This is a genomic window from Hydrogenophaga sp., from assembly GCF_030158645.1.
Lineage (GTDB): Bacteria > Pseudomonadota > Gammaproteobacteria > Burkholderiales > Burkholderiaceae_C > Hydrogenophaga.
The window spans coordinates 1-42,029 of the sequence record NZ_JAOASO010000100.1 but is presented as its reverse complement, the minus strand read 5'-3'; the positions used below and the strand labels follow the sequence as shown (position 1 = coordinate 42,029).

Sequence of the window (42,029 nt, the reverse complement as noted above, 5' to 3'; positions counted from 1 at the left end):
CCAGCGGAGGCCGCCGACTTGCAGGAGGTGTTTGGCCTGCCCGGAGGGACTCGAACCCCCGACCTGCTGCTTAGAAGGCAGCTGCTCTATCCGGTTGAGCTACGGGCAGACAGATAACCGGCAGCACACAGAAAAAAGGCCCACAGAGTGGGCCTTTTTCTTTTCTTGATGAATGGTCGGAGCGGCGGGATTCGAACTCGCGACCCTCTGCTCCCAAAGCAGATGCGCTACCAGGCTGCGCTACGCTCCGACTAAGCTGCGAATTGTACCTGCTGAAATGGTGGGTTCTGGAGCGCACGCCATTTTTCAGCGTTTTTCGTACTGCGTTTTGCCAAACAGGATGTCGCGTGACTTGTCGTCGGTGAGCGGTTTGCGGGCATCGGCAAGCACCGCCACACCGCGTTGCACGGCAGGGCGTGCCGCAATTTTGTCGAACCAGGCTTTGAGGTGCGGGTAATCTGCCCAGTCGATACCCTGGTTCTGCCAGCTGCGCAGCCAGGGGAAGATGGCGATGTCGGCGATCGTGTATTGGTTGCCGGCGATGAACTTCTGGTTCTCCAGCTGCTTGTCCATCACGCCGTACAGGCGTTTGGCTTCGTTGGTGTAGCGGTTGATGGCGTACTCGATCTTCTCGGGCGCGTAGATGCGGAAGTGGTGTGCCTGGCCCAGCATCGGCCCCACGCCGCCCATCTGGAACATCAGCCATTCCAGCACCTTGAACTTGGCCCGGTCGGATTTGGGCAGGAACTTGCCCGTCTTGGCGGCGAGGTACAGCAGGATCGCACCCGACTCAAAAATGCTGATCGGTTTGCCGTCCGGGCCGTCGGAGTCCACCAGCGCCGGGATCCTGTTGTTGGGGCTGATCTTCAAAAAATCGGGCTTGAACTGGTCGCCTTGACCGATGTTGACGGCGTGAACCTGCCAGTCTCGGCCCAGACGCAATCCGCACTCCTCGAGCATGACGTGAACCTTGTGGCCGTTCGGAGTGGGCCAAGAGTGGACATTGATCATCAAATCGGCCTTTCTGTGAGGGCTTGCCGTGCGCAAGTTGCCGCACTCTAAGGTAAAACTCGAGACCATGTTCGCAGATTTCACGAATGCCTTGATCCCTTCGCCCTGGAGGCGCGCCCGCTCGGCGCCGTTGGCGAAATGGGCACAAGATCACGCGCTCAGTTTCAAGCCGATGGTGGGCGGTGCGTATGCGCTCGCTGGACGGTGGCGTGATCGCCCGGTGCGCATTCAGTGCACCGAGGCATCGCGACCGTTCATCCAGGGCATGGAGTTGATGGCGCGTGCCGACCTGGGGCTCAGGCAAGAGGGCAACGTGGTGGTGATGAACCGCCGTCTGAAGAACGTTCTGGAGGCGCAGTCGCGCCAGCTGTATTCAAAGTACACAGACGATCTGCAGACGATGGCGGGTGTCGTGCCCGACGAAGTCCGGTGGCTGGCGATGTACCGCGATGCCGGCTGGGCCGGGCCCGACCGGGGTTTCTGGGCCCGTTACGCGGTGCTCACCGACGCGCCCGACACCGCGCGGCGCTGGATCGACAGCGAAACCGAACAGCGCTTGATGGATTGGCCCGAACCGGTGTCCGAAGAGACGCCGGTGATGCTCATGTTGCAACGCGGCAAGACGTACATGCGCATGCAGATCGACCGCAAGGGCGACACGGACATCGCATTGCACGCTTTGGGCCTGTTCGACCGGGCCAGCCAGCGCGCGTTGGAGATGGCTGCCCGCTGATCACGCAGCGGGCAGGGCGGACTCAGGAGCCGCGCGTGATCGGCATCTCCACCTCGGTTTTCACCAGCATGTGTTTGGCCAGTTCGAGCTTGGCGATCGACATGCGGTGCACTTCGTCCGGACCGTCGGCCAGGCGCAGGGTGCGCTGGTTGGCGTAGCTGTAGGCGAGCGGGAAATCGTCGCTCACACCGCCCCCGCCGTGGGCCTGAATGGCCATGTCGATGATGTCGCAGGCCATGTTGGGTGCCACCACCTTGATCATCGCGATCTCGGCCTTGGCCACCTTGTTGCCCACGGTGTCCATCATGTAGGCGGCTTTGAGCGTGAGCAGGCGCGCCATCTCGATGCGGCAGCGTGCATCGGCCAGTCGCTCGTGCCACACCGATTGGGCGGAGACGGGTTTGCCGAACGCGATGCGGGTGTTGAGTCGCTTGCACATGAGTTCCATGGCGCGCTCGGCCGCGCCGATGGAGCGCATGCAATGGTGAATGCGCCCGGGGCCCAGGCGCCCTTGCGCAATTTCGAAACCACGGCCCTCGCCCAGCAGCAGGTTGCCCACGGGCACGCGCACGTTCTTGAGCAGCACCTCCATGTGGCCATGGGGCGCGTCGTCGTAGCCGAACACCGAGAGTGGCCGCACGATGGTCACGCCCTGGCTGTTGGCCGGGACAATGATCATCGACTGCTGCGAATGGCGCGGCGCTTCCGGGTTGCTCTTGCCCATGACGATGTAGACCGCGCAGCGTGGGTCGCCGGCGCCCGACGACCACCACTTGCGCCCGTTGATCACGTATTCGTCGCCATCTCGCACGATGCTGCACTCGATGTTGGTGGCGTCCGATGAGGCCACGTCGGGCTCGGTCATCAGGAAAGCCGAGCGGATCTCACCGCGCAGCAGGGGTTCCAGCCAGCGGTCCTTGAGCTCTTCGCTGGCGTAGCGCTCGAAGGTTTCCATGTTGCCGGTGTCGGGCGCCGAGCAGTTGAACACCTCGGCGGCGAACGGCACGCGGCCCATGATTTCGCACATGGGTGCGTACTCGAGGTTGGACAGACCCTGCGGCGCGCGCGGGCTGCGCGGCAAGAACAAGTTCCACAATCCGGCGGCCTTGGCCTTGGGTTTGAGCTCTTCAATGATCTCGGTCGGGATCCATGCGTTGCCCTTGGCGCGGTTGGCCGCGATCTCGCCGAAGAAGCGCGCTTCGTTCGGGTAGATGTGCTCGTCCATGAACGCCAGAAGGCGCTCGCGCATGTCCTTGACCTTGTCGGTGTAGTCGAAATTCATGGTGTCTCCTGGTGGGTGATGTGATGTGGTGCGTAGGGGTTCAGCGGGCGCTGGCGAATCGCCAGGCCATTTCGGCCATGGGTCGGGCACCGGCAGCAGATTTCACCGCCTGATCGCTCGACGCCGTGCCGGCCTCGACCCGCTTGGCAATGCCTTGCAGGATGGCCGCCAGGCGGAACATGTTGTAGGCGAGGTAGAAATTCCAGTCGGCCTTGAGCTGCGCGGGCTGGGCGATGCCGGTGCGCTCGCAGTAGAGCGCGATGTACTCGTCTTCGGTCGGAATGCCCAGCGCCTTCACGTCCAGCCCGCCGATGCCGCGGAACAGGCCGGGCGGAATGTGCCAGGACATGCAGTGGTAACTGAAGTCCGCCAGCGGATGGCCCAAGGTGGAGAGCTCCCAGTCGAGCACCGCGAGCACGCGCGCTTCCTCCGGGTGGAACATCATGTTGTCGAGCCGGAAGTCGCCGTGCACCACCGAGAGCATGGACTCATCGCGCGCCATGGCCGGGATGTTGTTCGGCAACCATGCCATGAGCTGGTCCATCTCGGGAATGGGCTGGGTGATGGACGCCACGTACTGCTTGCTCCAGCGGCCAATCTGGCGCTCGAAGTAATTGCCCGGCTTGCCATAGCCGTCCAGGCCGATGGCCAGTGGCTTGACCGTGTGCAGCGCGGCGATGACGCGGTTCATCTCGTTGTAGATCGCGCCGCGTTGCTGGTTCGTCATGCCCGGCAACGACTGGTCCCACAGCACGCGGCCGTTGACGCACTCCATGACGTAGAACGCGCGGCCGATCACCGATTCGTCTTCGCACAACACGTGCATCTGCGCCACCGGCACGCCGGTGCCGTGCAGTGCGCTCATCACGCGGAACTCGCGTTCGATGGCGTGGGCCGAGGGCAGCAGCTTGGCCACCGGGCCGGGTTTGGCGCGCATCACATAGGCGCGCTGCGGCGTGATGAGTTTGTAGGTCGGGTTGGACTGCCCCCCCTTGAACATCTCCACCGTGAGCGGCCCTTCAAAGCCGGGCAGGCGGCTGTGCAGCCAGGCGGCCAGGGCGGCTTCGTCGAACAGATGTTGCCCCGCCACGGGGCGGGTGCCGGTGAAATTCTGGGTGTCGCTCATGCGTGAAGGCCTGGGTGAAAGTTGAGAGGGGAGGCCATCACGCGCGGCCTCAGGATTCGGCTTCCGCGATGCGCATCAGCATGTCCCGGTTGCGCACCACCAGTCCGCCCTGTTCGATGCGGATGGCATCGTCGCGCTCCATCGACTTGAGTTCCTGGTTGACCCGCTGGCGCGAGGCACCGAGCAACTGGGCCAGCTCTTCCTGCGCCAGTTGCAGACCGATGCGCATTTCGTTGCCGTCGGAGAGGCAAGGCACGCCGTAGCTGCGCACCAGGTGCAGCAGTTGTTTGGCCAGGCGCGCGCGCAAGGGCAGGGTGTTGAGGTCTTCCACCAGGCCGAACAGCGTGCGGATGCGCCGAGCCTGCAGGCGCATCAGGGCTTCGTACAGCTCCACGTGTGTGCTGAGGATCTTCTGAAAATCGGTGCGCGCCACACACAGCAACGTGGTGGCCCCATGGGCATAGGCGTCGTGCGTTCGCTGGTCGCCGTCGAACATCGCCACGTCGCCGAACCACACGCCCGGCTCCACGTAAGTCAGCGTGATCTGCTTGCCCGACAACGACGTCGAGCTCACGCGCACGGCTCCCTTGGCCACCGCCGTCCATTCGGAGGGCGGATCGCCTCGGGCGACGATCAGGTCGCCGTCCTTGAATCGCTTGACGTAGGCGCATCGGAGTATGTCGTGCCGCAGGGAAGGAGAAAGGCTGGAGAACCAGCGACCACTGTTGATCGCCTCGCGTTCTTCCATTGTCAGAATCGGTTCGTCCATGGGCTGTCTTTTGAGTGACTGAAAGGTCGATGATTGTCGCCACTGGGACGTGGCAACAGGCTCAGGGTATGCGCGCAGAGGGTCTGCGCTGCCACGCTTGCGCGGAACCTCAGCGGTATTGCGCGGGACGCTTGTTGATGAAGGCGTCGATGCCTTCGCCCGCGTTGGCGTGGTGCAGGTTGCGCACGAAGTGGTCGCGCTCGGCGCCCAACTGTGCATGCAGCGGCACGGTGGGCGCGTCGTTGGCCAGCTCCTTGATGCTGGCCAGCGCGTTCGGCGCCCGCGCGTTGAGGCGTTCGCACAGCGCGAGCGCCTCGGTCAGCGCTTCGCCCGTGGCGCTCACGGTGTTGATCACACCGAGCTGCTGCAACCGCTCGGCGCCGATGCGGTCTCCGCACATCAGCAACTGCAGGGCGGTGGCGCGGGGCAGGGCGCGCATCAGGCTCCAGGTGGCGCCACCGTCGGGGGACAGGCCCACGTTGCTGTAGGCCATCACAAACACGCTGCTGTGTGCAGCCACCACCATGTCACAGGCCAGCGCGAGCGAAAAGCCGGCACCGGCGCACGAGCCTTCCACCGCAGCCACCACCGGCTTGGGAAACGCTCGGATGGTCTCGATCCAGTTGTGCAGTCCTTCGATGCTCTGCGCCTGAACCTCGGGTGGTTGCTGGCGGTTGGCCAGCAGGCGCTGCAGATTGCCACCGGCACAGAAGTGGTTGCCCTCGCCGGTGATGACCACGCTGCGCACCTCGGGGCTGCTCTCGGCCACATTGAGCGCTTCCACGCCCGCGGCGTACATGTCGGGCCCAAGGGCGTTGCGGTGCTCGGGGTTGCTGATGGTCAGCACCATGGTCTGGCCATGGCTGTGGCTCTTGAGACTCGCGGTCATGTCAGGCTTCCTCGTGCGTGAGGCTCAGGCCGAGCGCGCCACGGCGACGCAACCAGGGAGACGGGCGGTAACGTGGGTCGCCATAGACCGTTTGCAGGTTGAACAGGATCTCCAGCATGTTGGTCGGGCCGATGCGGTCGCCCATGGCCAGCGGACCCATGGGGTAACCGAGGCCGAGTGTCACGGCCACGTCCAGGTCGGCGGGGGAGCAGATGCCTTGCTGGCACATGTCGGCCGCGATGTTGACGATGGTGGCCACCACGCGTTGCGTGACGAATCCGCCGCTGTCGCGGATCACGCTCACCGCCTTGCCATCGCGCGCAAAGAGTGCGCGGGCCGCCTGCGCCATGTCGGGGCGGGTGGCGGGGTTGGTGGCGAGCACCCGGCGTTTCACCGACGCGTCGTCCAGCATCATGTCGATGCCCACGGTGCGCGTGGCGTCCAGCCGTTCCACGGCGGCCAGGGTGGTCACGTCCAGGCCCAGCGGCGCCACCACGATCAGCGCAGCGGAAGAGGGGGCGGCCGCGGTTTCGATCTGCGCGCCCAGGTCTTTGAGCAACTGGTACAGCTCGGCGCGCCGTGCCGCCTTGGGCGACACCCACACCGGCGGCAGCTCGGCCACCGCCGGCACGGCCGGCTCGGGCTGCACCTGGGCCACCCCTTTGTCATAGGCATAAAAACCTTCGCCCACCTTTTTGCCCACCACGCCACCGGCGAGCCGCTGTGCGGTGATCACGCTGGGTCGGTAGCGGGGCTCCTCAAAGTACTGGTGGTAAATGGATTCCATGACCGGGTGCGACACGTCCAGCGCGGTCAGGTCCATCAGCTCGAACGGGCCGAGGCGAAAGCCCATCTGGTCTTTCAGGATGCGGTCGATGGTGGCGAAGTCGGCCACACGTTCGCCCACCACACGCAAGGCCTCGGTGCCGTAGCCACGTCCGGCGTGGTTCACGATGAAGCCGGGCGTGTCCTGCGCGGTCACGGGGGTGTGGCCGAACTGGCGGGTGAAAGCGGTCAACCGTTGGCACACCGATGCGCTGGTCTTCAGTCCGGCGATCACTTCCACCACGCGCATCAGCGGCACCGGGTTGAAGAAGTGAAAGCCCGCCAGTTGGGCGGGCCGCTTGAGCGGCGCGGCAATCGCCGTGACCGACAGCGACGAGGTGTTGGTCGCCAGCACCGCGTCGGGCCCGACGATGCCTTCGAGTTCGGCGAACAGGCGCTGCTTGACGTCGAGCCGCTCGACGATCGCCTCGATCACCAGATCGCAAGGTGCGAGGTCGCTCAAGGCATCGGCCAGCCGGAGCCGGTCCATGCAGGCTTGCATCTGCTCGACCGTCATCTTGTTTTTGGTGACCAGCGTCTGCCAGGTGGTTTGCAATGCATCACGCGCGGCGAGCGCTGCACCGGGCTGGACATCGAACAGCCGGACCTCGCTGCCTGCCTGGGCCGCCATCTGGGCGATTCCGCGGCCCATGGCGCCGGTTCCCACGATGCCTGTGTTTTGAAAGATGGGTTGCATAAGCGTGTTGTATTTGGAATGAAGCCTGTTGGAGCTATGACAGAATCGCCCAACGAACGAAAGAAGGAAGTCTGGCGTGCGCAAGTACTGGACAGGTTGTATTTTGCTATCAACTGCCTTGAGCAGTTACGCCGTGACCCTTGGTCGGCACAGCGGTGCGGCCGTGATCGGGAGAGCCCTGGACGTTCGCGTGCAGGTTCTGCTGGCGCCTGGTGAGGACCTCGCCAATCTCTGCATCGAAACCGATGTGTTTTACGGCGACACCCAGGTGGCCGCGAACCTGGTGCGCACATCACCACAAAAGACGGCACCCGACGCGGAGGCCTCCGTCCGGGTCCAATCCAGCCTGCCGGTCAACGAACCCTTCGTCACGCTGTACGTTCGGGCAGGCTGCGGTACGCAGTTCACACGCCGCTTTGTGCTGCTCGCCGACCTGATCAACGAACCGGTCGCAGCGGCGACCCCATCGGCGGCGGCTTCGAGCACAGCGTTGGCCGCAGCACCGGCCCGAGCGGCCGCCGTGGTGGGTGCTCCTGGCCCGGTGTCGGCCGCATCAGCCCCCAACGCTTCGGCGCAGACTTCTGCGCAGGCATCGGGCACGGCGCCGTCCAGGCAACCTGCCCCAGCCCGTGCAGAAGCACCCGTGCAGCGCCCGGCCTCCGTGGTGCGGCGTGCGCCAGCCAAGGCACCCGTGGTCACCGCGCCCAGGCTGCAACTGGATCCGATCGACCTCACCACCGGTATTGAACGCGACCCAACGCTCAAGCTCTCGCCTCTGCTGCTCAGCGAGCCCAGCGCGTCTGAAGAAACACGCGCTGCAGCGGCGCTGCTGTGGAAGAGCATCAATGCTTCCCCTGAAGACGTCTTGCGCGATGCGCAAAAACTGTCGGCACTGGAGTCCGAGGTGGCGCGGCTGCGTCAAGAGCAGGCCCGGTCGCAGTCCGCATTGGGCGATCTGAACACGCAGCTCGAACAATCGCTCGCACAGCGCTATCAGAACTGGCTGGTGTATCTGTTGGGAGGCCTGTTGCTGCTGGCGTTGCTGGCCGTGCTTTTCGTCGCGCGCCGTCGCCCTGTGGCCGTGGTTCAGGGTTCCGAAGCCTCGCGCGCCTGGTGGGCGCCCGAGGAGGAAGACAAAACCGTGCTGGTGCCGCTGCAGCCCGACGATGGCGCGTCCAAGGCAAGCTCCGGGTTCACGCCGCTGGCGGGCAGCGTTGATCTCGACCTCGATCTTGACCAGGATTCCTCGTTCGATGCGTTGACCGCTGCCAGCGAGGAGACGGTGAAATCCAAAGGGTTGCGGTCGCCGGATGAGGTCCAGGCCCCGTTGTCCGCCCGCGATCGGCGCGAGTTCTCCACCAGCGCGATGAATGTGTCCCGCTCGGTGGCGACTGAAGAGCTGTTCGATGTGCAGCAGCAGGCCGATTTTTTCGTGTCTCTGGGCGAGGACGAGCAGGCCATCCAGGTGCTCAAGGACCACCTGGCTGAAAGCCATGAGCCCAGTGCACTGACGTACCTGGACTTGTTCCACATTTACCACCGACTGGGACGCCGCGGTGATTACGAAAACCTGCGCGAAGAGTTCAACCACGTTTTCAACGCGGGAGCGCCGCCGTTCGATGCGTACTCTCAACGCGGCAGGGGCCTTGAGGCGTACGAGACGGCATTCAGCCGCATCCAGGCGCTGTGGCCCGAGCCCCGGGTGCTGGATTTGATCGAGCAGTCGATTTTCCGGGACGCCACAGACAGCGCGTCCGAGGTGTTCGATCTGGAGGCGTACCGAGAACTGCTGATGTTGCACGCCATTGCCAAGGACCTGATCCGGCGCGACGTGGCAGCACCGCGCGCAGCGGGCGATTTTCAGCACACGGCCATGCAGCCACTCAAGGCCGCCGACAAGCTGACGGCACCGGAGCTGGCATCGTTGCGCGATGCCTCGGAGCGTCACACCCAGCCCATGGGCCTGGACCACCTGCACCCATCGTCTTCCCGCCTCGGGCTGGACATCGATCTGGATGAGTTCGCGGAGATGGACCGTTTCGAGGCCTCTCTGCCCGAGGTGGATCGGTTGGTGGAGCCTTCGGCCAGACCACCGCAACCGGCCGACTTTCACATCCGGGAACCGAACAGCAACCTGATCGACTTCGAAGTGCTCGATTTTGACTTGCCGAACGAGCCTGGTCGGACGGACTCGCCTGGCAAGAAGGACTGATCACGTCGACACCATCAAAAAACGCCGCACATGCGGCGTTTTTTGATGGCGAATCCGTCCGCTACCGGCGAACCTGCAGTGCGCCAGGATTCACGATGTTGGTCGGCGTTCCCTTGATGAAGTTGACCACGTTGTCAAAGGCGGAGGAGAAGTACTGCTCGTAGCTGTCTTGTTCCACATAGCCTATGTGCGGCGTGCAAATGCAGTTCTCCAGCCGCAGCAACGCGTGCCCTTGCAGAATGGGTTCCGATTCGAACACGTCCACCGCTGCAAGACCAGGGCGACCCCGGTTGAGCGCAGCCAGCAAGGCCTCGGGTTCGATCAGTTCCGCACGCGATGTGTTCACCAGCAGCGATGTGGGCTTCATCCGACCCAGATCTTCCAGCGTGACGCAGCCCGTGCTGGCTTCGCTCAGCCGCAGGTGGAGTGACAGCACGTCGGCCTCGGAGAAAAAAGCTTCCCGGCTGGCTGCGGCCTCAAACCCATCGGCAACAGCGCGGGCACGCGATGCTTCGCTGCCCCAGACGATCACCTGCATGCCGAATGCGCGCCCGTAGCCGGCCACCAATTGCCCGATCCGGCCATAGCCCCACACACCGAGTGTTTTGTCGCGCAAGACCATGCCCACGCCAAAATTGGTCGGCATGGCCGCCGATTTGAGCCCCGCCTGCTGCCAGGCGCCGTGCTTCAGATTCGACACGTACTGAGGGATGCGGCGCATGGAAGCCATGACCAAGGCCCAGGTGAGTTCGGCCGTGGACACTGGGGATCCGACGCCCTCGGCCACGGCAATCCCCCGCTCGGTGCAGGCAGCCACGTCCAGGTGTGCACCCACCCGGCCCGTCTGGGCGATGAGCTTGAGTCGAGGCAACTTTTCGATGAGCTGGCGAGTGACCTGGGTGCGTTCGCGGATCAGCACCAGCACATCGGCGTCTCGCAGTCGGATCGACAGTTGCCCGACACCTTTGACGGTGTTGGTGAATACCTTGGCGGGGTACTGCTCGAGCTTGTCGGCGCACTTCAGCTTTCTGACCGCGTCCTGGTAGTCATCAAGAATCACTATGTTCATGGGCGTATTGTGCCCGCGCGCCTCAGGCGGGCACCTCGCCGCCCTCAGGCTGCGCGGGCCAGGGAATCCTGCTCCAGCGCTGCAAGGCGGTCCAGCTCGGCGCAAACATCGTTGATGCGACCCGATATGACGAGGCGCACGGCAGGGCGTCTGACCGCCCGGACGTCGGCCTGCCGCAAGACGCGAACCCTGCACGGCGTCGATGCAAGGGGTTCTGCTGTCGGGCTTCCGGGCGGCTGCAACGCCGGGCTGTTCGCGGCTTCCCGGTTGAGCCAGCCAGCGCGTGCAAAGCGCTGCATCGCCTTGATGGCCATGGCAGAGGCGGGCGGGCGCGACTGGGGCCGGGTTGGCAGTGGCAGCCAGCAATCGATCAACTGCAGGGGCGCGCGCCAGGTGTTGGTGTTGAAAATTTTTCCCATGCGAAACTCCAGACGAGGGGTTGAACACAGGCAGGATTGAGAGGAAGTTGCCAACGCAGGGATGTGTCCACGAGGCGAACCCAGGGTTCGCCGGACCAAACGCCCGCCACCTGCTGAGGCAATGTGACCCGGGGGTCAGACTTGGAAACTGTTGCGTATGAGTCCCACCGCCAGGCCTTCGATCTCGAAGGGTTCACCGGGCTCGACCACGATGGTTTTGTAGTCCGGGTTTTCGGCGTGCAGTTCGATGATGTTTTGCCGGCGCATGAACCGTTTGACCGTCACATCGTCGCCCAAGCGGGCCACCACGATCTGGCCATTCTTGGCTTCCTTGGCGGATTTCACCGCGAGCAGATCGCCGTCGATGATGCCGACGTCGCGCATGGACATGCCGCGCACCTTGAGCAGGTAGTCGGGCTCGCGCTGAAAGAGGCTGCGCTCGACGTGGTAAGTCTGGTCCACATGCTCTTGCGCAAGGATGGGCGAACCAGCGGCCACACGCCCGATCAGGGGCAGCATGAGCTGGGCCAGGCTGGGGAGCGGGAGTGTAAGCTGGCGCCCGCGCGAATCGTTGATGGAGCGGAGGTCTTCGCTGCGCAGACGGATGCCACGGGACGTGCCACTGACCAGTTCGATGACGCCCTTGCGCGCCAGTGCCTGCAAATGCTCTTCGGCCGCATTGGCGGACTTGAAGCCAAGTTCGCTGGCAATCTCTGCCCGGGTGGGTGGGGAACCCGTGCGGGCGATGGCTGTCTGGATGAGTTCCAGGATCTGTTGTTGCCGGGCGGTGAGCTTGGGCGCGGTGGCGGGCATGTCTGGCATGGGAACCTCATCGGGGTGGATGCTTCACCGGGCGGGGTATCCGGCCAGTGTGTCACTGTTTTCTTATCCAGTGGCTGTATTTTTAACCAGTTCAAAGGACTTGGCAAGTGGTGAATGCAAACCAGGCGCGCCGCCTCGTGGTTTTGGGCACCGGCGGCACGATCGCCGGACGCGCCACCCGGGCAAATGACAACGTGGGGTATGTGGCCGGGCAGGTGGCCGTGGGCGATCTCGTGGCCATGGTCCCGGCGCTGGCGGCTTGTCCGCTGGACGTGGAGCAGGTGGCCCAGATCAACAGCAAGGACATGGTGCTGGGCGTGTGGCAGGCCCTCGCTGCAAAGGTGGCCGAGCACCTGGACCGTCCCGAAGTGGCTGGCGTCGTGATCACCCACGGCACCGACACCATCGAGGAAACCGCCTTCTTGCTCCAGACGCGCTTGCGGCCTTCCAAGCCGGTGGTGCTGACGTGTGCGATGCGACCGGCCACCGCGCTGGTGCCCGACGGACCGCAAAACCTGAGCGATGCGGTCGCCGTGGCCATGCATCCCGGCGCCCGAGGCGTGATGGTGGTGTGTGCCGGGCGCATCCATGACGCGATCGATGTGGCCAAGGTGCATCCCTACCGGACAGACCCGTTCGATTCAGGTGACGCAGGCGATCTGGGATGCGTGGAAGAGGCTCAGCTGCGCTTGTTCAGGCCGTGGCCGGACGCGGTGCGACAGGGTTCGCATGACCACGCAGGGCTGCAGCGACTGCTGGCGGCTGCCTCGCTGCCGCGCGTGGAGTTGATCTTCAGTCATGCAAACGCCGATGGCGAGGTGGTGCGCGCACTGCTGGGCCACACCGCCGGTGCGGCCAGGTTGCGCGGCCTTGTGGTCGCGGGTACCGGCAACGGCACCGTGCACGACGACCTGCTGGCCGCGTTGAAACAGGCCGAGGCCAGCGGCGTGGAGGTGGTGGTGGCCAGCCGATGCGCGCGAGGTCGCGTGGTACCTCATGCGGGTCAGCCGCTGGCGGATTCGGGTGGCCTCTCGCCTGTGAAGGCGCGCCTGGCGCTGGCCTTGCAGCTGTTGGAGGTCTGAGCATGTTGACGGCCCTGGGCGCCCATCCATGGGCTTACCCCATGCTGGAGGTGGTGCACCTGATCGGCGTCGCTTTGATCGTGGGCAACCTGGTGCTTCTGGAGTTGCGTGTCTTCGGTTGGGGCTCGTCCCTGCCGATCGAGCCGCTGGCGCGGCTGAGTCTCGGGTTGGTGGGCCTCGGTTTCAGCTTGGCGGTGGTGACGGGCTTGTTGATGTTCGGCACGCAGCCCGGGGAACTGTTGGCCAACCGCGTGTTCACAGCCAAGATGGCGCTGATCATGCTGGCTGGCTGCAATGCCGGCTGGTTTCACGCACGCCGTTCGCTGCAGCTCCAGGACGCCACCGCCCGTGTGAGCCTGCTTTTGTCCACGGGGATATGGATGCTGGTGATCACCTGTGGACGCTGGATTGCCTATGTCTGAAGGAGAACCCATGCAACGACGTGAATTTGTTCAAGTGGCCGCCGTGCTCGGCTGGGGTGGTGTCGCCACAGGCGCCATGGCTCACCACGGCTGGAGCAGCTTCGACCAAGGGCGGCCGATCTACCTGGAAGGCAAGACCGCCAATGTGAGGTGGCGCAATCCCCACGTTGAACTGTCGCTGGAGCTGCCCGAGACACTGCGTGTGCCGTCCGATCTGGCCCAGCGCGCGCTGCCGGCCCAGACCGCCGGTGTGGATGGCCCGGCACTGCTGGCCAGGGCGGTGGTGCCGACACGGCGTGACCGGCGATGGGACGTTGAATTGGCGCCCCTGTTTCGCCTGGGTCAGTGGCAGATGCCCGAGATCAGGAATGGCGACGACCTGTCGCTGATCGGTTTCACGTTCAAGGACGAGGTGGGGGAGCCCATCGTGCGCGCCGAATATGTGTTCTTTGGCGGCAAGGCGTACGGCCTGCGGTCCAGCCCGGCTTGATGCCCAGACCCAACAAAAAACCGGCTCGAGGCCGGTTTTTTGTTGAGCGAAGGTCGCTTACTTCGACAGCGCTTCGAAGGCGCGCGACGTGATGTCTTCCACCGAGCCCATGCCGCTGATGGCACGGTACTGGGGCGCTGCGGCCGCGTCGTTGCGGGCCCAGCTGCTGTAGTAGTCCACCAGCGGGCGGGTCTGTGCGCTGTAGACCTCGAGGCGCTTCTTCACGGTCTCTTCCTTGTCGTCTTCGCGCTGGATGAGCGGCTCGCCGGTCACGTCGTCCTGGCCCTCGACCTTGGGTGGGTTGAACTTCACGTGGTAGGTGCGGCCCGACGCCGGGTGCGAACGGCGGCCACTCATGCGCTCGATGATCGCGTCAAAAGGCACATCGATCTCCAGCACGTAGTCAAGTTTGACGCCGGCTGTCTTCATGGCGTCAGCCTGGGGAATCGTGCGCGGAAAGCCGTCGAAGAGGAAGCCGCCGTTGCAATCGGGTTGTGCGATGCGTTCCTTCACCAGATTGATGATCAGGTCGTCGCTGACCAGGCCGCCGGACTCCATCACCGCCTTGGCCTGCAGTCCCAGCGGTGTGCCCGCCTTGACCGCGGCTCGCAGCATGTCACCGGTGGAAATCTGGGGGATGCCGTACTTCTGGCAAATGAACGTGGCCTGCGTTCCTTTGCCGGCTCCCGGCGCGCCCAACAAAATCAGTCTCATCGCTTTCCTTCTTTGGTGTTTCAGTGGCTTGGCCGCTTGTCTCGAACGGCTGCCCGTGGCGCAGGGCCGGGGCGTCCGGGCGAGGATAGCATGCACATCCTCGTGCCCGGCTTACAGAACCACGCCCTGAAAGTCCGGCCGCGCACAGGGTGCTTTCACCCTTGCGACAACGCTCGGCGGACCCGCTCGAGGTCGTGCGGCGTGTCGACACCCGCACCGGGCGGGACCGTGCTCAGGTGCACCGCAATGCGTTCGCCGTGCCACAACACCCGCAACTGCTCCAGCGACTCTGTGGACTCCAGCGGCGCAGGTTCGAGCGCCGGAAAGCGCCGCAAGAAGCCGGCCCGGTAGCCGTACACACCCACATGACGCAGAGGGCGTGGCGAAGGCAGGGCGGACAGCGCGCCCTCGGTCATGCCGTCTCGCCACCAGGGAATGGGCGCGCGGCTGAAGTACAGCGCGGTGCGCTGTCGATCGAGCACCACCTTGACCACATTGGGATTGAGAAAATCGGCCAGATCGTCGATGGCATGGGCTGCCGTGCTCACGACGCAGTCGGGCCTGTCGTGGAGTTCTTGCGCCACCGCGTCGATGAGCCCGGGGTCGATGAGTGGCTCGTCACCCTGGACGTTGACCACCACCTCGTCATCAGCCAGCCCGAGCAGGGTGCAAGCTTCCGCCAGGCGGTCGCTGCCACTGGCGTGGTCGCTGCGGGTCATGATGGCGGTCACGCCGTGGGCTTCGCAGGCTTGCACGATGCGCAGATCGTCGGCTGCCACCACGCAACGTTGGGCAGCGCTGTTTTGCGCCTGCCGCGCCACCCGCACCACCATGGGCAAACCGGCGATGTCGGCCAGCGGTTTGTCGGGAAGCCGTGTGGACGCCAGGCGCGCTGGAATCAGGACCGTGAAGTCTCTGGGGACTCCGCGTGCACTCATGGCAGCGGGGTGGGCGCGTTGGGCCGGGCGGCTTCCTCTTCGGTCAACGGGCGGGCTTCGTGCTCCAGCAGGATGGGGATGCCGTCTCGCACCGGGTAGGCCAGACGCGCACTGCGCGACAGCAGTTCCTGGTGCTCGCGGTTGTAGATCAAAGGCCCTTTGGTGACGGGGCAGACCAGCAGTTCGAGCAATTTGGTGTCCATGGCGCGATGATAGTCGGGCGGTTGCGGAACACCATCCCGTCAGGGTCGTCGTTCCAGGTTCTTGAGGTGAGCGATCAGCCTGTCGAGAAAGGCGGGGTCCGGCGTCATGTCCAGGGGCACGGCCCACACCTGCAATCGCTTGTGCGCCGGCATGCCGTTCAACAGGGGACGCAGCTTGACGGCATCTTTTTCCGTGCAGATCAAGGTGTTGGTCGGATCCTGCAGCAGCGCGCTGTAGTCCGCGAGACCGGCGTGGTCGGGCAGCGCCACTTCGCGGTCGGGTCGCAAACCCGCTTCGCGCAGCATGTCGAAAAACACGGCAGGCCGGGCAATACCGGCCACGGCGGTAAGGCGGTGCTTGTGCAGCGACTGCAGCGCCACGCGTTCGCCGTTCGTTCCAATGGCCTGTGCCGCGAGCCGGCGGGTCGCCTGGAACAACTGCGTGCCCGGCGCCACGGGCAGTGGGGGCGGGGGTACACCGTCGCGGCACTGAATCAGCACAAGTTCCGTCACGTGGCTGCGACGCGGCCAGGTTTCGCGCAGCAACCCCGCAGGCAGCAGCCAGCCGTTGCCGACACCGCGGTCGTCGAAGACGACGATCTGCAGATCGCGCTGCAAAGCCCAATGCTGCAGACCGTCGTCGCAAACAACCACATTGACCTCCGGGTGTGCGGCCAGCAGGGCATTTGCCGCAGCCACGCGGCTGGCGGCCACGTGGACGGGCACTCCCGTGCGCTCATGGATGAGGGCGGGTTCGTCACCGCTGTCGTCGGATGGCGTGTGGATCGTCACGCCGACAACGCCATGGCTGCGACGGCCATGGCCCCTGGAGACCACGCCAGGGTGCCAACCCCGATCGCGCAGGTGGTTCACCACGGCGATCACCGTGGGGGTTTTGCCCGCACCGCCCACCACCACGTTGCCCACCACCACCACCGGGACCCGCAGGCGGTGGGTTTTGAAGATGCCGACGAGATACAAGATCCGGCGCAGCGCCATCAGGGCGCTGTACGCCAGCGAAACAGGCCACAGCAGACACGCCAGCCAGCCGCGCTGGAGTGACTGCGCCAGCCACAGCGCCTCCCAGTTGGACCGACTCATCGGTGCTCGGGCGGGCCTGCCTCCGTCAGGGCTTGCCACGGGCTGCCGCTGTGCCCGTCTGCTGGGTGGCAAACGTGATCTGCACCAGCCCCGCGCGACGCGCTGCATCCATCACGTTGATGACGGACTGGTGTGTGGCCTGGGCATCGGCGCTGATGATGATCACCGTCTCCGCGTTGCCCTGCGAGGCCTGACTCAACGCGCTGGTGAGCATCTCGACACTGGCGCCTTCAAGCACCTGCTTGTTGATCGAGTAGCGCCCGTCGCTGCCGACCGCCACGACCACCTCCTGGGTGTTGGTCTTGGGCGCCTGGGCATCCGCCACCGGGAGGTTCACCTTGAGCTCGGTGAACTTGCTGTAAGTGGTGGTCAACATCAGGAAGATGAGCACCACCAGCAGGATGTCGATGAACGGGATCAGGTTGATCTCGGGCTCATCGCGGGATCCGGGACGGAAGTTCATGGCGTCAGTTCTTGCGCAGGCTCAGCAGGTGGCGCGCGAAGCGCTCCGCAGCCAACTCCAGGGCCAGCAGGTAGTCGTCCACCCGGGCGCGGAAATAGCGCCAGAAAATCAGGGCCGGGATGGCCACGATCAGGCCGAACGCGGTGTTGTAGAGGGCGATCGAAATGCCCTGGGCCAGCTGGGCCGGGTCGCCAACACCCGGCACCACACCGGCGCCCTGGGCGCCTTGCGAGCCGAAGATCTCGATCATGCCGATGACCGTGCCCAGCAGGCCGAGCAGGGGCGCGGCCGACGCGATGGTGGCGAGTGCGCCGAGGTAGCGCTGCAGTTGCGCCGCTGCCTGGCGGCCGGCGCCTTCGAGGCTGGCGCGCAAGTCGTCTTCGCTGGCGCGGGGGTTGCTGTTGAAGGTGCGAAAGCCGCTGGCCAACACGGCGCCGAGCACGGAATTCTGTTCAAGCTGGGTCACCACGTCGGGGCCCGGCACGCCGTTGCGCGACACCATGATGGCTTCATCCAGCAGCTTCGGCGGGATGATTTTCGCGGTTTTGAGACTGACGAACCGCTCAATGACGAGCGCCAATCCGATGACGGAACAGAGGATCAATGGCCAGATGGGCCATCCGGCGGCTTGTATGATGGAAAGCAAGTCTGGGCTCCAGTCGGGGGCCGCCGGGTCGCGCGGCGCATCGTTGTGCCGGGATTATGGCTCAGGGGTGATGCCGACCCCGCAAAACAGGCGCCCAATCCCGCTCGCCATGGAACCGTCCACCCGGCTGGTTCCGTGCACAGATTCTGTGGATAACTTTGTGAAGAACCCGGCGGGCATGTGCCGCGAACCCGCGCAGCGCTTCACTTCCAACAAATCGATCAGCAAACAGGCAGTGCAAAACGCTTCTGAATCAATGTCCTATCCGTTCCGGCCCGGCCACACGAGCCCACAGCACCGACACGCCAGCATTCATGCGGTCTGTGGACACTTTTGCCCGGGAAGCGCCCGTGGCTGAGCCGTTTTCCGGATTGGATGCCGCATCGGCGGGCCGTGTGTGGGCGGTTGGGCCGCTCATGCGAGCGGTGGCGGACACGCTGGCCGCGCGCTTCAACCCGGTGGCGGTGCGTGGGGAGATTTCGGGCTTTTCGCGCGCGGCCAGCGGCCATTGTTATTTTTCCCTCAAGGACGAGACCGGGCAGGTGCGCTGTGCGCTGTTTCGCCGTTCGGCCGAGCAGCTCACCTTCGCTCCCCGTGACGGACAACTCGTGCAGGCGCGCGGCAAGCTGGACGTCTACGGCGCGCGCGGCGAACTGCAGCTGATCGTGGACACCCTGCAGCCGGCCGGGCAGGGCGCTTTGTTCGAGCAGTTCCTGCGTCTCAAGGCCGAGCTGGAGGCCGAGGGGTTGTTTGAGGCGGCGCGCAAACGGACGCTGCCGATCCAGCCGCGCAGCATCGGTGTGGTCACTTCGCTCGGCGCTGCCGCCCTGCGCGATGTGGTGACGACGCTGCAACGGCGGGTGCCGCACCTGCCGGTGGTGATTTATCCGGCGTCGGTACAGGGCACGCAGGCGCCAGCCGAGCTGTGTGCAGCCCTGCAGACTGCTTACCGCCGTCATGCCGAGACGGGGGAGAGCGAGGTCTTGCTGCTGGTGCGCGGCGGCGGATCGCTGGAGGATTTGTGGTCATTCAACGACCCTGGGCTGGTCCGCCTCATCGCGCGCTCACCGATGCCGTTGATCTGCGGCGTGGGTCATGAAACCGATTTCACCCTGGCCGACTTTGTCGCCGACCTGCGGGCGCCGACGCCCACCGCTGCGGCTGAGCTGTGCGCACCGGCGCGTGAACAGCGCCTGGGCGAGCTGGATTACCTTCAGGAGCGGCTGGGTGAAGCGGTCTTCAGCATCGTTGACCAGCAGGGCCAACGGCTGGACAGGCTGGCGCAGCGACTGGGTCGTCCGTCTGCTCGTCTGCACGACAACCAGCAGCAGCTCAGCCGCCTGCAGCATCGGCTGCAAACCGGCTGGCTGCTGGGCTCGCAGCAGCGACGCAACCGGTTGCGGGTTCTGGAAGACCAACTGCCGAGCGCCTTGCAGCGATCTTTGAAGCGCCAGCAGGAGCGCCTGCACCGTTGTGAGCTGTCGCTGGGTCTGCTGGATCCACAGCTCGTGCTGGAGCGCGGTTACGCGTTTCTCACGGACACCCAAGGCCTGGCGGTGACGCGGGCGGCGCAGGTGGAGGCCGGGCAGGCGCTCACCGCCACGCTGGCCGATGGCACCCTGGACGTCCGGGTGGAGCCCCCGGCGCAGAGACCCTGACACCGTCGCTGCACAGACCCGTGCCTACAATGGCCGCCTGTCCGCGGGTGAGACCACCCGGCCGGCGAGATTTCCACAACAGCACTCACGAGGAACCCCATGGAACACACCCTGCCCGCATTGCCCTACGCCCTGGACGCCCTGGCTCCCCACTACAGCCGCGAAACGCTGGAGTTCCACCACGGCAAGCACCACAACGCGTATGTGGTCAACCTCAACAACCTGCAAAAAGGCACCGAGTTCGAAGCCATGGACCTGGAGTCCATCGTCAAGAAGTCCAGTGGCGGCATCTACAACAATTCCGCCCAGATCTGGAATCACACCTTTTTCTGGAGCTGCATGAAGCCCAACGGCGGTGGTGAGCCCTCCGGCGCGCTGGCCGAGGCCATCACCGCCAAGTGGGGCAGCTACGCTGCCTTCAAGGAAGCCTTCGTGAAGTCCGCTGTCGGCAACTTCGGCTCCGGCTGGACCTGGCTGGTGAAGAAAGCCGACGGCTCGGTCGACATCGTGAACATGGGCGCCGCCGGCACCCCGCTGACCACCGGTGACAAGGCGCTGCTGACGGTGGACGTGTGGGAGCACGCCTATTACATCGACTACCGCAACGCCCGCCCCAAGTTCGTGGAAACCTTCCTCGACAAGCTGGTGAACTGGTCGTTTGCCGAAGCCAACTTCGCCTGAGCCGCCGCGATCCGGTGACAGGGCTCGAAGCGCAAGCTTCGAGCCCTTTTTGTTGCCGGTGAGCTGGAAAAGAAATCAGATTTTTCGCCGTGCTTTTTGCATGGTGAGATACGGGTTCAAAAAATGGGGTTCGATTCAGGCTCTGGAAAGCAAAATCACCTACGGTTCGATCCAGCCGGCGCGAAGACAGCGTGCCGCACGCTTCGAAGACCTCAGCCCAACAATTTTGGAGATACGCGATGAGCAGCCAGCAACCCACCATCATTTACACCCTGACGGACGAAGCCCCCCTGCTGGCCACCAGTGCGTTTCTGCCCATCGTCCGCACCTTCGCAGCACCGGCCGGCATCCACATCGCCACCAGCGACATTTCCGTTGCCGCGCGCGTGCTGGCTGCGTTCCCCGAGTGCCTGACCGAGGCGCAACGCGTGCCCGACCACCTCGCTGAACTCGGCAAGCTGACATTCAAGCCCCAGGCCAACATCATCAAGCTGCCCAACATCAGCGCGTCGGTGTCCCAGTTGGTGTCCTGCATCAAGGAGCTGCAGGCCAAGGGCTACGCCATTCCGGACTACCCGGAGAACCCGAAGTCGGACGAAGAAAAGGCGCTTCGCGCGCGCTACGCGAAGTGCACCGGGAGTGCTGTGAACCCGGTCCTGCGGGAAGGCAATTCAGACCGCCGTGCTCCTCGGGCGGTGAAGGAATACGCCCGCAAGAACCCCCACAGCATGGGCGAGTGGAGCCAGGCTTCGCGTTCGCACGTGTCCCACATGCACGCGGGCGACTTCTACCACGGTGAAAAGTCCATGACGCTGGACAAGGCGCGCGACGTCAAGATGGAGCTGGTCACCAAGAGTGGCAAGACCATCGTGCTCAAGTCCAAGGTGTCCTTGCTGGACCGGGAAATCATCGACTCCATGTTCATGAGCAAGAAGGCACTGCTCGAGTTCTATGAAAAAGAGATCGAAGACGCCCACAAGACCGGCGTGATGTTCTCGCTGCACGTGAAGGCCACCATGATGAAGGTGTCGCACCCCATCGTGTTCGGGCACTGCGTGAAGATCTTTTACCGGCAAGCCTTCGAGAAACACGGCAAGCTGTTCGACGAATTGGGCGTGAACGTCAACAACGGCATGGTCGATCTGTACAACAAGATCGCCACGCTGCCCCAGAGCAAGCAAGACGAGATCAAGCGCGACCTGCACGCCTGCCACGAAGGCCGGCCCGAGCTGGCCATGGTCGATTCCGCCAAGGGCATCACCAATTTCCACTCACCCAACGACGTGATCGTGGACGCGTCGATGCCCGCCATGATCCGCAACAGCGGCAAGATGTGGGGCGCCGATGGACGCCTGAAAGATGTGAAGGCGGTGATGCCCGAGTCGACCTTTGCGCGCATCTACCAGGAGATCATCAACTTCTGCAAATGGCACGGCGCTTTTGATCCCAAGACCATGGGCACCGTGCCCAACGTCGGCCTGATGGCCCAGCAGGCGGAGGAATACGGTTCGCACGACAAGACCTTCGAGATCACCGAGGACGGTGTGGCGAACATCACCGACCTCGCCACCGGCGAGGTCTTGCTCAGCCAGGACGTGGAGCAGGGCGACATCTGGCGCATGTGCCAGGTCAAGGACGCGGCCATCCGCGACTGGGTGAAACTGGCTGTGACCCGCGCACGCCATTCGGGCATGCCCGTGGTGTTCTGGCTCGACCAGTACCGCCCGCACGAGGCTCAGCTGATCACCAAGGTCAAGATGTACCTGCACGAGCACAACACGGCGGGCCTCGACATCCAGATCATGAGTCAGGTGCGCGCCATGCGTTACACGCTGGAGCGCGTGACCCGCGGTCTGGACACCATCAGTGCCACCGGCAACATCCTGCGCGACTACCTGACCGATCTGTTCCCGATCATGGAGCTGGGCACCAGCGCCAAGATGCTGTCCATCGTGCCGCTCATGGCCGGTGGCGGCATGTACGAAACCGGCGCTGGCGGCTCTGCACCCAAACACGTGCAGCAGCTGGTGGAAGAGAACCACCTGCGCTGGGATTCACTGGGTGAGTTCCTGGCGTTGGCCGTGTCCATGGAAGACCTGGGTTTGAAGACCGGCAACCTGCAAGCCAAGGTGCTCGCCAAAACGCTGGATGCAGCCACCGGCAAGCTGCTGGACAACAACAAGAACCCGTCGCCCAAGACCGGTCAGCTCGACAACCGCGGCAGCCAGTTCTACCTGGCGATGTACTGGGCCCAGGAACTGGCCGCGCAAACCGACGACCCCGCCCTCGCCGCGAAGTTCGCCCCGCTGGCGAAGCAACTCGAAGACAACGAGCAGACCATCGTGGCCGAACTGGCGGCTGTGCAGGGCCAGGCGGTGGACATCGGTGGCTACTACAAGCCCGACTTCGACAAGCTCGAAGCGATCATGCGTCCCAGCAAGACCTTCAACGCCGCGCTGGCTTCGGTCCAGGCCTGATGCGGGTCCGTTGAGACGCCACAGCGGCCTACCGTGTGAACGGTGGGCCGCTCAGCCTGGAGCCGGCTTTCAGTCCGCGTTTGCTGAACCAGCCCTGGTTCATCTCGAGGACGAAGCGCACGGGCTTGCTGGAGCAGTGCGACTCCAGGCTCTGCGGTTGCATGTCGGCGAGGTTGACGATGGTGCCGTCATCGGCCACGAAGGCCGCCGTCAGTGGCAGCAGGGTGTTCTTCATCCAGAAACATTGCTCCGCGGCCTGTTCAAAGGCGAACAGCATGCCTTCGTTGACGGGCATTTCCTTGCGGAACATCAGACCCACCGCACGCTGCTGCGGCGTGGCGGCCACCTGAGCGTTGATCAGGTGCATGCCGGCCGACAGCGTGACCCTGGGCAGCTGCAGCTGCGGTGACTCCTGTGACCAGGCGGCCGTGGACAGGAGGATCAACAGCGACAGCAGGTGAGTGGACAGTTTTTTCATGCTCGGGATGGGGTGTTTCGCGAAACACTTCATTCTCCGCGAAGCCGGGGCCCGGCATGTGTCCACTGTGTATCTGACGTGCAGGCTACTTGGTAGCCATCGTATGGATGCGAGTCCACGGGAGCGGGGGCTAGAATTTCCGCAGCGTCCACACGTGCCTCCCAGCTTGTGCGTGCTGCCTGTGAACCCGTCGCCAAAATCACAAATCCGGAGACCCTCCATGTACCAACACATCCAAGTGCCGACCCAAGGCGAAAAGATCACCGTCAACGCCGACATGTCGCTCAACGTGCCGGAGCAACCCATCGTGCCGTACATCGAGGGCGACGGCACCGGACTGGACATCACGCCGGTGATGCTCAAGGTGGTCGATGCGGCCGTGGCCAAGGCCTACGGCGGCCAGCGCAAGATCCACTGGATGGAGGTCTACGCCGGTGAAAAGTCCACCCGGATCTACGGCCCCGACGTCTGGTTGCCCGAAGAAACCCTGGCTGCCTTGCGCGAATACGTCGTCTCAATCAAGGGCCCGCTGACCACGCCGGTGGGCGGTGGCATCCGCTCGCTCAACGTGGCGCTGCGGCAGGAGCTCGATCTCTACGTGTGCCTGCGCCCGGTGCAGTACTTCAAGGGCGTTCCTTCGCCGCTGAAGGAGCCTGAAAAAACCAACATGGTGATCTTCCGTGAGAACTCGGAAGACATTTACGCCGGCATCGAGTACGAGGCCGAGTCCGACAAGGCGAAGAAGCTCATCAAGTTCCTGATGGAAGAGATGGGCGTGACGAAGATCCGTTTCCCGAACACCTCGGGCATCGGCATCAAGCCGGTGTCGATCGAAGGCACCGAGCGCCTGGTGCGCAAGGCCATCCAGTACGCGATCGACAACGACAAGCCCAGCGTGACCATCGTGCACAAGGGCAACATCATGAAGTACACCGAGGGTGGCTTCCGCGACTGGGCGTACGCCCTGGCACGCAAGGAGTTTGGCGCCGAACTCATCGACGACGGCCCATGGTGCAAGTTCAAGAACCCCAAGACGGGCAAGGACATCATCGTCAAGGACAGCATCGCCGACGCCTTCCTGCAGCAAATCCTGTTGCGGCCGGCCGAGTACTCGGTGGTCGCCACGCTCAACCTCAACGGCGACTACATCTCCGACGCGCTGGCGGCGCAGGTGGGCGGCATCGGCATTGCGCCCGGCGCCAACCTGTCGGACACCGTGGCGTGCTTCGAGGCCACGCACGGCACCGCGCCCAAGTACGCCGGCAAAGACTATGTGAACCCGGGATCTGAAATCCTTTCCGCTGAAATGATGCTGCGTCACATGGGATGGAAAGAAGCGGCTGACCTGATCATCACCTCGCTCGAAAAATCCATCCTGAGCAAAAAGGTCACCTACGACTTCGCGCGCCTCATGGAGGGCGCGACGCAGGTGAGTTGCTCCGGTTTTGGTCAGGTGATGATCGAGAACATGTGACGCACCGGTGCCGGTGGCGTTCCCGCTGACTCCACCCGTCGCCCGATATCGCGAACTACACCCCCAAAAACCGCTTGCTCTGCGGTTTTGTTTTCGCCTTTCCCCTCACAATGAGGCATGGAAAAAACCATGTCACAGCCATCGGCCCCGCCAGCAGGCAGGGGCTTGGTTGTGGCCCCCGTCCCGCTGCTAATCCCGCATGGTGATGTGGGCGGGGACGCGCCGCTAGAATGGTTTTCATGGCCACCCAGAACCCCAAAAAACCCGAAAACCCGACGGCGCCTCCCGGCGTCGGCAACGACGAGTCGGTGGTGCTTGAACGGCGTGCCCAGCGCACCCAGCCCCCCCAGATGTTTCAGGTGGTTTTGCTCAACGACGATTTCACGCCCATGGAGTTCGTGGTGCATGTCATCCAGGAGTTCTTCAGCAAGGACCGCGAAACCGCCACCCAGATCATGCTCAAGATCCATCTGGAGGGAAAAGGCATCTGCGGGGTCTATTCGCGTGACGTGGCCAGCACCAAGGTCGATCAGGTGCTCCAGGCGGCCCGCGCTGCTGGCCATCCCTTGCAATGCATGAGCGAGCCGGTTGAATAAAGACCAAACCGCCTCATCTGAACCAACGAATCCGCTCTGTTCTTATTTCAGACATTTGCTTTCCCGATCATCCCAGCCCAAAGGACGTGCCCCATGATTGCCCAGGAACTTGAAGTCAGCTTGCATATGGCCTTTGTCGAGGCCCGGCAGCAGCGGCACGAATTCATCACGGTCGAGCACCTGTTGCTCGCGCTGCTGGACAACCCCAGCGCCGCCGAAGTGTTGCGCGCCTGCTCGGCCAACATCGACGACCTTCGAAAATCCCTGACGAACTTCATCAAGGACAATACCCCGCAAGTGGCCGGCACCGACGAGGTGGACACCCAGCCCACGCTGGGTTTCCAGCGCGTGATCCAGCGCGCCATCATGCACGTGCAGTCCACCGGCAACGGCAAGAAGGAAGTCACCGGCGCCAACGTGCTGGTGGCCATCTTCGGCGAGAAAGACTCGCACGCCGTGTACTACCTCCACCAGCAGGGCGTGACCCGCCTGGACGTGGTGAACTTCATCGCCCACGGCATCCGCAAGAGCGATCCGCCCGAGGCTGCCAAGCCCGGTGAGAGTGCCGCCGAGAACGAAGAAGCCGGCGAAGCCAAGGGCAACGAAAAGGCCTCGCCTCTGGAGCAGTTCACCCAGAACCTCAACCAGATGGCCAAGGACGGCAAGATCGATCCGCTCATCGGGCGCGAGTACGAAGTCGAGCGCGTGATCCAGATCCTGTGCCGGCGTCGCAAGAACAACCCGCTGCTGGTGGGCGAAGCCGGCGTGGGCAAGACGGCCATTGCCGAGGGTCTCGCCTGGCGCATCACCCAGGGCGAAGTGCCCGAGATCCTGGCCGATTCGAGCGTGTTCTCGCTCGACATGGGCGCCTTGCTGGCCGGCACCAAGTACCGCGGTGACTTCGAGCAACGTCTGAAAGGTGTTCTCAAGTCACTGAAGGATCGCCCCAACGCCATCCTGTTCATCGACGAGATCCACACCCTGATCGGTGCGGGTGCTGCCTCGGGTGGCACGCTGGACGCGTCCAACCTGCTCAAGCCGGCGCTCTCCAGTGGCCAGCTCAAGTGCATCGGCGCGACCACCTTCACCGAATACCGCGGCATCTTCGAGAAAGACGCCGCGCTCAGCCGCCGCTTCCAGAAGGTGGACGTGGTCGAGCCGACCGTGCAGGAAACGGTGGACATCCTCAAGGGCCTGAAGTCGCGCTTTGAAGAGCACCATGGCGTGAAGTACGCCGTGGCCGCCCTGCAGGCCGCGGCCGAACTCAGCGCCAAGTACATCAACGACCGTCACCTGCCCGACAAGGCCATTGACGTGATCGACGAGGCCGGTGCCGCCCAGCGCATCCTGCCGGTGTCCAAGCGCAAGAAGACCATCAGCAAGACCGAGGTCGAGGAAATCGTGGCGAAGATCGCGCGCATTCCCCCGGCCAACGTGTCCAACGACGACCGCAGCAAGCTGCAGACGCTGGAACGCGACCTCAAGAGCGTGGTGTTCGGCCAGGACAAGGCGCTGGAGATCCTTGCCTCGTCCGTCAAGATGGCGCGCTCTGGCCTGGGCAAGAGCGACAAGCCGATCGGCGCCTTCCTGTTCAGCGGCCCCACCGGTGTCGGCAAGACCGAAGCCGCCAAGCAGCTGGCCTACATCATGGGGATCGACCTGATCCGCTTCGACATGTCGGAGTACATGGAGCGGCACGCCGTGAGCCGCCTGATCGGCGCGCCCCCGGGCTACGTGGGTTTTGACCAGGGTGGCCTGCTGACCGAAGCCGTGACCAAGAAGCCGCATTGCGTGCTGCTGCTCGACGAGATCGAGAAGGCGCATCCGGACATTTTCAACGTCTTGCTGCAGGTGATGGACCACGGCACGCTGACCGACAACAACGGGCGCAAGGCCGACTTCCGCAACGTCATCATCATCATGACGACGAACGCGGGTGCCGAGACCATGAACAAGGCGACCATTGGCTTCACCAACCCGCGCGAAGCGGGCGACGAGATGGCCGACATCAAGCGCCTGTTCACGCCCGAGTTCCGCAACCGCCTGGACGCCACCGTGAGCTTCAAGGCGCTGGACGAAAACGTCATCATGCGGGTGGTGGACAAGTTCCTGCTGCAGCTGGAGACGCAGCTCGGCGAGAAGAAGGTTGAGGTCACGTTCACCGACGCGCTGCGCAAGCACCTGGCCAAGAAGGGTTTCGACCCGCTGATGGGCGCGCGCCCGATGCAGCGCCTGATCCAGGACACGATCCGCCGCGCGCTGGCCGACGAACTGTTGTTCGGTCGCCTGACCGAAGGCGGTCGCCTCACGGTCGACATCGTCACCAAGACCGACGAAGCCGGCAAGGAGGTGCAGGAAGTCGATCTGGACATCCAGCCGCTGCCGAAGAAAGAAGGCAAGGCCAAGCCCGAGGAAGCCACGGCGGGCTGAGCTTCAGCCTCACCATGCAAAAGGCCCGGTCTTCCGGGCCTTTTGTTTTGGGCGTTGCGGTTCGCTTCAGGGGGCTGCGAGGTAAGCCGCGCGAATGGCCTCGATGCGTTGGCGGTTCACGCCAAAGTCTTCGCGTCCCAGGCGGCTGGCGCTGCGCAGCTCGATCACGCCACTGGCCGGGTTGGCCCAGAACTCCACGTCGTCCACAAACTTGAGCCAGCGTGTCTGCGCCTGGGCATACATGTAGTCGGGGCGTTGTTCGACGATGGTCACGCCGGGCATGGCGAGCAGCACGGCCTCCAGCGCCTTCAGCGAGGCCGCTGCACCGGCCGCCTTGAAGGGCAGCGGGTCAACCGCGGCATAGGCGCGTTGCGGGTGGTCGGGCAGCAGCGCGGCCTGGCTGCTCACGCTGTTGCGGGTGAGCGAGGGTGGCTTCAGGCGGCCGTCTTTCACGCCGAGGTCGCCCGGCCGCTGACCGCTGAGCAAGCCGACCTGGGCGGCCACCAGGGCCAGCACGATGGTGGCCAGGACGATGTAGAAGACGAATTTCATGTTGCGCCCGTTCAGCGTTTGCCGCCGAGCAGACTGCCCAGCACGCCTCGCACGATCTGACGGCCCAGACCGCTGGCCACGCTGCGCGCCGCCGTTTTGGCCATGGTCTGCACCAGTCCGTCGTATTGGCCACCGCGTGGGCCGGTGCGGCCAAACAAGGCCTCGTTGACCATGCCGCCGATGCCACCACCACCGGCTTCGGCTTCTTGTTTGGCGGCGCCGGGAATGCGGGGCGTTTTCGCTGCGGCCTTCTGCTCGGCGGGCTCGGCCTCGGCCCCACCGCGCTGGCCCGCGTGGTTGGCAAACATCTCGTAGGCGCTCTCACGGTCGAGCAGCTTCTCGTACACGCCCGCTACCAGCGAGCCTTGGCGCAGCTGCTGGCGCTGGGCGTCGGTGATGGGACCGAGCTGGCTGCCCGGTGGCACCACAAACACGCGCTCGGTTTCACAGGGCCGGCCTTTGGCGTCCAGCAGGCTCACCAGCGCCTCGCCCACGGCGAGTTCGGTGATGGCGGCTTCGATGTCCAGCCCGGCTTTGGGGCGCATGGTCTGGGCGGTGGACTTCACCGCCTTCTGGTCGCGCGGGGTGAAGGCGCGCAGCGCATGCTGCACGCGGTTGCCGAGCTGGCCGAGCACGCTGTCCGGAATGTCCAGCGGGTTCTGCGTCACGAAATACACGCCCACGCCCTTGGAGCGCACCAGGCGCACCACGAGTTCGATGCGCTCGATCAGCACCTTGGGCGCTTCGTTGAACAGCAGGTGGGCCTCGTCGAAGAAGAACACCAGCTTGGGCTTCTCGGGGTCGCCGATCTCGGGGAGGGTCTCGAACAGCTCGGAGAGCATCCACAGCAGGAAGGTGGCGTACAGGCGCGGCGCGTTCATGAGCTTGTCGGCCGCCAGGATGTTGATGACGCCCTTGCCGTCCACCGTCTGCATGAAGTCGCTGATGTCGAGCATGGGCTCGCCAAAGAACTGGTCACCACCTTGTTGCTCGACCTGCATCAAGCCGCGCTGGATCGCGCCGATGCTGGCCGCGCTGATGTTGCCGTACTCGGTGGTGAACTGCTTGGCGTTGTCGCCGATGTGCTGCAGCATGGCCCGCAGGTCCTTCATGTCCAGCAGCAGCAGGCCGTTGTCGTCGGCGATCTTGAACACCAGGTTGAACACGCCGGCCTGGGTGTCGTTGAGGTTGAGCATGCGCGCGAGCAGCAGCGGGCCCATGTCGCTCACCGTGGCGCGCACCGGGTGGCCCAGCTCGCCGAACACGTCCCACAGCGTGGTGGGGCAGGCCTGTGAGGCGGGCAGGGTGATGCCGCGGTCTTGCAGCACCTTGCTGATCTTGTCGCCGAAATGGCCCTTCTGGCTGATGCCGGAGAGGTCGCCCTTCACGTCGGCCATGAACACCGGCACGCCGATGTTGGAGAACTGCTCTGCCAGGGTTTGCAGCGTCACCGTCTTGCCGGTGCCGGTGGCGCCCGTGATCAATCCATGGCGGTTGGCCAGGCCCGGCAGCAGCTGGCAGGTGGTGGTGGCGTTCTGGGCGATCAGCATCGGTTCGGCCATGGCGGAGCTTCCTTGTGTGCGGGTTCGGGGCAGGGCGGTTGAAAACGTAAAATCGCAGGCTTATTAGATCAAAGCCCAAGCAGGCAAAAGGACAATTTCGTGGCCGGACACAGCAAATGGGCAAACATTCAGCACCGCAAGGGCCGCCAGGACGAAAAGCGCGGAAAGATCTGGACGCGCGTCATCCGTGAGATCACCGTGGCCGCGCGCCAGGGCGGCGGCGACCCGGCCATGAACCCGCGCCTGCGCCTGGCCATCGACAAGGCCAAGGCCGCCAACATGCCGGCCGACCGCATCAAATACAACGTGGAAAAGGCCTCCGGCACGCTCGAAGGCGTGAGCCTGGAAGAAATCCGTTACGAGGGCTATGGCATCGGCGGCGCGGCGGTGATCATCGACACCATGACCGACAACAAGGTTCGCACCGTGGCCGAGGTGCGCCACGCGTTCAGCAAGCACGGCGGCAACCTGGGCACCGACGGCTCGGTGTCGTTCCAGTTCAAACACTGCGGGCAGCTTGTGTTTGCACCTGGCACCTCCGAAGACAAGGTGATGGAAGTGGCACTGGAAGCCGGCGCCGACGACGTGATCACCGATGCCGACGGTGCCATCGAAGTGCTGACCTCACCGACCGAATTCGAAGCCGTGAAGAACGCGCTGGAAGCCGCTGGCCTCACGCCCGAGATCGCCGAGGTGACGATGCGCGCTGAAAACACAGTGGAACTCACCGGCGAGGACGCCGCGCGCATGCAGAAGCTGCTGGATGTGCTGGAAGACCTGGACGACGTGCAAGGCGTCTTCCACAACGCAGAAATTCAAGAATGAAAGTACTGGTCATTGGCGGCGGTGGCCGCGAACACGCGCTGGCCTGGAAACTCAAGCACGATGAAGGCGTGAGCCAGGTCTTCGTTGCACCCGGCAACGCCGGGACGGCGCGCGACCCGGACCTGATCAACCTCGACATCACCGACAAGGTGTCGCTGCGCCAATGGGCCCAGGCCCAGGGCGTGGCACTCACCGTGGTGGGGCCGGAGGCGCCTCTGGCCGCCGGTGTGGTGGACGAGTTCCGCGCGCATGGCCTGCCCATCTTCGGCCCGACGAAAGCGGCCGCGCAACTGGAGAGCTCGAAAGCCTTCTCCAAAGCCTTCATGCAGCGCCACGGCATTCCCACGGCCAGGTACCAGGCCTTCACCGACGCGGCGCTGGCCCATGCCTATGTGGACGCCGAAGGCGCACCCATCGTCGTCAAGGCCGACGGTCTGGCGGCCGGCAAGGGGGTGGTGGTGGCCATGACGGCGGCCGAGGCGCACGAAGCCATCGATTTCATGCTGCTCGACAACACCCTGGGCGTGGCACACAACGAAGGCGGCGCACGCGTCGTCATCGAAGAATTCCTCGAAGGCGAAGAAGCCAGCTTCATCGTGCTGTGCGACGGCGAGCACGCGCTGGCGCTGGCCACCAGCCAGGACCACAAGCGCCTGCTGGACGCCGACCAGGGACCCAACACCGGCGGCATGGGCGCGTACTCGCCCGCGCCGGTGGTCACGCCCGCCGTGCACGAACGCGCGATGACCGAGGTGATCCTGCCCACGCTGCGCGGCATGGCCGCTGACGGCATTCCCTACACCGGCTTCCTGTACGCGGGCCTGATGATCACGCCCGATGGGCGTGTGAAGACGCTGGAGTTCAACTGCCGCATGGGCGACCCCGAGACGCAGCCGATCATGATGCGGCTCAAGAGCAACCTCACGCAGGCGCTGCTGGCGGCAACCAAAGCCGAGTTGGACCGCGTGAAGCTCGACTGGGACCCGCGCGTGGCGCTGGGCGTGGTGCTGGCCGCCGCTGGTTACCCACTGCACCCGCGCAAGGGCGACGCCATCACCGGACTGCCCGCCGATGCCGCCGACCGCATGGTGTTCCACGCCGGCACGGCCACGGCCGGCGACGAGGTGCAGGTCTCGGGTGGCCGTGTGTTGTGCGTGACCGCCCTCGCCGATACGGTGGCCCTTGCACAGCAAAGCGCCTATCGGGTGGTGGATGGCATCCGCTTTGACGGCATGCAGTGCCGCCGCGACATCGGTTACCGTGCGGTCTGAGCCCAGCACGACGCCGCCCCTTTCCCGACGATTCGGTCCCACCATGAAACAGACTTCCTTGTCTTCCGTGCGCGAGTTCCTCATCGACCTGCAGGACCGCATCACCTCCACCGTGGCCATGGTGGACGGTGGCAGTTTTGTCGTGGACCGCTGGACCAAGCCGGCGGGCGAAATCCTGCAAGGCAACGGCATCACGCAGATCCTGGAAGACGGGGCGGTCTTCGAGCGCGCGGGCTGCGGTTTTTCGCACGTGACCGGCCCGCGCCTGCCGCCGTCGGCCACCGCACACCGGCCCGAGCTCAACGGCGCGCCGTTTGAGGCCATGGGCGTCTCGCTGGTGTTTCACCCGCGCAACCCCTATGTGCCCACGGTGCACATGAACGTGCGCATGCTCGCGGCCACGCCCGCTGGTGGCGAGCCGGTGTGCTGGTTCGGTGGCGGCATGGACCTCACGCCGTATTACGGTTTCGAGGAAGACGCGGTGCATTTCCACCGCTCGGCGAAAAACGCGCTCGACCCGTTCGGCGTGGACAAATACCCCCGCTTCAAAACCTGGTGCGACGAGTACTTTTATTTGAAGCACCGCGACGAGCAGCGCGGCATCGGTGGCGTTTTCTTCGACGACTTCTCCGAACTCGGCTTCGACGGCAGCTTCGCCATGATGAGCTCGGTCGGCGACGCTTTTCTGGACGCCTACCTGCCCATCGTCGACCGCCGCAAGAACACACCCTATGGCGAACGCGAGCGCAGCTTCCAGCTGTATCGCCGCGGGCGTTATGTTGAATTCAACCTGGTGTGGGACCGCGGCACGCATTTCGGCCTGCAGTCGGGCGGGCGCAGCGAATCGATCCTGTTGTCCATGCCGCCGCTGGTCAGCTGGGCCTACAACCGCAAAACCAAAAAAGGCACGCCCGAAGAGCGGCTCTACAAGGACTTTCTGGTGCGCAAGGACTGGCTTTGAAGCAGGACGCCGCGAGCCCGCAACGCGTGGGCATGTTCGGCGGGGCGTTTGACCCACCGCACTGGGCGCACCGGGCGCTGGCCGAAACCGCTTTGCAGCAGCTCGGGCTCGACGCGCTGCACATCCTGCCGACCGGCCACGCCTGGCACAAGACCCGGGTGCTCTCGCCCGCCGCCGATCGGGTGGCCATGTGCCATCTGGCGTTCGACGATCTGGCCCGCGTGACCATCGACGAGCGGGAAATCCACCGCGAAGGCCCAAGCTACACCGCCGACACCCTGCGCGAGCTGCGGCGCGAGTACCCCGGTGCGCAGCTGTTCCTGGTGTTGGGTGCCGACCAGCTGCTGGCGTTTCGCAGTTGGGTGCGCTGGCAGGATGTGCTGGAGCTGGCCACCCTGGCGGTGGCCAACCGCGCCACCAACATCGGTGCCGACGCCCCGCTCGACCAGGCGGTGGAAACCGATCTGTCCCAGGTGGATCTGCCGTTCGAGCGGCTCGACATGCCGCTCAAGAACATCAGCGCGACCGCCGTGCGGGCCCGGCTGGGCCAGGCGGCCCACAGCACCTCCGCCCTGGAGGTTCTGGTGCCCGAGGCCGTCGCAAGCTACATTTCAACCCATCACCTTTATCAGATTCCTAAATGACCAGCGAAACCATTGCCAAAAAAGACATCCAGAGACTCCAGCGCGCCATCGTCGACGGGCTGGAGGACGTCAAGGGTCAGGACATCGTGGTTTTCAACACCGAACACCTCTCACCGCTCTTCGAGCGCGTGATCGTTGCCAGCGGCACGTCGAACCGCCAGACCAAAGCCCTGGCCGCCAGTGTGCGCGACGCCGTGCGCGAAGCCGGCTTCGACAAACCCCGCATCGAGGGTGAAGACAACGGCGAGTGGATCATCGTGGATTGCGGCGCGGCCGTCGCCCATGTGATGCAACCCGTGATCCGCCAGTACTACCGGTTGGAGGAAATCTGGGGTGCCAAACCGGTTCGCCTGAAGCACGGTGCCGAGAAGCCTGTGGTGGCCGAGGCCAAGCCCGCTGCCAAGAGCCGCAAGAAACCGGTGGCCACTGCCGCGGCCCAGCCCGCCAAGAGCACGGCACGCAAGGCCGCGCAGTCGGCAGCCCGCACGGCCGCCGCAGCACCGGCCAAGCCCGTGGCCAAGACCGCGAGCAAAAAGCCCGCGGTGAAGTCGGCCGCCAAATCGGCACCGGCCAAAACCACGGCCACCAAGACCGCCCGCAAACCCGCCTCGAGCGCGCCCAAAACCGCGCTGCAGAAACTGGTGGTCAAGCCACGCGTGGCGCCGAGTGCGAAGCCCGCCGCCAAGTCCGCTCCCAAAGCTGCAGCCAAGGCAGCACCGAAGGCCGCAGCCAAACCCGCTGCCAAGACGCCCGCTCGCAAAACCACCAAGGCCGCTGCCCCCCGCAAAGCATGAAGCTGCTGATCGTCGCGGTCGGGCAGCGGGTGCCCGACTGGGCCCAGACCGCCTACGACGATTACGCCAAGCGCTTTCCGCCCGAGCTCCGGGTCGAACTCAAAGCCGTCAAGACCGAGCCTCGCGGCTCCAAGACCCTGGAGACGCTGCTCGCGGCGGAGCGCGAGCGCATCGAGGCCGCGATCCCGCGCGGCTCGCGCATCGTGGCACTCGACGAGCGCGGCACCACCCTCACCACCAAGGCCTTGGCCCAGCAGTTGAACGAATGGCAGCTGGAGAGCGATGACGTGGCCCTGGTGATCGGCGGCCCCGACGGCCTCGACCCGGCGTTTCGCGCCGCGGCTCACCAGCGCATCCGCTTGTCCGACCTGACCCTGCCGCACGCCATGGTGCGGGTGCTGCTGATCGAGCAGCTCTACCGCGCGTGGTCTGTCAACGCCAACCACCCGTACCACAGAGAATGACTGCCCCCACGCTCCACTGCTTCGCGGGTCGCTGCCCCCCAAGGGGGCTGATTCGCCTTGGGGCGGCCCGGCGGCGAATCTTCACATGACCGACTTCATCTACCTCGCATCCCAGAGTCCTCGTCGCAAGCAGCTCCTTGAACAGTGGGGCGTTCGTTGTGAGCTGCTGCTGCCGGACGCAGACGAAGACGCCGAGTCGCTCGAAGCCGTGTTGCCCAATGAAGCGCCAGCGACGTACGTACAACGCGTGACCGGCCTGAAGTTGCAGGCTTCGCTCGATCGCTTGAAACGACGAGGTCTTCCGCCCGCGCCCGTGCTCTGCGCCGATACCACCGTGGCGCTGGGCCGGCGCATCCTGGGCAAGCCGACCGATGCCGCCGAGGCGCAACGCATGCTCGCCAGCCTGGCCGGCCGCCGCCACCGCGTGCTCACCGCCGTGGCGGTGGGCGTGCCCCGTCAACGCGGTTCACGTGTCCACGCGGCCCTGTCCACCTCGTGGGTCACCTTCGAGCCCCTCACGGTCCAGCAGATCGCCCGCTACGTGGCCAGCGGTGAGCCCATGGGCAAGGCCGGGGCCTATGCCATCCAGGGGCGTGCCAGCCTCTGGGTGAGCCACATCAGTGGCAGCTATTCGGGCATCATGGGCCTGCCCGCGCACGAGACAGCGCAGGTGCTGCACGCCGCCGGTGTGCCGCTGATCTGAACCGCATCACGCCACGGAGAAGGGCCTCATGAGCCAGGACATTCTGATCAATTGGTCACCTCAGGAAACGCGGGTGGCGGTGGTGGAGCAGGGGGCGGTGCAAGAGGTGCACCTGGAGCGCACGCTGGAGCGCGGTCTGGTCGGCAACATTTACCTGGGCAAGGTCTCGCGCGTGCTGCCCGGCATGCAGTCGGCCTTCATCGACATCGGTCTGGACCGCGCGGCCTTTCTGCACGTGGCCGACCTCATGCCCAACATCGCTGCCAAACACGCCGCTCCGCGCGCGAGCGCGACGCAAGCGCCAGAGTCGGAGGGGCCTGCAGCCGGCGCCAACGGCAAACTGCTCACCCCCAATCCCGTGTTGCCGATCGAGCGCCAGATCTTCGAGGGCCAGGCGCTCATGGTGCAGGTGCTCAAGGACCCCATCGGCACCAAGGGTGCGCGTTTGACCGCGCAGATCAGCATCGCCGGCCGCCTGCTGGTGTTTCTGCCGCAGGACAACCACATCGGTGTGTCGCAGAAGATTCCCCCGGCGCAACGCGAAGCGCTGCGCCAGCGCCTGCTGCAGCTCACGGCCACCACCGACGGCAGCCCTGCCGGCGGCTTCATCCTGCGCACCAACGCCGAGGACGCCACCGACGAAGAGCTGGCGGAGGACACCGCCTACCTGCGCAAGACCTGGCTGCGCATCAAGGAAGCTTCCACTCGGCAGCCCTCGGCCACGCTCCTGCACGAAGACCTGAACCTGATGCAGCGCGTCCTGCGCGATCTGGTGGGTGCCGACACGCATTCCATCCGCATCGATTCGCGCGAGCAGCACGGTCTGCTCACCACATTCGCGGCAGAGTTCATGCCCGACACCGTGGCCAAGCTGCAGCACTACAGCGGCGAGCGGCCGATCTTCGACCTCTTCAACGTGGACGAAGACATCGTGCGTGCGCTCAGTCGGCGCGTCGACCTCAAATCGGGTGGTTACCTGGTGATCGACCAGACCGAGGCGCTGACCACGGTGGACGTGAACACCGGTGGTTTTGTGGGCGCTCGCAATTTCGACGACACCGTCTACCGCACCAACCTCGAGGCTGCGCAGGCCATTGCGCGGCAGCTGCGCTTGCGCAATCTGGGCGGTATCGTCATCGTGGATTTCATCGACATGGTGCGCGAAGACCACCGGGATTCGGTGCTCAGCGAGTTCCGCAAACAGCTCGCGCGCGACCGCGTGAAAACCATGACCGGCAGCTTCTCGCAGCTGGGTCTGGTCGAGATGACGCGCAAGCGCACGCGCGAGTCGCTCGCCCACATGCTGAGCGAACCCTGCGAAGCCTGCAGCGGCAAGGGCGTGGTGAAAACCGCGCGCAGCGTGTGCTACGACATCTTGCGCGAGATCCTGCGCGAGGCCCGCGCCTTCAACCCGCGCGAATTCCGCGTGGTGGCCTCGGCCAAGGTGGTGGAGCTGTTCCTCGACGAGGAGCGGGCGCACCTCGCAGGCCTGTCGGACTTCATCGGCAAGCCGATCTCGCTGCAAAGCGAAGGCTCGATGACGCAAGAGCAGTACGACATCGTGTTGTTGTGAGCGACCTCATCGGCTGTCTGCTTCCGGCCTGAAGCTCTGCGAGTGCAGCCGGGCGTAAAGCCCGTCGGCGGCCAGCAGTTCGCGGTGCGTGCCCATTTCGCTGATGCGGCCGTCGGCCAGCACCACCACCCGGTCGGCGTGCTCGATGGTGGAGAGGCGGTGCGCAATCACGAGCGTGGTGCGGCCTTTCATCAGCCTGGCCAGTGCGTCCTGCACCAGCCGTTCCGATTCGTTGTCCAGCGCCGAGGTGGCCTCGTCCAGGATCAGGATGGGTGCGTCCTTGTAGATGGCTCGGGCAATGGCCAGCCGCTGGCGCTGACCACCCGAGAGCTCGGCCGCGTTGTGGCCCACGTTGCTGTGAATGCCCTGCGGCAGGCGCTCCACCAGCTCGCCCAGGTTGGCCGACACGAGCGCTGCGCGCACGCGTCCTTCGTCCACCTCGTTGCCCAGCGCGCCCAGTGCCACGTTGGCGGCCAGCGTGTCGTTGAGCATCACCACGTCCTGGCTCACCATGGCGTACTGGCGACGCAGGCTGGTCAGGTTCCAGTCGGCCAGCGCCACACCGTCGAGCAGGATGTCGCCGCGCTCGATCTCCACGAAGCGCGGCAGCAGATTGACGAGAGTGGTCTTGCCCGATCCCGACGGACCCACAAAGGCCACCACCTCACCTGGGTGGATGTCCAGCGAAACGCCGCGCAAGGCCACCAGGCTGTCGTCATCGCTGTGCACGACCTGGTCGTCCTTGGCGGGGTATCGCACCCAGACGCCGCTCAACACGATCGAACCGGTCACCCGATCGACGCTGTGGGCCCCACTGGATTGTTCGGGCGTGTTCTCGATCAGTTCCAGTCCACGCTCCAGGGCCGCCAGGCCGCGCGTGATGGGCGCGGTGATCTCGGCCAGGTGCCGGATCGGCGTGATCAGCATCAGCATGGCGGTGACGAAGGCCACGAAGTTGCCCACCGTCACGCCGCTGCTGCTGCTCTGCCACAAGGCCACGGCGATGACCGCCGACAGCGCGGCCGAGGCGAGCAGTTGCGTCAGCGGCGTCATGGCCGCCATGGCGATGGTGGATTTGAGCGCCAGCCGCCTCAGCGCGAGGCTGAGCTCATCGAAGCGCTGGGTCTGGCGCGCCTGTGCGCCGTGCAGGCGCACCATGCGGTGGGCCAGCGCGTTTTCTTCCACCACGTAGGCGAGCTCGTCGGTGGCGGTCTGGCTGTCACGGGTGAGCTTGTAGAGGCGGCGCGAGAGCACCCGCATGATCAGGATCAGGCCGGGGAACACCGTCATCACGATCAGCGTGAGCTTCCAGTTGAGGTAGAACAAATAGCCCAGGAGCGCCAGCACGGTCAGGCTGTCCTTGGTGAGCGTGAGGAAGGCGGACACCAGCATCTGCGAGCCCGTCTGCACTTCGTACACCAGCGTGTTCGACAGCTTGCTGGCGCTCTGCCGGGCAAACAGCGTCATCTGCGCGTCGTTGAGCTTGACGAACATGGCGCGGCGCAGGTTGAGCAGGCCCAGGCTGGCGGTGTAGGAGAGCGTGTACTGCGCCACAAAGCCGGCCAGCCCGCGGACACCGAAGAGGCCCATGAGTGCGACCGGCACCATCCACAGTTCGATGTTGCCCTCGGCGAAACCACGGTCCAGCAGCGTTTTGAGCAAGGCGGGAATGAGCGGTTCGGTCAGTGCGCCGACCAGGGTGCTGATGGCCGCGAGCGCAATGCCGGTCTTGGCCGAGCGGAAGTAGGGCCACAGGCGCAGCAGGCGCTGGGTCAGCGTGCCGGCCAGGGGCGGGCTGGAGTTGTTGGATGCGGTCAAAAGCAGATCGGTCCCAAAGAGTGCGGTCTTGCGGAACATTCCGCGCAGCGCTGAATCAGCCTTGCACCACCGGCACTGGCCCTGCGTGCACACATCTTGTCACGGAAGGGCCGGGTGCCTCCGTTATTATCGGTCGGCTTCGCGAGGCGTTTTTTCTCGCTGCCACCTCAGGACAAGCGACACACACAGCATGCTGGATTTGAACCGACACAACGCGCTGCCCGCGATCCCGAGACGCCGCGCGCTCGGCCTGGTTTCCACGCTCCCCCTGCTCGGTTGGCCCATGGCTTCGCAGGCCCAGTTCCGGGTCGAGGTGGCGGGCGTTGGTCTCACCCAGTTTCCCTTTTCTGCCGTCGGTTTTCGCGGCAACGATGCCGCCAGTGAAAACGTGGCCGCCATCGTTCGCGCCGACCTGGAGCGCAGTGGCCAGTTCCGCTTCGTCGACCCCATCGCCGGCGGTCTGGACGAAACCTCCCGCCCCGACCTCGGCCCCTGGCGCGAGCGGGGCGCTGACTCCCTGCTCACCGGCAGCGTCACCAAGCTGGCCGATGGCCGGTTTGACGTGCGCTTCCGCCTCTGGGACGTGGTGCGTGGGCAGGACCTGGGTGGCCTGAGCTACCCTGTGGGCGCACAAGACCTGCGCCTGGCTGCCCACCGCGTGGCCGATTTCATCTACGAAAAGATCACGGGCGAAAAGGGCGTGTTCTCCACGCGCATTGCTTATGTGACCAAAACCGCGCAGCGCCACAACCTCTGGGTGGCCGATGCCGATGGTGAAAACGCGCGCGCCGCCCTCACCAGCCCGGAGCCCATCATCTCGCCGAGCTGGGCACCCGGTGGTGCGCAACTCGCCTATGTGTCGTTCGAAGCGCGCAAGCCCGTGATTTATGCGCACGACGTGGCATCGGGCCGCCGCCGCTTGCTGGCCAATTTCAAAGGCTCCAACAGCGCGCCTTCATGGTCGCCCGATGGTCGTTCGGTCGTGGCCACGCTGTCGTTGTCGGGCAACGCGCAGGTCTACACCATGGACGCCAACGGCGGCGAACCGCGCCGTTTGAGCCAGTCGGCCAGCATCGACACCGAGCCGGTCTTCAGCCCGGACGGCAAGTCGATCTACTTCGTGAGCGACCGCGGCGGCTCGCCGCAGGTCTACCGCATGGGTGCGCAAGGCGGCAATGCCCAGCGCCTGACCTTCACCGGCAACTACAACATCTCGCCCGCGCCCAGCCCGGACGGGCGGTGGCTCGCCTTCATTTCGCGCGTCAACGGGGCGTTCCGCCTGCACGTGATGGAGCTGGCCAGTGGCACCGTGACGGCACTCACCGAGTCGAGCGCCGACGAGAGCCCCAGCTTTGCGCCCAACAGCCGCATGATCATTTACGCCACCCGCGAGAAGGGTCAGGAAGCGCTGATGACCACCACGGTCGACGGACGCATCAAGACCCGCCTCGCCGGCGCTCAGGGCGACATTCGCGAGCCTGAGTGGGGCCCATTCCTGCGCTGATCCCCCACAGGAGCTCCCGCGCTCCTGCCTCCCCTTTTTTTTCATCTCCAAGGACTCTCTCCATGAACAGCATCCAAACTTCCCCCACCGTTCCCAATGCGCGCCTGCAGCGCGGGCTGCGCCTTGTCGTCGGACTGGGCCTCGCCGCTGTGTTGGCTGCTTGCAGCTCGGGCGTGAAACTCGACGACGTGCCGGTTGAAAATCGCACCGGGTCAGCAGTCAACTCGGGTGCTGCTGCCGGTGGTCAGGGCGGCGCTGTCGATCCACGTGGCGTGTCCGGCGTGGCTGTGGGAGGAGCCGATTCGGCGCAGCCCGCCGCCGTGGCCCGCATCATCTATTTCGACTACGACAGCTTCGAGGTCAAGGCCGACTCCGCCGCCACGTTGGAAGCCAATGCGCGTTACCTCAACGCCAACCGCACCCGTCGCGTGAACCTCGAAGGTCACACCGACGAGCGCGGCGGCCGCGAATACAACCTCGCGCTGGGCCAGAAGCGCGCCGAGGCCGTGCGCCGTGCGCTCGGCCTGCTGGGCGTGACCGAAGCCCAGATGGAAGCCGTGAGTTTCGGTGAAGAGAAGCCGGCCCAGGTGGGCCTGGACGAAGCCTCGTTCGCCAAGAACCGCCGCGTTGAACTGACCTACCGTTGAACATGAAGCTCACCGTCGCCGCGCCCTGGGCGCTTTTCCTGGCCATGGCGTGGCCTTTGCAGGCCCACGCCTTGTTTGGCGATGACGAGGCGCGCAAGGCCATCATCGAGTTGCGGCAGAAAGTGGACGCCAACAAGCAGGCCGCCGACGCCGCTGCGGCCGAAGCGCGCGAGGGCGATGCGAGCACGCGTCGAAGCCTGCTGGAGCTCTCCAACCAGATCGAGCAGCTGCGGGCCGAGCTCGCGCGCTTGAGGGGTCAGAACGAGCAGTTGGCGCGCGAGGTGTCGGAGTTGCAGCGTCAGCAGAAGGACGTGCAGGTCGGCATCGACGAGCGCCTGCGTCAGGTGGAGCCGCTGCGCATCGAATTTGACGGTCAGTCCTTCACCGCTGCACCCGCCGAAAAGAACGACTTTGAAGCCGCCATGGCGCAGCTGCGCAAGTCGGAGTTCCAGCCCGCAGCGGCAGCCTATGCGTCGTTCCTGCAGCGCCACCCCGCCAGCGGCTACACGCCCTCGGTGTTGTACTGGCTGGGCAACGCGCATTACGCCAACCGTGCCTACAAGGAAGCCGTGGCCACCCATGGCCGCTTGGTGCGCGAGTTCCCGGCGCACATGCGCACACCCGAGGCCATGCTCGCCATGGCCAACAGTTACGTCGAACTGAAAGATGCGCGCACCGCGAAGACCACGCTTGAAAGCCTGGTCAAGGCGCACCCCAACTCCGAGGCCGCAGCCGCCGCACGCGAGCGCCTCGCCCGCCTGCGCTGACCCGAGCCACGTGCTCCGGCACGTGGCTGTCTGTTCAGGAGGGACCAGGCCCGCCTCCTACAATGGCGGCCATGGAAATCGCCGACCTCGCCAAACTCAACACCCTCGTTCTCTGGGCCGCCTTTGCCGTGGCCCTTGTTTTTGGGTTCATCGCACAACGCACCCATTTCTGCACCATGGGCGCCATCAGCGACATCGTGAACATGGGCGACTGGACCCGCATGCGCATGTGGGGCA

At 64.9% G+C, this 42,029-nt stretch carries 41 protein-coding genes, 2 tRNA genes and 1 pseudogene; 23 read left to right on the top strand and 21 right to left on the bottom strand.

Annotated elements, in window-relative coordinates:
* Nucleotides 1–32: 32 nt before the first annotated feature.
* The 3 genes from Q1W68_RS11465 to Q1W68_RS11455 all read right to left on the bottom strand — a co-directional run bounded on the left by Q1W68_RS11465 (nucleotide 33) and on the right by Q1W68_RS11455 (nucleotide 1,011).
* Nucleotides 33–109 (bottom strand) — tRNA-Arg (locus Q1W68_RS11465).
* Between the two features lie 64 nt (nucleotides 110–173).
* Nucleotides 174–250, bottom strand: a tRNA-Pro gene (locus tag Q1W68_RS11460).
* A 56-nt stretch (nucleotides 251–306) separates the two neighbouring features.
* The gene (locus tag Q1W68_RS11455) at nucleotides 307–1,011 is read right to left on the bottom strand and encodes a glutathione binding-like protein (protein WP_300716762.1); all 705 of its coding nucleotides are present in this window, start codon (nucleotides 1,009–1,011) and stop codon (nucleotides 307–309) included.
* Nucleotides 1,012–1,078: 67 nt separating this feature from the next.
* Here Q1W68_RS11455 and Q1W68_RS11450 point away from each other — a divergent pair, with 67 nt between their 5' ends.
* On the top strand, nucleotides 1,079–1,744 hold the full coding sequence (locus Q1W68_RS11450) for a hypothetical protein (RefSeq protein ID WP_300716760.1): 666 nt from the start codon (nucleotides 1,079–1,081) through the stop codon (nucleotides 1,742–1,744).
* A 22-nt stretch (nucleotides 1,745–1,766) separates the two neighbouring features.
* Here Q1W68_RS11450 and Q1W68_RS11445 read toward each other — a convergent pair whose 3' ends face one another.
* The 5 genes from Q1W68_RS11445 to Q1W68_RS11425 all read right to left on the bottom strand — a co-directional run bounded on the left by Q1W68_RS11445 (nucleotide 1,767) and on the right by Q1W68_RS11425 (nucleotide 7,332).
* Entirely contained in the window at nucleotides 1,767–3,026 is a 1,260-nt protein-coding gene (locus Q1W68_RS11445) for an acyl-CoA dehydrogenase family protein (protein WP_300716758.1), read from the bottom strand.
* Nucleotides 3,027–3,066: 40 nt separating this feature from the next.
* On the bottom strand, nucleotides 3,067–4,152 hold the full coding sequence (locus tag Q1W68_RS11440; protein ID WP_300716756.1) for a phosphotransferase: 1,086 nt from the start codon (nucleotides 4,150–4,152) through the stop codon (nucleotides 3,067–3,069).
* A 49-nt stretch (nucleotides 4,153–4,201) separates the two neighbouring features.
* The gene (locus Q1W68_RS11435) at nucleotides 4,202–4,921 is read right to left on the bottom strand and encodes a Crp/Fnr family transcriptional regulator (protein ID WP_300661838.1); all 720 of its coding nucleotides are present in this window, start codon (nucleotides 4,919–4,921) and stop codon (nucleotides 4,202–4,204) included.
* Between the two features lie 109 nt (nucleotides 4,922–5,030).
* Nucleotides 5,031–5,810 carry an oxepin-CoA hydrolase, alternative type gene (locus Q1W68_RS11430; protein ID WP_300716754.1) on the bottom strand — a complete coding sequence of 260 codons (780 nt, stop codon included), beginning with the start codon at nucleotides 5,808–5,810 and terminating at the stop codon, nucleotides 5,031–5,033.
* Nucleotide 5,811: 1 nt separating this feature from the next.
* Entirely contained in the window at nucleotides 5,812–7,332 is a 1,521-nt protein-coding gene (locus Q1W68_RS11425; RefSeq protein WP_300654229.1) for a 3-hydroxyacyl-CoA dehydrogenase, read from the bottom strand.
* Between the two features lie 118 nt (nucleotides 7,333–7,450).
* Between Q1W68_RS11425 and Q1W68_RS11420 the strand changes: the two genes are divergently transcribed.
* A complete protein-coding gene (locus Q1W68_RS11420; RefSeq protein WP_300654226.1) occupies nucleotides 7,451–9,544 on the top strand; it encodes a hypothetical protein in 2,094 nt (697 codons plus the stop codon).
* A 61-nt stretch (nucleotides 9,545–9,605) separates the two neighbouring features.
* Here Q1W68_RS11420 and Q1W68_RS11415 read toward each other — a convergent pair whose 3' ends face one another.
* The 3 genes from Q1W68_RS11415 to lexA form a co-directional block, all read right to left on the bottom strand.
* Nucleotides 9,606–10,613 carry a D-2-hydroxyacid dehydrogenase family protein gene (locus Q1W68_RS11415; RefSeq protein ID WP_300654224.1) on the bottom strand — a complete coding sequence of 336 codons (1,008 nt, stop codon included), beginning with the start codon at nucleotides 10,611–10,613 and terminating at the stop codon, nucleotides 9,606–9,608.
* Nucleotides 10,614–10,657: 44 nt separating this feature from the next.
* Nucleotides 10,658–11,032, bottom strand: coding sequence for a hypothetical protein (locus Q1W68_RS11410; protein WP_300654221.1), 375 nt, complete (start codon nucleotides 11,030–11,032; stop codon nucleotides 10,658–10,660).
* A 135-nt stretch (nucleotides 11,033–11,167) separates the two neighbouring features.
* On the bottom strand, nucleotides 11,168–11,845 hold the full coding sequence (gene lexA, locus Q1W68_RS11405; RefSeq protein ID WP_300654250.1) for a transcriptional repressor LexA: 678 nt from the start codon (nucleotides 11,843–11,845) through the stop codon (nucleotides 11,168–11,170).
* Nucleotides 11,846–11,964: 119 nt separating this feature from the next.
* On the opposite strand from lexA, the gene Q1W68_RS11400 reads away from it, so the two are divergent.
* Genes Q1W68_RS11400 through Q1W68_RS11390 form a run of 3 tightly spaced genes read left to right on the top strand, consistent with a single transcriptional unit; the run spans nucleotide 11,965 to nucleotide 13,848 of the window.
* Entirely contained in the window at nucleotides 11,965–12,936 is a 972-nt protein-coding gene (locus Q1W68_RS11400) for an asparaginase (protein ID WP_366146703.1), read from the top strand.
* 2 nt (nucleotides 12,937–12,938) lie between these two features.
* On the top strand, nucleotides 12,939–13,358 hold the full coding sequence (locus Q1W68_RS11395; protein WP_300654217.1) for a hypothetical protein: 420 nt from the start codon (nucleotides 12,939–12,941) through the stop codon (nucleotides 13,356–13,358).
* Nucleotides 13,359–13,368: 10 nt separating this feature from the next.
* On the top strand, nucleotides 13,369–13,848 hold the full coding sequence (locus Q1W68_RS11390; RefSeq protein WP_300654214.1) for a DUF6152 family protein: 480 nt from the start codon (nucleotides 13,369–13,371) through the stop codon (nucleotides 13,846–13,848).
* 57 nt (nucleotides 13,849–13,905) lie between these two features.
* Here Q1W68_RS11390 and adk read toward each other — a convergent pair whose 3' ends face one another.
* From adk to Q1W68_RS11360, 6 genes are all read right to left on the bottom strand, one after another.
* A complete protein-coding gene (gene adk, locus Q1W68_RS11385) occupies nucleotides 13,906–14,562 on the bottom strand; it encodes an adenylate kinase (protein WP_300654211.1) in 657 nt (218 codons plus the stop codon).
* Between the two features lie 155 nt (nucleotides 14,563–14,717).
* Nucleotides 14,718–15,500, bottom strand: coding sequence for a 3-deoxy-manno-octulosonate cytidylyltransferase (gene kdsB / locus Q1W68_RS11380; protein ID WP_300654208.1), 783 nt, complete (start codon nucleotides 15,498–15,500; stop codon nucleotides 14,718–14,720).
* Entirely contained in the window at nucleotides 15,497–15,703 is a 207-nt protein-coding gene (locus Q1W68_RS11375; protein WP_300654207.1) for a Trm112 family protein, read from the bottom strand. The genes kdsB and Q1W68_RS11375 overlap by 4 nt, the downstream gene beginning before the upstream one ends.
* Before the next feature lie 39 nt (nucleotides 15,704–15,742).
* Nucleotides 15,743–16,804, bottom strand: a complete 1,062-nt coding sequence (lpxK, locus tag Q1W68_RS11370) for a tetraacyldisaccharide 4'-kinase (RefSeq protein WP_300654205.1) — start codon at nucleotides 16,802–16,804, stop codon at nucleotides 15,743–15,745.
* Nucleotides 16,805–16,829: 25 nt separating this feature from the next.
* Nucleotides 16,830–17,267 (bottom strand): biopolymer transporter ExbD, encoded by a 438-nt coding sequence (locus Q1W68_RS11365; protein WP_300654202.1) that lies wholly within the window; start codon nucleotides 17,265–17,267, stop codon nucleotides 16,830–16,832.
* Between the two features lie 4 nt (nucleotides 17,268–17,271).
* Nucleotides 17,272–17,913 carry a MotA/TolQ/ExbB proton channel family protein gene (locus tag Q1W68_RS11360; RefSeq protein WP_300716752.1) on the bottom strand — a complete coding sequence of 214 codons (642 nt, stop codon included), beginning with the start codon at nucleotides 17,911–17,913 and terminating at the stop codon, nucleotides 17,272–17,274.
* A 416-nt stretch (nucleotides 17,914–18,329) separates the two neighbouring features.
* Between Q1W68_RS11360 and xseA the strand changes: the two genes are divergently transcribed.
* The 3 genes from xseA (at nucleotide 18,330) to Q1W68_RS11345 (ending at nucleotide 22,729) form a co-directional block, all read left to right on the top strand.
* A complete protein-coding gene (xseA, locus tag Q1W68_RS11355; protein ID WP_366146702.1) occupies nucleotides 18,330–19,571 on the top strand; it encodes an exodeoxyribonuclease VII large subunit in 1,242 nt (413 codons plus the stop codon).
* 99 nt (nucleotides 19,572–19,670) lie between these two features.
* Complete coding sequence (locus Q1W68_RS11350) at nucleotides 19,671–20,252, top strand: Fe-Mn family superoxide dismutase (RefSeq protein WP_300654196.1); 582 nt, start codon at nucleotides 19,671–19,673, stop codon at nucleotides 20,250–20,252.
* A gap of 239 nt (nucleotides 20,253–20,491) precedes the next feature.
* Entirely contained in the window at nucleotides 20,492–22,729 is a 2,238-nt protein-coding gene (locus Q1W68_RS11345; RefSeq protein ID WP_300654193.1) for an NADP-dependent isocitrate dehydrogenase, read from the top strand.
* A 28-nt stretch (nucleotides 22,730–22,757) separates the two neighbouring features.
* Here Q1W68_RS11345 and Q1W68_RS11340 read toward each other — a convergent pair whose 3' ends face one another.
* Nucleotides 22,758–23,207 carry a DUF192 domain-containing protein gene (locus Q1W68_RS11340; protein WP_300654190.1) on the bottom strand — a complete coding sequence of 150 codons (450 nt, stop codon included), beginning with the start codon at nucleotides 23,205–23,207 and terminating at the stop codon, nucleotides 22,758–22,760.
* 220 nt (nucleotides 23,208–23,427) lie between these two features.
* Between Q1W68_RS11340 and icd the strand changes: the two genes are divergently transcribed.
* The 3 genes from icd to clpA all read left to right on the top strand — a co-directional run bounded on the left by icd (nucleotide 23,428) and on the right by clpA (nucleotide 27,707).
* Nucleotides 23,428–24,681: an NADP-dependent isocitrate dehydrogenase gene (gene icd, locus Q1W68_RS11335; protein ID WP_300716750.1), complete on the top strand. Its 1,254-nt coding sequence runs from the start codon at nucleotides 23,428–23,430 to the stop codon at nucleotides 24,679–24,681.
* 230 nt (nucleotides 24,682–24,911) lie between these two features.
* On the top strand, nucleotides 24,912–25,277 hold the full coding sequence (clpS, locus tag Q1W68_RS11330) for an ATP-dependent Clp protease adapter ClpS (RefSeq protein ID WP_300716748.1): 366 nt from the start codon (nucleotides 24,912–24,914) through the stop codon (nucleotides 25,275–25,277).
* A gap of 93 nt (nucleotides 25,278–25,370) precedes the next feature.
* On the top strand, nucleotides 25,371–27,707 hold the full coding sequence (gene clpA / locus Q1W68_RS11325; protein ID WP_300716747.1) for an ATP-dependent Clp protease ATP-binding subunit ClpA: 2,337 nt from the start codon (nucleotides 25,371–25,373) through the stop codon (nucleotides 27,705–27,707).
* A 66-nt stretch (nucleotides 27,708–27,773) separates the two neighbouring features.
* On the opposite strand, the gene Q1W68_RS11320 is transcribed toward clpA, so the two are convergent.
* Both Q1W68_RS11320 and Q1W68_RS11315 read right to left on the bottom strand, forming a co-directional pair.
* Nucleotides 27,774–28,259 carry a DUF1499 domain-containing protein gene (locus tag Q1W68_RS11320; RefSeq protein ID WP_300654183.1) on the bottom strand — a complete coding sequence of 162 codons (486 nt, stop codon included), beginning with the start codon at nucleotides 28,257–28,259 and terminating at the stop codon, nucleotides 27,774–27,776.
* Nucleotides 28,260–28,270: 11 nt separating this feature from the next.
* Nucleotides 28,271–29,821: a helicase HerA-like C-terminal domain-containing protein gene (locus Q1W68_RS11315; protein WP_300716746.1), complete on the bottom strand. Its 1,551-nt coding sequence runs from the start codon at nucleotides 29,819–29,821 to the stop codon at nucleotides 28,271–28,273.
* 99 nt (nucleotides 29,822–29,920) lie between these two features.
* Between Q1W68_RS11315 and Q1W68_RS11310 the strand changes: the two genes are divergently transcribed.
* The 8 genes from Q1W68_RS11310 (at nucleotide 29,921) to Q1W68_RS11275 (ending at nucleotide 37,056) form a co-directional block, all read left to right on the top strand.
* Entirely contained in the window at nucleotides 29,921–30,646 is a 726-nt protein-coding gene (locus tag Q1W68_RS11310) for a YebC/PmpR family DNA-binding transcriptional regulator (protein WP_300654177.1), read from the top strand.
* Complete coding sequence (gene purD, locus Q1W68_RS11305; RefSeq protein WP_300654175.1) at nucleotides 30,643–31,917, top strand: phosphoribosylamine--glycine ligase; 1,275 nt, start codon at nucleotides 30,643–30,645, stop codon at nucleotides 31,915–31,917. Before Q1W68_RS11310 ends, purD begins: the two co-directional genes overlap by 4 nt.
* A gap of 43 nt (nucleotides 31,918–31,960) precedes the next feature.
* Entirely contained in the window at nucleotides 31,961–32,878 is a 918-nt protein-coding gene (hemF, locus tag Q1W68_RS11300) for an oxygen-dependent coproporphyrinogen oxidase (protein WP_300716741.1), read from the top strand.
* Nucleotides 32,875–33,522 carry a nicotinate (nicotinamide) nucleotide adenylyltransferase gene (nadD, locus tag Q1W68_RS11295; protein ID WP_300716739.1) on the top strand — a complete coding sequence of 216 codons (648 nt, stop codon included), beginning with the start codon at nucleotides 32,875–32,877 and terminating at the stop codon, nucleotides 33,520–33,522. Before hemF ends, nadD begins: the two co-directional genes overlap by 4 nt.
* Nucleotides 33,519–34,316, top strand: a complete 798-nt coding sequence (gene rsfS / locus Q1W68_RS11290; protein ID WP_300654173.1) for a ribosome silencing factor — start codon at nucleotides 33,519–33,521, stop codon at nucleotides 34,314–34,316. The genes nadD and rsfS overlap by 4 nt, the downstream gene beginning before the upstream one ends.
* On the top strand, nucleotides 34,313–34,780 hold the full coding sequence (gene rlmH, locus Q1W68_RS11285; RefSeq protein ID WP_300654171.1) for a 23S rRNA (pseudouridine(1915)-N(3))-methyltransferase RlmH: 468 nt from the start codon (nucleotides 34,313–34,315) through the stop codon (nucleotides 34,778–34,780). Before rsfS ends, rlmH begins: the two co-directional genes overlap by 4 nt.
* 85 nt (nucleotides 34,781–34,865) lie before the next feature.
* Nucleotides 34,866–35,483: a Maf family protein gene (locus Q1W68_RS11280; RefSeq protein ID WP_300654168.1), complete on the top strand. Its 618-nt coding sequence runs from the start codon at nucleotides 34,866–34,868 to the stop codon at nucleotides 35,481–35,483.
* A gap of 28 nt (nucleotides 35,484–35,511) precedes the next feature.
* Nucleotides 35,512–37,056 (top strand): Rne/Rng family ribonuclease, encoded by a 1,545-nt coding sequence (locus tag Q1W68_RS11275; protein ID WP_300654165.1) that lies wholly within the window; start codon nucleotides 35,512–35,514, stop codon nucleotides 37,054–37,056.
* A 6-nt stretch (nucleotides 37,057–37,062) separates the two neighbouring features.
* Here Q1W68_RS11275 and msbA read toward each other — a convergent pair whose 3' ends face one another.
* A complete protein-coding gene (gene msbA / locus Q1W68_RS11270; protein WP_300716734.1) occupies nucleotides 37,063–38,874 on the bottom strand; it encodes a lipid A export permease/ATP-binding protein MsbA in 1,812 nt (603 codons plus the stop codon).
* A gap of 190 nt (nucleotides 38,875–39,064) precedes the next feature.
* Here msbA and tolB point away from each other — a divergent pair, with 190 nt between their 5' ends.
* From tolB to Q1W68_RS11250, 4 genes and pseudogenes are all read left to right on the top strand, one after another.
* Nucleotides 39,065–40,378 (top strand): Tol-Pal system beta propeller repeat protein TolB, encoded by a 1,314-nt coding sequence (gene tolB, locus Q1W68_RS11265; protein WP_300654161.1) that lies wholly within the window; start codon nucleotides 39,065–39,067, stop codon nucleotides 40,376–40,378.
* A gap of 62 nt (nucleotides 40,379–40,440) precedes the next feature.
* Nucleotides 40,441–41,025: a peptidoglycan-associated lipoprotein Pal gene (gene pal, locus Q1W68_RS11260; protein ID WP_300654158.1), complete on the top strand. Its 585-nt coding sequence runs from the start codon at nucleotides 40,441–40,443 to the stop codon at nucleotides 41,023–41,025.
* Nucleotides 41,026–41,027: 2 nt separating this feature from the next.
* Nucleotides 41,028–41,792 (top strand): tol-pal system protein YbgF, encoded by a 765-nt coding sequence (gene ybgF, locus Q1W68_RS11255; protein WP_300654155.1) that lies wholly within the window; start codon nucleotides 41,028–41,030, stop codon nucleotides 41,790–41,792.
* A 71-nt stretch (nucleotides 41,793–41,863) separates the two neighbouring features.
* Nucleotides 41,864–42,029, top strand: a pseudogene (locus tag Q1W68_RS11250) (YeeE/YedE family protein); the annotation flags it as partial.

Excerpts from the sequence above, each read along its gene's own strand:
- ybgF (WP_300654155.1), top strand. The coding sequence starts at position 41,028 with ATGAAGCTCACCGTCGCCGCGCCCTGGGCGCTTTTCCTGGCCATGGCG.
- clpA (WP_300716747.1), top strand. The coding sequence starts at position 25,371 with ATGATTGCCCAGGAACTTGAAGTCAGCTTGCATATGGCCTTTGTCGAG.
- rsfS (WP_300654173.1), top strand. The coding sequence starts at position 33,519 with ATGACCAGCGAAACCATTGCCAAAAAAGACATCCAGAGACTCCAGCGC.
- Q1W68_RS11345 (WP_300654193.1), top strand. The coding sequence starts at position 20,492 with ATGAGCAGCCAGCAACCCACCATCATTTACACCCTGACGGACGAAGCC.
- kdsB (WP_300654208.1), bottom strand. The coding sequence starts at position 15,500 with ATGAGTGCACGCGGAGTCCCCAGAGACTTCACGGTCCTGATTCCAGCG.
- tolB (WP_300654161.1), top strand. The coding sequence starts at position 39,065 with ATGCTGGATTTGAACCGACACAACGCGCTGCCCGCGATCCCGAGACGC.
- pal (WP_300654158.1), top strand. The coding sequence starts at position 40,441 with ATGAACAGCATCCAAACTTCCCCCACCGTTCCCAATGCGCGCCTGCAG.
- Q1W68_RS11445 (WP_300716758.1), bottom strand. The coding sequence starts at position 3,026 with ATGAATTTCGACTACACCGACAAGGTCAAGGACATGCGCGAGCGCCTT.
- Q1W68_RS11395 (WP_300654217.1), top strand. The coding sequence starts at position 12,939 with ATGTTGACGGCCCTGGGCGCCCATCCATGGGCTTACCCCATGCTGGAG.
- Q1W68_RS11430 (WP_300716754.1), bottom strand. The coding sequence starts at position 5,810 with ATGACCGCGAGTCTCAAGAGCCACAGCCATGGCCAGACCATGGTGCTG.
- Q1W68_RS11375 (WP_300654207.1), bottom strand. The coding sequence starts at position 15,703 with ATGGACACCAAATTGCTCGAACTGCTGGTCTGCCCCGTCACCAAAGGG.
- Q1W68_RS11280 (WP_300654168.1), top strand. The coding sequence starts at position 34,866 with ATGACCGACTTCATCTACCTCGCATCCCAGAGTCCTCGTCGCAAGCAG.
- xseA (WP_366146702.1), top strand. The coding sequence starts at position 18,330 with ATGCGAGCGGTGGCGGACACGCTGGCCGCGCGCTTCAACCCGGTGGCG.
- lpxK (WP_300654205.1), bottom strand. The coding sequence starts at position 16,804 with ATGAGTCGGTCCAACTGGGAGGCGCTGTGGCTGGCGCAGTCACTCCAG.
- Q1W68_RS11390 (WP_300654214.1), top strand. The coding sequence starts at position 13,369 with ATGCAACGACGTGAATTTGTTCAAGTGGCCGCCGTGCTCGGCTGGGGT.
- Q1W68_RS11340 (WP_300654190.1), bottom strand. The coding sequence starts at position 23,207 with ATGAAAAAACTGTCCACTCACCTGCTGTCGCTGTTGATCCTCCTGTCC.
- lexA (WP_300654250.1), bottom strand. The coding sequence starts at position 11,845 with ATGCCCGCCACCGCGCCCAAGCTCACCGCCCGGCAACAACAGATCCTG.
- Q1W68_RS11435 (WP_300661838.1), bottom strand. The coding sequence starts at position 4,921 with ATGGACGAACCGATTCTGACAATGGAAGAACGCGAGGCGATCAACAGT.
- rlmH (WP_300654171.1), top strand. The coding sequence starts at position 34,313 with ATGAAGCTGCTGATCGTCGCGGTCGGGCAGCGGGTGCCCGACTGGGCC.
- Q1W68_RS11425 (WP_300654229.1), bottom strand. The coding sequence starts at position 7,332 with ATGCAACCCATCTTTCAAAACACAGGCATCGTGGGAACCGGCGCCATG.
- Q1W68_RS11415 (WP_300654224.1), bottom strand. The coding sequence starts at position 10,613 with ATGAACATAGTGATTCTTGATGACTACCAGGACGCGGTCAGAAAGCTG.
- hemF (WP_300716741.1), top strand. The coding sequence starts at position 31,961 with ATGAAACAGACTTCCTTGTCTTCCGTGCGCGAGTTCCTCATCGACCTG.
- clpS (WP_300716748.1), top strand. The coding sequence starts at position 24,912 with ATGGTTTTCATGGCCACCCAGAACCCCAAAAAACCCGAAAACCCGACG.
- Q1W68_RS11455 (WP_300716762.1), bottom strand. The coding sequence starts at position 1,011 with ATGATCAATGTCCACTCTTGGCCCACTCCGAACGGCCACAAGGTTCAC.
- Q1W68_RS11275 (WP_300654165.1), top strand. The coding sequence starts at position 35,512 with ATGAGCCAGGACATTCTGATCAATTGGTCACCTCAGGAAACGCGGGTG.
- purD (WP_300654175.1), top strand. The coding sequence starts at position 30,643 with ATGAAAGTACTGGTCATTGGCGGCGGTGGCCGCGAACACGCGCTGGCC.
- adk (WP_300654211.1), bottom strand. The coding sequence starts at position 14,562 with ATGAGACTGATTTTGTTGGGCGCGCCGGGAGCCGGCAAAGGAACGCAG.
- Q1W68_RS11365 (WP_300654202.1), bottom strand. The coding sequence starts at position 17,267 with ATGAACTTCCGTCCCGGATCCCGCGATGAGCCCGAGATCAACCTGATC.
- Q1W68_RS11315 (WP_300716746.1), bottom strand. The coding sequence starts at position 29,821 with ATGGCCGAACCGATGCTGATCGCCCAGAACGCCACCACCACCTGCCAG.
- Q1W68_RS11450 (WP_300716760.1), top strand. The coding sequence starts at position 1,079 with ATGTTCGCAGATTTCACGAATGCCTTGATCCCTTCGCCCTGGAGGCGC.
- Q1W68_RS11440 (WP_300716756.1), bottom strand. The coding sequence starts at position 4,152 with ATGAGCGACACCCAGAATTTCACCGGCACCCGCCCCGTGGCGGGGCAA.
- icd (WP_300716750.1), top strand. The coding sequence starts at position 23,428 with ATGTACCAACACATCCAAGTGCCGACCCAAGGCGAAAAGATCACCGTC.
- Q1W68_RS11350 (WP_300654196.1), top strand. The coding sequence starts at position 19,671 with ATGGAACACACCCTGCCCGCATTGCCCTACGCCCTGGACGCCCTGGCT.
- Q1W68_RS11410 (WP_300654221.1), bottom strand. The coding sequence starts at position 11,032 with ATGGGAAAAATTTTCAACACCAACACCTGGCGCGCGCCCCTGCAGTTG.
- Q1W68_RS11320 (WP_300654183.1), bottom strand. The coding sequence starts at position 28,259 with ATGAAATTCGTCTTCTACATCGTCCTGGCCACCATCGTGCTGGCCCTG.